Annotated in this window: 56 protein-coding genes and 15 pseudogenes; 21 read left to right on the top strand and 50 right to left on the bottom strand. The window is 40.5% G+C overall.

The window, feature by feature from the left end; translation table 11 throughout:
- Together AC0L6R_RS07830 and AC0L6R_RS07825 are read left to right on the top strand one after the other, a co-directional pair.
- A partial coding sequence (locus tag AC0L6R_RS07830; protein ID WP_473270676.1) for a cation:proton antiporter domain-containing protein occupies nt 1-194 on the top strand: 194 nt, incomplete at its 5' end.
- A gap of 53 nt (nt 195-247) precedes the next feature.
- A complete protein-coding gene (locus tag AC0L6R_RS07825) occupies nt 248-1,129 on the top strand; it encodes a potassium/proton antiporter (RefSeq protein ID WP_473270675.1) in 882 nt (293 codons plus the stop codon).
- Nucleotides 1,130-1,563: 434 nt separating this feature from the next.
- Here the strand turns inward: AC0L6R_RS07825 and AC0L6R_RS07820 are convergent, their stop codons facing one another.
- The 3 genes from AC0L6R_RS07820 to AC0L6R_RS07810 all read right to left on the bottom strand — a co-directional run bounded on the left by AC0L6R_RS07820 (nt 1,564) and on the right by AC0L6R_RS07810 (nt 5,889).
- On the bottom strand, nt 1,564-1,893 hold the full coding sequence (locus AC0L6R_RS07820) for a DUF6686 family protein (protein ID WP_473270674.1): 330 nt from the start codon (nt 1,891-1,893) through the stop codon (nt 1,564-1,566).
- A 454-nt stretch (nt 1,894-2,347) separates the two neighbouring features.
- The gene (locus AC0L6R_RS07815; protein ID WP_473270673.1) at nt 2,348-3,511 is read right to left on the bottom strand and encodes a PepSY-associated TM helix domain-containing protein; all 1,164 of its coding nucleotides are present in this window, start codon (nt 3,509-3,511) and stop codon (nt 2,348-2,350) included.
- Complete coding sequence (locus AC0L6R_RS07810; protein ID WP_473270672.1) at nt 3,511-5,889, bottom strand: TonB-dependent siderophore receptor; 2,379 nt, start codon at nt 5,887-5,889, stop codon at nt 3,511-3,513. Before AC0L6R_RS07810 ends, AC0L6R_RS07815 begins: the two co-directional genes overlap by 1 nt.
- Before the next feature lie 203 nt (nt 5,890-6,092).
- Between AC0L6R_RS07810 and AC0L6R_RS07805 the strand changes: the two genes are divergently transcribed.
- From AC0L6R_RS07805 to AC0L6R_RS07715, 19 genes and pseudogenes are all read left to right on the top strand, one after another.
- Entirely contained in the window at nt 6,093-6,701 is a 609-nt protein-coding gene (locus tag AC0L6R_RS07805) for a hypothetical protein (RefSeq protein ID WP_473270671.1), read from the top strand.
- Nucleotides 6,702-6,770: 69 nt separating this feature from the next.
- Complete coding sequence (locus AC0L6R_RS07800) at nt 6,771-7,610, top strand: purple acid phosphatase family protein (RefSeq protein ID WP_473270669.1); 840 nt, start codon at nt 6,771-6,773, stop codon at nt 7,608-7,610.
- 19 nt (nt 7,611-7,629) lie between these two features.
- A pseudogene (locus AC0L6R_RS07795) lies at nt 7,630-7,701 on the top strand (hypothetical protein); the annotation flags it as partial.
- Between the two features lie 24 nt (nt 7,702-7,725).
- Entirely contained in the window at nt 7,726-8,142 is a 417-nt protein-coding gene (locus AC0L6R_RS07790) for a hypothetical protein (protein WP_473270668.1), read from the top strand.
- Nucleotides 8,143-8,336: 194 nt separating this feature from the next.
- Entirely contained in the window at nt 8,337-8,777 is a 441-nt protein-coding gene (locus tag AC0L6R_RS07785) for a hypothetical protein (protein ID WP_473270667.1), read from the top strand.
- 31 nt (nt 8,778-8,808) lie between these two features.
- Entirely contained in the window at nt 8,809-10,032 is a 1,224-nt protein-coding gene (locus AC0L6R_RS07780) for a hypothetical protein (protein ID WP_473270666.1), read from the top strand.
- Nucleotides 9,983-11,503, top strand: a complete 1,521-nt coding sequence (locus AC0L6R_RS07775) for a hypothetical protein (protein ID WP_473270665.1) — start codon at nt 9,983-9,985, stop codon at nt 11,501-11,503. The genes AC0L6R_RS07780 and AC0L6R_RS07775 overlap by 50 nt, the downstream gene beginning before the upstream one ends.
- Before the next feature lie 43 nt (nt 11,504-11,546).
- The gene (locus tag AC0L6R_RS07770; protein WP_473270664.1) at nt 11,547-13,286 is read left to right on the top strand and encodes a translocation/assembly module TamB domain-containing protein; all 1,740 of its coding nucleotides are present in this window, start codon (nt 11,547-11,549) and stop codon (nt 13,284-13,286) included.
- On the top strand, nt 13,252-15,273 hold the full coding sequence (gene tamL, locus AC0L6R_RS07765) for a translocation and assembly module lipoprotein TamL (protein WP_473270663.1): 2,022 nt from the start codon (nt 13,252-13,254) through the stop codon (nt 15,271-15,273). The genes AC0L6R_RS07770 and tamL overlap by 35 nt, the downstream gene beginning before the upstream one ends.
- A gap of 5 nt (nt 15,274-15,278) precedes the next feature.
- Nucleotides 15,279-15,572 carry a BamA/TamA family outer membrane protein gene (locus AC0L6R_RS07760; protein WP_473270662.1) on the top strand — a complete coding sequence of 98 codons (294 nt, stop codon included), beginning with the start codon at nt 15,279-15,281 and terminating at the stop codon, nt 15,570-15,572.
- A gap of 92 nt (nt 15,573-15,664) precedes the next feature.
- A complete protein-coding gene (locus tag AC0L6R_RS07755) occupies nt 15,665-17,551 on the top strand; it encodes a DUF4153 domain-containing protein (RefSeq protein ID WP_473270661.1) in 1,887 nt (628 codons plus the stop codon).
- Between the two features lie 110 nt (nt 17,552-17,661).
- Nucleotides 17,662-18,462: a DnaJ domain-containing protein gene (locus AC0L6R_RS07750; protein WP_473270660.1), complete on the top strand. Its 801-nt coding sequence runs from the start codon at nt 17,662-17,664 to the stop codon at nt 18,460-18,462.
- A gap of 112 nt (nt 18,463-18,574) precedes the next feature.
- Nucleotides 18,575-18,877: a chaperone modulator CbpM gene (locus AC0L6R_RS07745; protein ID WP_473270659.1), complete on the top strand. Its 303-nt coding sequence runs from the start codon at nt 18,575-18,577 to the stop codon at nt 18,875-18,877.
- 16 nt (nt 18,878-18,893) lie between these two features.
- Entirely contained in the window at nt 18,894-19,352 is a 459-nt protein-coding gene (locus tag AC0L6R_RS07740; protein ID WP_473270658.1) for a DinB family protein, read from the top strand.
- A gap of 138 nt (nt 19,353-19,490) precedes the next feature.
- Nucleotides 19,491-19,694 carry a hypothetical protein gene (locus AC0L6R_RS07735; RefSeq protein ID WP_473270657.1) on the top strand — a complete coding sequence of 68 codons (204 nt, stop codon included), beginning with the start codon at nt 19,491-19,493 and terminating at the stop codon, nt 19,692-19,694.
- A 13-nt stretch (nt 19,695-19,707) separates the two neighbouring features.
- Nucleotides 19,708-19,863, top strand: a complete 156-nt coding sequence (locus AC0L6R_RS07730; protein WP_473270656.1) for a VOC family protein — start codon at nt 19,708-19,710, stop codon at nt 19,861-19,863.
- Nucleotides 19,864-20,004: 141 nt separating this feature from the next.
- Nucleotides 20,005-20,379 carry a class I SAM-dependent methyltransferase gene (locus tag AC0L6R_RS07725; RefSeq protein WP_473270678.1) on the top strand — a complete coding sequence of 125 codons (375 nt, stop codon included), beginning with the start codon at nt 20,005-20,007 and terminating at the stop codon, nt 20,377-20,379.
- 39 nt (nt 20,380-20,418) lie between these two features.
- Nucleotides 20,419-20,589, top strand: a complete 171-nt coding sequence (locus AC0L6R_RS07720; protein WP_473270655.1) for a hypothetical protein — start codon at nt 20,419-20,421, stop codon at nt 20,587-20,589.
- A 587-nt stretch (nt 20,590-21,176) separates the two neighbouring features.
- Nucleotides 21,177-22,067, top strand: coding sequence for an acyltransferase family protein (locus tag AC0L6R_RS07715; protein WP_473270654.1), 891 nt, complete (start codon nt 21,177-21,179; stop codon nt 22,065-22,067).
- 56 nt (nt 22,068-22,123) lie between these two features.
- On the opposite strand, the gene AC0L6R_RS07710 is transcribed toward AC0L6R_RS07715, so the two are convergent.
- From AC0L6R_RS07710 to AC0L6R_RS07480, 47 genes and pseudogenes are all read right to left on the bottom strand, one after another.
- The gene (locus AC0L6R_RS07710; RefSeq protein ID WP_283414154.1) at nt 22,124-22,660 is read right to left on the bottom strand and encodes a pyridoxamine 5'-phosphate oxidase family protein; all 537 of its coding nucleotides are present in this window, start codon (nt 22,658-22,660) and stop codon (nt 22,124-22,126) included.
- A gap of 238 nt (nt 22,661-22,898) precedes the next feature.
- Complete coding sequence (gene cysM, locus AC0L6R_RS07705) at nt 22,899-23,774, bottom strand: cysteine synthase CysM (protein WP_473270653.1); 876 nt, start codon at nt 23,772-23,774, stop codon at nt 22,899-22,901.
- Nucleotides 23,761-24,606, bottom strand: a complete 846-nt coding sequence (locus AC0L6R_RS07700; RefSeq protein WP_473270652.1) for a serine O-acetyltransferase — start codon at nt 24,604-24,606, stop codon at nt 23,761-23,763. Before AC0L6R_RS07700 ends, cysM begins: the two co-directional genes overlap by 14 nt.
- Nucleotides 24,607-24,626: 20 nt before the next feature.
- Nucleotides 24,627-25,179, bottom strand: a pseudogene (locus tag AC0L6R_RS07695) (hypothetical protein).
- On the bottom strand, nt 25,160-25,447 hold the full coding sequence (locus AC0L6R_RS07690) for an FtsB family cell division protein (protein WP_283414150.1): 288 nt from the start codon (nt 25,445-25,447) through the stop codon (nt 25,160-25,162). Before AC0L6R_RS07690 ends, AC0L6R_RS07695 begins: the two are co-directional and overlap by 20 nt.
- A 103-nt stretch (nt 25,448-25,550) precedes the next feature.
- Nucleotides 25,551-26,831, bottom strand: a complete 1,281-nt coding sequence (gene eno / locus AC0L6R_RS07685; protein WP_283414149.1) for a phosphopyruvate hydratase — start codon at nt 26,829-26,831, stop codon at nt 25,551-25,553.
- A gap of 22 nt (nt 26,832-26,853) precedes the next feature.
- Entirely contained in the window at nt 26,854-27,951 is a 1,098-nt protein-coding gene (gene carA, locus AC0L6R_RS07680; RefSeq protein ID WP_473270650.1) for a glutamine-hydrolyzing carbamoyl-phosphate synthase small subunit, read from the bottom strand.
- Nucleotides 27,952-28,070: 119 nt separating this feature from the next.
- Nucleotides 28,071-28,628, bottom strand: a complete 558-nt coding sequence (rplQ, locus tag AC0L6R_RS07675; protein ID WP_283414147.1) for a 50S ribosomal protein L17 — start codon at nt 28,626-28,628, stop codon at nt 28,071-28,073.
- Between the two features lie 6 nt (nt 28,629-28,634).
- Nucleotides 28,635-29,638: pseudogene (locus AC0L6R_RS07670) on the bottom strand (DNA-directed RNA polymerase subunit alpha).
- Between the two features lie 39 nt (nt 29,639-29,677).
- Nucleotides 29,678-30,283: a 30S ribosomal protein S4 gene (gene rpsD, locus AC0L6R_RS07665; RefSeq protein WP_473270649.1), complete on the bottom strand. Its 606-nt coding sequence runs from the start codon at nt 30,281-30,283 to the stop codon at nt 29,678-29,680.
- 18 nt (nt 30,284-30,301) lie between these two features.
- Nucleotides 30,302-30,700, bottom strand: a complete 399-nt coding sequence (gene rpsK, locus AC0L6R_RS07660) for a 30S ribosomal protein S11 (RefSeq protein WP_473270648.1) — start codon at nt 30,698-30,700, stop codon at nt 30,302-30,304.
- Between the two features lie 14 nt (nt 30,701-30,714).
- Nucleotides 30,715-31,093, bottom strand: a pseudogene (gene rpsM, locus AC0L6R_RS07655) (30S ribosomal protein S13).
- A gap of 3 nt (nt 31,094-31,096) precedes the next feature.
- Nucleotides 31,097-31,213, bottom strand: a complete 117-nt coding sequence (gene rpmJ / locus AC0L6R_RS07650) for a 50S ribosomal protein L36 (protein ID WP_082632371.1) — start codon at nt 31,211-31,213, stop codon at nt 31,097-31,099.
- Nucleotides 31,214-31,220: 7 nt separating this feature from the next.
- Nucleotides 31,221-31,440 (bottom strand): annotated as a pseudogene (infA, locus tag AC0L6R_RS07645) (translation initiation factor IF-1).
- Between the two features lies 1 nt (nt 31,441).
- Nucleotides 31,442-32,218: pseudogene (gene map, locus AC0L6R_RS07640) on the bottom strand (type I methionyl aminopeptidase).
- A gap of 1 nt (nt 32,219) precedes the next feature.
- Nucleotides 32,220-33,540: pseudogene (gene secY / locus AC0L6R_RS07635) on the bottom strand (preprotein translocase subunit SecY).
- A 4-nt stretch (nt 33,541-33,544) separates the two neighbouring features.
- Nucleotides 33,545-33,992, bottom strand: a pseudogene (rplO, locus tag AC0L6R_RS07630) (50S ribosomal protein L15).
- A 2-nt stretch (nt 33,993-33,994) separates the two neighbouring features.
- Complete coding sequence (gene rpmD / locus AC0L6R_RS07625; RefSeq protein ID WP_283414142.1) at nt 33,995-34,174, bottom strand: 50S ribosomal protein L30; 180 nt, start codon at nt 34,172-34,174, stop codon at nt 33,995-33,997.
- Between the two features lie 5 nt (nt 34,175-34,179).
- Complete coding sequence (gene rpsE / locus AC0L6R_RS07620; protein ID WP_111611459.1) at nt 34,180-34,698, bottom strand: 30S ribosomal protein S5; 519 nt, start codon at nt 34,696-34,698, stop codon at nt 34,180-34,182.
- A 6-nt stretch (nt 34,699-34,704) separates the two neighbouring features.
- Nucleotides 34,705-35,055, bottom strand: coding sequence for a 50S ribosomal protein L18 (rplR, locus tag AC0L6R_RS07615; RefSeq protein ID WP_283414141.1), 351 nt, complete (start codon nt 35,053-35,055; stop codon nt 34,705-34,707).
- 6 nt (nt 35,056-35,061) lie between these two features.
- On the bottom strand, nt 35,062-35,619 hold the full coding sequence (gene rplF, locus AC0L6R_RS07610; protein ID WP_283414140.1) for a 50S ribosomal protein L6: 558 nt from the start codon (nt 35,617-35,619) through the stop codon (nt 35,062-35,064).
- A gap of 9 nt (nt 35,620-35,628) precedes the next feature.
- Nucleotides 35,629-36,024 carry a 30S ribosomal protein S8 gene (gene rpsH, locus AC0L6R_RS07605; protein WP_283414139.1) on the bottom strand — a complete coding sequence of 132 codons (396 nt, stop codon included), beginning with the start codon at nt 36,022-36,024 and terminating at the stop codon, nt 35,629-35,631.
- A gap of 82 nt (nt 36,025-36,106) precedes the next feature.
- Nucleotides 36,107-36,377 (bottom strand): annotated as a pseudogene (gene rpsN / locus AC0L6R_RS07600) (30S ribosomal protein S14).
- Between the two features lie 2 nt (nt 36,378-36,379).
- Nucleotides 36,380-36,941 (bottom strand): annotated as a pseudogene (gene rplE / locus AC0L6R_RS07595) (50S ribosomal protein L5).
- Nucleotides 36,934-37,278 (bottom strand): 50S ribosomal protein L24, encoded by a 345-nt coding sequence (gene rplX, locus AC0L6R_RS07590; RefSeq protein ID WP_473270647.1) that lies wholly within the window; start codon nt 37,276-37,278, stop codon nt 36,934-36,936. Before rplX ends, rplE begins: the two are co-directional and overlap by 8 nt.
- 2 nt (nt 37,279-37,280) lie before the next feature.
- Nucleotides 37,281-37,649, bottom strand: coding sequence for a 50S ribosomal protein L14 (gene rplN, locus AC0L6R_RS07585; protein WP_086500285.1), 369 nt, complete (start codon nt 37,647-37,649; stop codon nt 37,281-37,283).
- Between the two features lie 2 nt (nt 37,650-37,651).
- Entirely contained in the window at nt 37,652-37,915 is a 264-nt protein-coding gene (gene rpsQ / locus AC0L6R_RS07580) for a 30S ribosomal protein S17 (RefSeq protein ID WP_283414136.1), read from the bottom strand.
- 17 nt (nt 37,916-37,932) lie between these two features.
- Nucleotides 37,933-38,115: a 50S ribosomal protein L29 gene (gene rpmC / locus AC0L6R_RS07575; RefSeq protein ID WP_283414135.1), complete on the bottom strand. Its 183-nt coding sequence runs from the start codon at nt 38,113-38,115 to the stop codon at nt 37,933-37,935.
- Between the two features lie 8 nt (nt 38,116-38,123).
- Nucleotides 38,124-38,543: a 50S ribosomal protein L16 gene (rplP, locus tag AC0L6R_RS07570; RefSeq protein WP_473270646.1), complete on the bottom strand. Its 420-nt coding sequence runs from the start codon at nt 38,541-38,543 to the stop codon at nt 38,124-38,126.
- Between the two features lie 23 nt (nt 38,544-38,566).
- Nucleotides 38,567-39,299 (bottom strand): annotated as a pseudogene (gene rpsC / locus AC0L6R_RS07565) (30S ribosomal protein S3).
- Nucleotides 39,300-39,308: 9 nt separating this feature from the next.
- Nucleotides 39,309-39,701: a 50S ribosomal protein L22 gene (gene rplV, locus AC0L6R_RS07560; RefSeq protein ID WP_283414133.1), complete on the bottom strand. Its 393-nt coding sequence runs from the start codon at nt 39,699-39,701 to the stop codon at nt 39,309-39,311.
- A 15-nt stretch (nt 39,702-39,716) separates the two neighbouring features.
- A pseudogene (gene rpsS / locus AC0L6R_RS07555) lies at nt 39,717-39,986 on the bottom strand (30S ribosomal protein S19); the annotation flags it as partial.
- Between the two features lie 2 nt (nt 39,987-39,988).
- Nucleotides 39,989-40,213: a hypothetical protein gene (locus tag AC0L6R_RS07550; protein ID WP_473270645.1), complete on the bottom strand. Its 225-nt coding sequence runs from the start codon at nt 40,211-40,213 to the stop codon at nt 39,989-39,991.
- Nucleotides 40,194-40,460, bottom strand: coding sequence for a hypothetical protein (locus AC0L6R_RS07545; RefSeq protein WP_473270644.1), 267 nt, complete (start codon nt 40,458-40,460; stop codon nt 40,194-40,196). The genes AC0L6R_RS07550 and AC0L6R_RS07545 overlap by 20 nt, the downstream gene beginning before the upstream one ends.
- A gap of 8 nt (nt 40,461-40,468) precedes the next feature.
- The gene (locus AC0L6R_RS07540) at nt 40,469-40,822 is read right to left on the bottom strand and encodes a hypothetical protein (RefSeq protein WP_473270643.1); all 354 of its coding nucleotides are present in this window, start codon (nt 40,820-40,822) and stop codon (nt 40,469-40,471) included.
- Nucleotides 40,823-40,835: 13 nt separating this feature from the next.
- The gene (gene rplW, locus AC0L6R_RS07535; RefSeq protein ID WP_111611451.1) at nt 40,836-41,123 is read right to left on the bottom strand and encodes a 50S ribosomal protein L23; all 288 of its coding nucleotides are present in this window, start codon (nt 41,121-41,123) and stop codon (nt 40,836-40,838) included.
- A 4-nt stretch (nt 41,124-41,127) separates the two neighbouring features.
- Nucleotides 41,128-41,758 (bottom strand): annotated as a pseudogene (rplD, locus tag AC0L6R_RS07530) (50S ribosomal protein L4).
- A 3-nt stretch (nt 41,759-41,761) separates the two neighbouring features.
- Nucleotides 41,762-42,394 (bottom strand): annotated as a pseudogene (rplC, locus tag AC0L6R_RS07525) (50S ribosomal protein L3).
- Between the two features lie 241 nt (nt 42,395-42,635).
- On the bottom strand, nt 42,636-42,944 hold the full coding sequence (gene rpsJ, locus AC0L6R_RS07520; protein ID WP_473270642.1) for a 30S ribosomal protein S10: 309 nt from the start codon (nt 42,942-42,944) through the stop codon (nt 42,636-42,638).
- 12 nt (nt 42,945-42,956) lie between these two features.
- Nucleotides 42,957-43,178, bottom strand: a complete 222-nt coding sequence (locus AC0L6R_RS07515) for a hypothetical protein (protein WP_473270641.1) — start codon at nt 43,176-43,178, stop codon at nt 42,957-42,959.
- Nucleotides 43,175-43,567, bottom strand: coding sequence for a hypothetical protein (locus AC0L6R_RS07510; RefSeq protein WP_473270640.1), 393 nt, complete (start codon nt 43,565-43,567; stop codon nt 43,175-43,177). The genes AC0L6R_RS07515 and AC0L6R_RS07510 overlap by 4 nt, the downstream gene beginning before the upstream one ends.
- Nucleotides 43,479-44,519: an EF-Tu/IF-2/RF-3 family GTPase gene (locus tag AC0L6R_RS07505; RefSeq protein ID WP_473270639.1), complete on the bottom strand. Its 1,041-nt coding sequence runs from the start codon at nt 44,517-44,519 to the stop codon at nt 43,479-43,481. The genes AC0L6R_RS07510 and AC0L6R_RS07505 overlap by 89 nt, the downstream gene beginning before the upstream one ends.
- Before the next feature lie 158 nt (nt 44,520-44,677).
- On the bottom strand, nt 44,678-44,779 hold the full coding sequence (locus tag AC0L6R_RS07500) for a hypothetical protein (protein ID WP_473270638.1): 102 nt from the start codon (nt 44,777-44,779) through the stop codon (nt 44,678-44,680).
- Between the two features lie 31 nt (nt 44,780-44,810).
- On the bottom strand, nt 44,811-45,029 hold the full coding sequence (locus AC0L6R_RS07495; protein WP_473270677.1) for a GTP-binding protein: 219 nt from the start codon (nt 45,027-45,029) through the stop codon (nt 44,811-44,813).
- A gap of 70 nt (nt 45,030-45,099) precedes the next feature.
- Nucleotides 45,100-45,566, bottom strand: a pseudogene (gene rpsG / locus AC0L6R_RS07490) (30S ribosomal protein S7).
- A 22-nt stretch (nt 45,567-45,588) separates the two neighbouring features.
- Entirely contained in the window at nt 45,589-45,912 is a 324-nt protein-coding gene (gene rpsL / locus AC0L6R_RS07485) for a 30S ribosomal protein S12 (RefSeq protein ID WP_473270637.1), read from the bottom strand.
- Between the two features lie 164 nt (nt 45,913-46,076).
- A partial coding sequence (locus AC0L6R_RS07480) for a DUF3467 domain-containing protein (protein WP_473270636.1) occupies nt 46,077-46,373 on the bottom strand: 297 nt, incomplete at its 5' end.

Genomic DNA, 46,373 nt, shown 5'->3' with positions numbered 1-46,373 from the left:
TGATTTCGGATCTAAGCTTTCTTGAAAGCCTATTACTCGGATCTATCGTTTCCTCTACAGATGCCGCTGCTGTTTTCTCTGTTTTACGGGCAAAAAGCATAGGATTAAAAGGGCATTTGAGACCGCGACTCGAATTGGAAAGCGGAAGTAATGATCCCATGGCATATTTCCTGACGGTCTCTATTCTCAACTGATTACCTTAGAAACGGGTTCGATCTGGGAAATTATTCCTCTGTTTTTTATTCAGATGATTGTTGGCGGTTTATTAGGCTGGCTGTTTGGGAGAGCTACCGTATTATTAATCAATAAAATCAAACTGGATTTTGAAGGGCTTTACCCTGTGATGCTTCTTGCTTTAGTATTGATTACCTACACGACGACGGATCTATTGAAGGGCAACGGATTTCTCGCCGTTTATATCAGTGCTATCACTGTTGGGAATGCCAATATGGCCCACAAGAAAAGCCTCATGAAATTCTTTGATGGGATCGCATGGTTGATGCAAGTGATCATGTTCATCACTTTAGGTCTCTTGGTTTTTCCTAAGCAACTCTTCCCTGTCTCAGGAATTGCAATTTTAGCTGCACTCTTTTTGATTTTCGTTGCACGACCGCTAGGAGTGTTCATCTCACTTTCCTTTTTCAAATACAAGCTTCGCGAAAAGACTTTTATCTCCTGGGTGGGACTCAGAGGAGCAGTTCCTATCGTATTTGCGACACTACCCCTGATCGAAAATATAGAAATGGCTTCTACGATTTTCCATATCGTCTTCTTCATCGTATTGGCTTCAGTTGCTATTCAGGCGACTACTCTTCCTATAGCTGCAAAACTCCTGCACCTCTCTCTACCGGCTTCCTTGAAGCGAAGATCTATGTTAGACATCGAGCTTTCTGATGATTTCAAGAATGCGATTCTGGAAGTTCAGCTACCAAGGAACAGCATGATTGCTGGGAAGAAAATTTTGCAATTGGGATTCCCAAATACTTCTTTAATCGTACTTGTAAAAAGAAACGGAAAATTTATCACGCCAAATGGCCAAACCGAGCTGGAAGAATTGGACGAGCTTATGATCATGTTGGAAAATGACCAGGAAGAGGAGCAGATAAAGAATCTCCTTCAGATTAAATGAGGTAAGTCATAAGTTTTGACACCTAAGAAGTCGAACAATTTGCCAAACGCTTCTTCAAGTTCGGCAGATATTTATAAAAATCGACGGGATAATCAGAGGATTATTTACTTTCCATTTGCAGTATGACTTATAGTATTTCACCAAAAAAAATTAGCCCACCCCACTATTAAACCCGATAAGGAAGCGTCAGGAGAATCTAGCAAGAAAAATTCCCCTGACGCAGGAAAAATAAGAGTTGAAAAAGGAAAGCTCATAGCTTGAAAAGAATTTTAAAAAATAACCCAATCAAATCCTTGAGGAATTAGCAGAGATCATATTAATTAGCTTGGTGATGGCCGGCCTATTCAGCTGGTTTCCAGCCCCCCGTCTTTCCTCTTCGACCTTATGTCTCTCGGCTATAGTCTTTCACCAAGTGGCTCCCAAGACCAGACTCCTCACAACCTGCGAATCATCTCAATCAACTCCAGCTGGGCGTTTGCTTCAATTACATTTGCCTTGAGCCGGTAAAACTCCTCTTCAAGCAGCGTAAACTGTACATCAGGATGATAGGTCTCAATCACAACCCGGTCAAATCCATCAAAGAAGGGATACTTTTCAAATTCAAATTCCATCCGGTCCAGATAGCTGCAGAAAGCATTAAAATTGAGCGCATCAAAGCTGATCATCGCTTGCTTATACATAAGCCCCATCCTGTCACAATCGGCACATTTAGTGAAAACAAAATCTTCCGTTTGATAGACTATTTCTGCTTTACATGAGGACATAAGCTTCTTGGTTGAATGAAAGGAAAATAGTGCCTGGGATAGAAGCTAAGGTCGGTTTAGTTTCCAAATGCAGCCAATTTCCCAGTGGCTTAGTTATACAGATAAGGTTATCTCTTAAGGCCTATGATGTACTCAAAACCCAATTACTAGTACTGGGTGAGATTAAATCATTTGACTCGTTTTATTTTTATTTAGATTAATTTTAAATTAAAACAAATCTAAGCCATGAGAGCCAGTCTGGCAAGGATCTCTGGAATTATTTAAAGGTTTTTTTGAAGAAAAAGTAAGTGTAAAAGTTTAGAGTCCATAAACTACAGTCCACAGCCTGACAAAAGGAACTTCCATTCTTTACTTACAAACAGATACTAGCGATAGCGAATGATAAATCCTTCCTAAAATGCAGAAAGGCTGCAAAACCTTACAACCTTTCCACCTTACAACTCTAAACTTAAATTCAAGCTTCCGGCAACACCATCTTCTCCTTAGCTTCACCCTCAGATTCTTTCTTCGCCTTATTTCTCCTTCCCCACCAGATCAAAAATCCAGTCACTGGAAGTGAAGCGATAATCGCACTTAGGAAAAAAGCTAAGATTTTACCCGGCAAACCAGCAATGGCGCCCACGTGCACATCATAGTTCATCCGCATAATTTTCTGGGCTACAGTTGCCTCTTCGAATCGGTTGTAAAAATGTTCCACAGCAACTTCTTTCAATGTATTCTGATCAAAATATCGGTAGTCCGACTTCCAGTAAGTGGACGCGTCCGGATTTGCGTTGGCTGCAATAGCCGCTCCTTCGAAACCCGGAGGATGAACTTCTATCCAATCCGCATTTGGATATTCTGCATTCATCTTCATCCAAACCGCATCCAAAGCCGGGATTTCTCCCTGATAAGTCTGGGTGGAATCCGAAATTGGATCGTAATATTCTACAAATTTCTCCCCACCCGAAGCGACAAAATACAAAGTATCTCTGAACCATAAGAAGCCCCAGACCAAACCTGTAATAGCAAAAACCAAGGCAAAAGTCATTACATAGAATCCTAAGACTTGATGCAGATCATAATTTTTTCTTCTCCATCGAGCAGACCACTTGACCTTCAGGCTTTGCTTCAAGTTCTTTTTCTTTGGCCACCAAAGGATCAAACCTGAGATCACCATAAATAGAAATATTAAAGTGAAGGAGGCTACTACGGGCTGACCTATTTCTGGTGGGAGCCATAGGTAAAAATGCCCGTCTAGCACGATTCGGAAAAAGTCCGCATATTCATCTTTTAGCTTGAGCACTTCACCGGAATAAGGATTGATGTATGCGATTTGGTAGTGGTCATTCCCTTCCCCATAGCTGAAGAATATAGCCTGAACAGATTTTTCTTTGGTAGGATAAAGAATCGCGTGTAAATGCCCTTCAGGAAAAGCCTTCTCTGCAATCGTAGTGATCTCACTCGGTGTCAAAACGGTAGTTTCCTGAGGTTCCACAAATAGAAATGGATAAGTCAATTCTTTGATTTCGGCCTGAAATGCGTAGATACAACCAGTAACTGCCACAATAAACACCACTAGCCCGGATGAAAGTCCGAGCCAGAGATGAAGTTTATTTATTGCCTTCTTTAGTTTCATTAAAATCTATAATTGAGACTAAGTGATACATTTCTTAGATTCTGCGGGGTCACTGTGGACCAGCCTGAATAGTACTTTTGATCTGTCAGATTATTGACCTTCAAGGCTAAGAAATATTGTGAGCCTGTATAAGATAGTGACGCGTTAAAAACCTGATAGGATGGAAGCTCAAATGAGCCGATCACATCTCTGTTTATAGTAAGGTATTCACTGGCAGTGTTACCACCTAAGCCAAGTCCAAAGCCTTTCAATGCGCCCGCTGAGAAATTATAGCTTGCCCAAAAATTGAACAAATCTGCTGGTCCTGCTTCTTCAGGACGTAGTCCCAAGTACCCACTTTCAGCATAATCCTTGGTCACCTCTGCGTCATTGTGGCTAAACCCTGCCACCAAACTCAATCCGTCCACTGGACTTGCTACCACACTTAGCTCAAATCCTTTGCTGACTACCTCACCACCTTGGATAGAATTGTTCACGTTGGTAGGATCAGTCATGACACGATTGCTCACTGTGATATTGTAGTAGCTGGCAGTTGCTGAGATTTTGTCGTTAAGCAAGTTGGTCTTCACACCAAACTCATATTGGTTGGCTTTCTCAGCATCAAAAGTTTTAAAACGTGAATTGGTGCCGTCGGCATCTGTCACGGTGGTTGGTGCTATGTTTTTGAAGCCGTTCATGTAGTTACCAAAGATGGAAACCTTGTCTTTCACTGGCTGGTAAACCACTCCGAATTTAGGAGAAACAGCTGTTTGCGTGTTTTCGTTGTTATCAGTACCCCAGGCTTCATTTTTGAAGTTATCCACCCTTAAACTGGCCATCACAGAAAGCTGCGAAGTCAGTTCCAATACATCCGATACATAAGCACTCAAAACTCTCGTATTGCCTGTAGTATTTCCTTCGAACGTATCTTTAAGCAATTCATCCACTCCTGCTTGGGTCAAAACACCTGTGTCATTTCCATCAGAAAGTGTCACTACGCCATTTCCAACCCAACCTGTGCTGCTATTAATCAAATCCTGATCGTAATAATCAACACCTACAATCATTTTATTTTTCATAGCTCCCAGCAGGAAATTACCGATGAAATTTTGCTGAATGTCAGTGGAAATCGTTTGCGCATTTCTATCCGAAATATATCGGTAGAAAGAGTCTCCATCACTTCCATCAAATAGGTAGTGATAGTATCCGTCAGATTTGGTAGAGCTTCTGGAAACTACCGTCTGAGAAGTCCAGTTATTGGAAAGTTTGTAGAAAGCCTGAGCTTGAAGTGCATACGAAGCATTGTTGATACTCAGCTCATTTCCAGTAAATGAACGCTCATAATTACGTTCAAAAGGATCAATCGAATCAAAAGTGATTGGATTTGATCTGTTCAAAAAGATCATCGGCGCATTCACTGAAGTTGCGTTCAAAAACTCGGTGTTGATCAGGAAGGAAAGCCTTTCGCTAGCCTGAAACTTAAATGAAGGGGCAATGAAAAATGAATTTCTGTTTCCGGCATCCTGAAAGGTATTGTTGGACTGATATGCTGTATTTACACGCATAGAAGCATTTTCATTCAAAGGAACATTCACATCTCCTGTGATTCTATTTAACCCATAACTTCCTGTGATAAAACCAACTTCTCCTTTAAAGAAATCAGTGGGACGCTTGGTGGTGATATTGATCAAGCCTCCATAGGAAATCACTGAGCTACCGAAAAGCGTGCCTGACGGACCTTTGATCACATCCACAGTTTCGATATTTGCAGGATCAAGTCCACCATTATTTAAGCTTGGCATACCATTGACCATAGTTGGCTGGACTGAAAACCCTCTCATTGAATAGTATTCTGCGCCGTCACCTCCACGCCCTGTGGATTCCCAAAGTCGGGTAATTCCAGTCGCATTTTTCAGTGCATCATTCATATTCGTTACCACTTGCTCTTTCAGAAGTTTGGAAGAAACTGAGTTGTAGACTTGCGGGTTTTCCAAATCTGTCAGAGGAAGTTTAGCTACAGTAAAGTTGCTGTCAGAATAAAAGCGATTGGTACTCATATCTGTAACGATCACTTCATTGAGATCAGTAGAACTTTCTGACAAAGTGAAATTCACAGAAAGTATTTCTCCAGCACTTAACTGGATATTTTTCTCCTGCTTTTCTATACCTACAAACGAAGCATAAACAGTATAGCTACCCGGAGCGATGTTCTTGATTTCAAAAAAACCATTTCTGTCAGTTGCATTGCCCTTCGCAAGGCCTTTGATCCCGACATTAACAAATTCCATCGGCTGGTCATCCGATGTCTTTACAAATCCTTTGATGCTGGCAGACTGGGCAAAAACGCCATAAACGCAAAGGTAAAATAGGGTGGATAAGAGTAGAATTTTACGATTCATGTTGGTTTGGTTTTCAAATATTTCACAAACATATTACTTAGATTAATTCTAAACAATAGTTATTTAGAATTAATCTAAAAAAAGTTAAGAGTCCGCTTTTTGCTTCCCTTTAGCTTTAATTGCATTGCCGGGTCAACTCCATATCTTTTACCTTATTATTTGTAAATACTTAAATTGAAGCAGAATCGCTCAGCATAATTTTTATGAAAAAACTTCCTCAACTGACTATAGCCAGCATTTCTATCTTCCTAGGCTTCACTTTTTGGGGAGCTGGTATGGCAAAACTTTTTCACGATCACCAGTTTTTTGGATGGATTGGGCCGGTTTGGTTAATCGAAGAATTGGAACCCTATGGTTTGGGCTTCTACGGACGGTTTATAGCTTTTAGCCAACTAATAATTGGATACCTCTTAGTCACCACCCGCTACAAATTGCTTGGTAGCATTATGATGATTCCTTTGATCGGCAATATTTTAATGGTAACGATCTCCTTGCAATGGAGTGGAACTCCGATCGTTTTAGCATTTCTTTTATTCTTAGACCTGATATTACTCTGGCAATACAGAGATTTTTTCAGACCCTTGATCGATGAAAGCAAAAGCAAATATGATATCAAGACTCGAAAAACACGCACTGTAAACGGTCACCTCGCTTGGCTAGCAGGACTTGCCCTCCAGATTTCTGCAATTCAAGTTTCCTATTGGAATTGGATAGTGGCTTGCGGGATAGTTTTGATGGGGCTTGTCCTATCTGGGTTAAGCTTTTATGTAGACAGAATTTTGACCAAGAAGCATGATTTAAGAATTACTTAATACGGCTTTTGAAAAGATCATGTCTTTTATGGGCTACTTTACATATATTTTTACTAAAACTCTGACTTAATGAATACCTCAATTAAGATCGCATTTGTCATTCTGTTTCTTGTAGCATCCTGCTCTACTCTTATAGCTCAAAATTTTAAACCTTCAGAATTCCCTGACCGGATAATTCTGACTTGGTCAGACGACCCTATGTCCACCCAATCTGTTACGTGGAGAACTTCTTCTGATGTATCGGTTTCAAAAGCTCAGTTCATCTTAGCGCCGAATACCCCGATTTATCTAGACAGTGTAGAGACTGTTATTGCAAGCACTGAATCTCTCGAGGTGGATAATGTAACAGCAAACTACCATTCCGTAACGTTTCGCGACCTCAATGCAGCAACAACTTATGCTTATCGTGTAGGAAATGAAGATACTTGGTCAGAGTGGTTTCAATTCACCACCGCACCAAAAAAAGGAACACCCTTTACTTTTGCCTACTTTGGCGATGCGCAAAACAATCTCAAATCTCAGTGGTCAAGGATTATTCGGCAGGCTTATTCCAACCTACCGAAAGCGGCATTTATGGTTCACGCTGGTGATCTAATCAATAGTACACAATCCGACTCCGAATGGGGTGAGTGGAACTATGCTGGGGGATTTATCAACGCGATGATTCCATCTGTCAGCACACCTGGTAACCATGAATACGACAGCGAAGAAGATGGGACTTTGGTCTTGGATTACCATTGGCAAAAGCAATTTACATTTCCTAGAAATGGCCCAAATGAGTTTTCGGAAACTGTTTATTACATAGATTATTCAGATTTGCGTTTGATTTCCCTGAACTCCCAGGAGATAGTACAGAACGAAAAATCTATGGAGACCCAAAAAGTCTGGTTAAGAAAAAGTACTCGCTGAAAACACCCAAAAATGGACAATCATCACTTTTCATCATCCGATTTATTCCTCGGGAACTGGCCGTGACAACAAAGAATTTAGAGAGGCTTTCAAGCCTATTTTTGACAAATACAAAGTGGATTTGGTGCTTCAGGGGCATGATCATTCTTACGGAAGAGGAAGAAATCTACCTTCTGGCGTGGCTAATCAAGATCCAGCTGCTCAAGGCCCTGTCTATGTAGTGTCAGTTAGTGGGCCTAAGATGTACAACCTCACTTTCGATAAGTGGATGGATCGGGCAGCTTCCAATACGCAACTTTACCAACTGATCAGCATAGAAGGAGATCGATTAAGCTATGGAGCGTACACAGCTACCGGAGATTTGTACGATGCATTTGACCTTATCAAGGATGGAGTTCAACCGAAACAATTCATTGATAGAGCTGATAAAGCAATCCAAGAAGCAATAGAGCTAACCCCTGGCTCGGATAAGAAAATGACTCCTGAAGAAATGGCTGAGTACATGCGTACCTATAAAAAGGGAAATGAATAAAGTTGTGCAGGATACCATATCCTAACAAAACATTGAGCGGATAGGTTAAACGTTAGGTAAACTGGCTTATTTATTGCCCAAATATAGCCTTAGGAACATCTACATTTACATCCATTATTTAAACGCTCAATTCCATTAAACGCTTTTTAGCTAAATTTTTAAAGATTCTGGGTATAACTATTGCCACTCTTCTGGTGGTCGTAGGAGCCTTGATTCTTTTCATTCGCAGCCCATGGGGTCAGGGGATCATTGTGGACAAAGCAACTTCCTATGTTTCTGATAAAACAGGCACTGAAATATCAATAAAGCGGCTTTTCATCACATTCGCAGGAAATATCTATTTGGAAGATTTATATCTGGAAGACACCCAAGGTGACACGTTGCTCTATTCCAAAAATCTGGAAGCAGGAGTAGCTTTTGGCCCCCTACTGACCACAGGAAATATTAGTGTAACGAAGTTGGAATGGGAAGGTCTAATAGCTAGAGTAAATCGAAGCGCAACCACTGAGAAATTCAATTTCGACTTTTTGATTGAGGCATTCGTTTCCCAAGATGCGGACTCCACTCAAACTGTGGCTGCCGACACTACTGTCTCCGACCCGCTATCTATTAAATTATTCTCCAATAGCGCTTAGGGATTTCGATATTACTTATCTGGACGAAGTCATGGGGATTGATGCAGCTATAATTTTGGGTGAACTGGATGTAGAAATACCCGGATTGGATTTGGAAAAGTATGAGTTTGACATCAAAGAAGTATCCATCCAAGACACCAGAATCAAATACCATCAGACAAAGCCATTTCCCCCATCTAAAGAATCTACAGAGGAATCACCTCTTCCAATTCTGAATTTGGATAAAATGAGGTTAACTAATGTGAGTGCAGATTATGTCAATGTACCCGATAGTCAGGAGGCCCAAGTCAAGATCGGTAACTTCTTGATAGAACTTCCGGAAGCGAACCTTCAAACTCAAACTATAAGGCTGAAAACTTTAGCATTAGAGAAGTCCAGTATTCTTTTCCATGATTTCTCGGTTGCTACGCAAAATGGGGGCAGCCCAGCAAGCCCTTCTGCTCCATTTGAATGGCCAGATTGGGTAGTGGAAGCTGATAAAATAGCTATTGACTCAACTGACATTGAATATAAATCTGCAGACACCTCCATTAAACAAGGTGAATTCAATCCTGAAGCCGTTGTGCTCAGCAACTTACTATTTGATGCTAAGGATATTTTCCTGAAAGATGAAAAAGCAGGAATGAATCTTCAGGCGTTTCATTTCCAGGAAGGAAGTGGTTTTGACCTCAACGAATTTCAGTTTGACCTGAAAGCAGGAAATGAATCCGTACTGGTTAAAAACTTGATATTGGCTACCAATCGTAGTAAGCTCGATGCTGAATTCTCCTTGAAATATCCATCCATTCAAGCGTTCATCGATAATTATGAAAGTCTAAAGTTTGATATGGAGATCAACGAATCCAGACTGGATGTGCGAGACAGTTATTTCTTTGACCCTACTCTGGCACAGGACACGCTTATAAGAGAGCTCGCTAACAATCCGATTAGGTTGGATTTGATCGCGAGTGGAAGTTTCAATGCCATGGCTATCCCTAGCCTGAATGTTCAATGGGGAGAAAGCGATTTCTCTGCAAATGGAACAGTGGAAAGCCCATTGGATGTAGAAAAACTTTCCTTTGACTTTCCAGAAATCAACCTGCTCACCACTCGGGAAACTCTCCTGAAATTTATAAAAGAGGAAGATTATGGAATGAAATTCCCAGAGCAACTAGATTTAAAGGCCACTACCAGTGGAACGCTGGATGACCTGTTAGCAAAGCTGAATGTGGAGACTGACATGGGGAATATCCTTCTCGACGGCACCTACCAGTGACAAGGATCAGCTGGCTTTCTCCGCAGATCTCATTGTTAATCAGCTCCAACTTGGAAATCTTCTCAAGCAACCAGAGCTGGACACACTAACATTCGCAATCAATGCCCATGGCTCTGGTTCTAGCCTAAATGAACTTAATGCAGAATTATCCTCCACATTTGAGCGCTTACGGCTGTATGGTTCGGATTACTCAGGACTGAATTTGACAGGCAAAGTAACTGATGGAAAAGGAAATTTACGGGCAAGCTTGGATTCAGAGTATTTGGATTTTGAGTTAGATTCTGAATTGACCCTAGATTCATCAAACTCAAAAATCGACTTGAAGCTGGATTTAGTTGGAGCCGACTTCTACGCACTTGGCTTAACGGCAAAAAACTCCAGAGCTAGACTTAAACTAGATGCAAATTTCGAAGGAAATCTGGATGAATTTGACCTCAATGCCTTGGTACAAGAAGGCATATTATTATACGACGATAGAAACTACCCTATCGGTGCATTAACGCTAGCAGCAAATGTTCGCGAAGATTCCACCAGTTTAGATATCGCCAGTAAAATATTGAATGGCTTTGTCCGAACAAACACAAACCCAAGTGAACTGGCTACTGCTCTTTCCGAACATTTCACCCAGTACATAGACAAAACCGACTCAGTGTATCAGACCGGTGATCGCAGTATTGTGATGAATATGGATATGAAGATTTCAGACGATCCATTGCTTACCGAAGTGCTGCTTCAAGGTATGGAGCAGTTTGATTCCGCTAGAATCCAAGCTAATTACATTCAGGACATTGATTCTCTCACAGCAGATATAGATTTCCCTTATATCAATTATTCAGGGACAGAAGTTGATAGTTTGGGGCTCAGAATCCGATCAAACAAAGAAATTCTAAGAATGTATGTAGGCTTTCAGGACTTAACATCCGGCCCACTCGCCATCGGTAAAACATACATGACCGGGCAACTAGCCGACTCCAGAATGTATTTTGATTTTCATTCTTATGAAGAAGAGACACGTACCTATCATATTTCTTCGGACATAGGCTTAAATGGAGACACGCTGAGCTACCATGTATCATCCATAGACTTAATTCTGAAGGGAGATAAATGGATGGTCCCTGAAAAAAATCAGGTGAAATATTCAGGTGAAAGTCTAGAATTCAAAGATTTCGTTTTCTCCAAAGGCAATCAGGAACTCTCTTTTGTAAATAATGTAGAAGGCTTTACAGACGAGAACATCGCGATGGTATTTAGAGATTTTAGACTTTCTACCATTACCAGTCTGCTGAATCCACAGGAAATCATCGCTGGAGGAAAAATGGATGGACGACTGGTGGTGGAGAATCCATTTGGAGCGACAGGCCTGATGGGTGAGTTAAAAGTAGATAGTCTGAAAATCGTGAATGTACCGCTTGGCAATTTAAACCTTGAAGCTACTGCCAAAAGCTTAGGAGAATTATATTCTAGAGCTTAATCTTAAAGATGGTGGCTTTGATTTAGACCTTAATGGAGATTTTGTGGCCAATGAAGCTGGGGGTGATTTTGACGTGAAACTCGAGCTGAATAAAATCGAAATGGATAAAATAGCCGCACTCTCACAAGACCAAATCCTAAATGCAGATGGCTTCCTCACTGGTACAATTACAGCTAATGGCACCACTGCAGATCCAAAATACAAGGGTGAAATACAGTTCAATGAGACCTCTTTTGTCCCTGCTCAATTAAACACAACCTATATCCTTTCGAATGAAACGATCAAGGTGGATAATGCTGGAGTTTATTTCGATCAATTCACTATTCGAGACGTAGAAAGCAACACCTTTGAGATTGATGGGACAGTTGGTACTGAAAGCTATCTCAACCCCACCTTTGACCTATCTCTTACAGCCAAAAATTTTATGGCGGTAAATTCCACCGACGAGGAAAATGATTTGATCTATGGTAAAGGAAGCATTGATGCAGATGTGAGAATACAAGGAGATCTGGTGCTGCCGATTGTGAAAGCTACCTTAAGCATTAAGGAAAGTACAGACTTGACCGTGATAATCCCAGAGTCTGAGCTAGATTTAGTAGAAAGACAAGGAGTAGTCTTGTTCGTAAACAAAGACAATCCTGATGATATATTGACCCGCCAGTCGGAGGAAACGACGAGTGCATTTGCAGGCTTTGACATTCAAGCAATCCTAAGAGCTGATCCAGAAGCATTGTTCACGATTGTAATCGATCCTGCTACGGGGGACAATCTTCAGATCGCAGGGGATGCCGATCTACAAATGGACATCAATCCTAATGGAAGAATTACACTAAGTGGTAACTACGAAATCTCAGACGGGCATTATGAAATGTCTCTTTATAATCTCGTAAGCAGGAAATTTGACATAAATCCTGGAAGTAGAATATCATGGAATGGTGATCCGATGGACGCTAATCTGGACATCCGCGCTATCTATGAAGTAGAGACTGCAGCTTCAGAACTGATGTCTGCTCAGCTTACTGGAAGCACTAATGAAACACAAACTCAGTACAAGCAACAGTTGCCCTTCCTGGTTTATCTGAATGTAAGTGGGGAATTGCTGCGGCCGGAAATATCCTTTACCCTTGATATGCCTGAAAATCAAAGAGGCGCTTTTGGAGGATATGTCTACTCCCGCGTGCTACAAATCAATGAGCAGGAAGATGAACTGAACAAACAAGTTTTCTCTTTACTTGTACTCAATAGATTTTTCCCTTCATCTGGTAGCGATGGATCCAATGGAGGAGCAGAAGCTATTGCGAGAAATTCAGTAAGCCAGGTGCTTTCGGACCAGATGAATGCACTTTCAAGCAAACTATTTGGTGATAGTGGATTTCAAGTAGGATTCGATGTAGACAGCTACCAAGACTATCAGTCCGGCAGTGCGCAAAACAGAACTGACCTGAACATCAATGCCCAGCAGACTCTTTTTGATGACCGGTTAGTGGTGCAGGTCGGGAGTCAGGTTGACTTGGAAGGAAGCTCTCAAAATTCCCAGCAAGCGAATTCAATTCTGGCAAACATAAGTTTTGAATACCTCCTCACCGAAGATGGGCGCTGGAGAATCCGTGCTTTTCGTAAGAATCAATTTGAAAGTATTATAGACGGTCAACTTGTAGTGACTGGTGGAGGATTAATTTTCAATCGGGAGTTCAATCAATTTTCAGAATTATGGAAAGATCCAGATCAAGACAAGGAAAACCGAGTTGATGAATTGGAGAAAAAAGAAGAAAATGAGGATTAAGAAATTCATACCGGCTATCTATTTAATTACCCTTGCAACTGTAATTGGCTGCAGCGTGAAGAAGTATATACCAGAGGATGAATTCCTATACAAAGGCGCTGATCTTAAACTCCAAACAGAAGTTGAGGGCATCAAAGGATTGGATGACATAGAGGATGAACTGAATGGACTTCTCCGGCCTGAACCAAATACAAAATTCTTAGGAATGTACGTCGGTCTTTGGGCTTATTTTAAGGGAACTAAAGATAAGCCTGGATTCATCAATCGATTTTTGAATAAAAAAATCGGTGAAGAGCCTGTCTATTTCAGCCAAGTTGCTCCAAGTCGAACGGAGGAACTCATCATTAATAGATTAGAAAACCGGGGCTTCTTTTACAGTACAACTAGCTCTGAAGTGACTCGAAAAGATATCTATGCCAAGGTTGACTACACGGCTACAATTTCGGAACCCTATAAACTCTCCGAGGTAGTCGTAGATAGAGATAGCCTGGAAGTGGAGAAAGAGATCATCGAACTGATGAAGGATACTAAGCTAGATTCTGGAAGCAGGTTTGATCTTAACATCTTGACCTTCGAAAGAAACAGAATTGATTCAGCGCTCAAAGAAAAGGGGTATTACAACTTTAACAGTGACTACCTCATTTTCGAAGCAGACACCAATATCTCTGATAGCGCTAGGATCTTCAAGCTCTATCTAAGACTAAAAAACAATGTACCATCCAAAGGCATTATTCCATACACCGTTGACACCATCAACGTTTTTCCAAATTATTCAATAGATGAAAATGAAACGAAAACTGATACTGTTTCTCTAGCTGGCAAAAATTTTATCCAGAATGAAAAAGTCTTCAAACCAAAGCTTTTGAACGACTATATCCTGATCGAAAAGAATGAACGATATAACCCAACCCTTTCCCGACTTTCAAGTAACAGGTTAAGCTCAATCGGTAATTATAAGTTTGTAAACCTACGCTATAAGGAGTTAGAAACTTCGGATTCACTTGGTCACCTAACTGCTAACTTCTATTTATCTCCGATGACCAAACGATCTGTGCGAGCAGAACTTTTGGCGGTATCCAAATCCAACAATTTTGCTGGGCCAGCATTGAATTTGGTTTATAGAAATAGGAATCTATTCAAGGGAGGAGAAACACTCAATTTGACTGGAAAAGTAGGATATGAATTTCAAATAGCGGGCGGTGAAAACCGGAAGGGACTTCAATCCTTAGAACTAGGTTTAGGGGCAGATTTGATCTTCCCGCGTGTCATCTTCTTTGTGCCTATCAAGGAGAAGTTCAGTTATTCAGTCCCGAAAACCAAAATGGGATTAAGTGCAGAATACCTAAGCCGTGGTGGACTTTATCGTCTTAATTCAATTTCGGCAAAATATGGCTATTTCTGGAATGCAAACCAGTTTGCCTACCACGAGATCAATCCAATCAGTTTAAGTGTGGTAAACCTCAGCAAAACCTCTCCTGAATTTGAGCAGATTTTGGACGATAACCCATTCTTGAGACGGAGTTTTGAGCAGAATTTTATTGCAGGAATCAATTACACTTTTAATTACAACAAGTTAAATGACAGATTTCGAACTCATGGTTATTTCTTAGGAGTGGGGCTAGATTTTGCAGGAAACACGATCAATCTTATCAATAAAATTACAGGGAAAAATGACGGCAAATTCTTAGGACTCGAGTATGCTCAATATGGCAAAATGGATCTGGATCTGCGTTATCATTTGAATATAGACAAGAAGCAAACCATTGCAACCCGGCTTTTTGCTGGTTTCGGATTCCCTTTTGGCAATTCTCAATCCCTACCTTATATCAAGCAGTATTTCTCAGGCGGACCAAACAGCGTCAGAGCATTCAGAATCCGATCGATCAGGCAGGAACGTATAGACCTGAAAACTTCGACGTCAATTCATTCTTCGATCAATCTGGAGATGTCCGCATTGAAGGTAATATCGAGTATAGATTCCCTATAGTCTCTTTGCTAAAAGGAGCGCTATTTATGGATGCAGGAAATATCTGGCTAATGAATGAAAACGAAGCCTTACCTGGTGGCAAATTCACATCTGATTGGTGGAACCAGTTAGCCGTAGGAACTGGATTTGGGCTACGTGTTGATATTGAGTTTTTTGTGATTCGCTTCGATTTGGCTACGCCTCTTCGCATTCCTTATTTGGAGGAAGGGGAGCGTTGGGGAAACAGCTTTGATGTAGGTAGCAAGACTTGGAGAAAGCAAAACCTGATCTTCAATTTTGCGATTGGCTATCCATTCTAAATCTCCTCTTCCATAACTAAAGGCAACTTGAACTTTAAGTTTTCCAATTATCTACTATCTTAGGTAAACTCATAGTTACCTGACAAACCTTAATGAAATTCCCTTCAATTTCTCAGCTGCAAAAAGATGGAACCCATGCTGCATTGCGCTTTCCTTTTAGTTTACTTTTTGGGATTCTGGCTGCTGGATTAAGCTGTTGGATGATTGAGGCAGATCCCATTGAAGATCTCAGAATGCTCAATCTTCTACTCACTTTTGCATTAGGGATTCCACTTTACTTCTGTATTGCTGTATTTGCAGAGCGAAAAAATTTCACCTCTTTCCAAAAGCAGATTTCGTGGATAGTCGGCTTAGTCATTTTAGGCTTAATCTATTTCAGCTTCCCTTCGGAGGACACTTTCACTAATACCCGAGTACCATACATCCGATATGCCATTTACAATCTGGCAATTCACTTAATGGTCGCCTTTCTACCCTATTTCGGATCTGATAATCAGGAGGGTTTTTGGAATTACAACAAGAACTTGTTCATCCGGCTCGTCCTAGGAGTGTATTATTCACTGGTGATTTTTATTGGCATAAGCCTCGCACTTCTAGCTATAAATGCGCTTTTCGACGCCAACATCCAAGGAAAAATATATGTCCAAATCTTTGCAATCACCTTTAGTATATTCAATACTTGGTTTTTCTTAGCTGGCATTCCTAAGACTTTTGAAAGCGAACTTTCTTTGGAAGATTATCCCAAAGGGCTGAAGATTTTCACCCAGTTTATCCTGATACCGCTCCTGCTGGTTTATCTCTGCATCCTGTATTTCTACGGGGCTAAAATCATCATAACAGGAGAATGGCCAAAAGGCATAGTGAGTTATATGATTATAGCCATTTCGGTCTTGGGGATTTTCACTAACCTCCTACTTTACCCTTACCAGCAGTGGAAAGAAAGTGGCTGGATCAAGAAGTTTCATCGGGGATATTATGTCTTCCTCATTCCATTAGTCATTCTACTTTTCTTAGCTATTGGCATTCGTATCCAAGATTATGGCCTTACAGTAAATCGATACATCATCACCTTAATGGGGATTTGGCTGGCCTTTATTTCCATTTATTATTCTTTAGGCAAAAGAAATATCAAGACCATTCCGATATCCCTCGCCCTATTTATGATTCTGTCTTCGTTTGGTCCCTGGGGAATGTTCAGTCTGAGCGAGCTAATACAGAGAAAGCGTCTAATTTCCATTTTGACAGAAAACAACATCTTGGTAAATGAACAAATCAAAGGTGAAGTGAACTGGGAAATAGATCAAAAAGGAAAGCTAAAACCTATCGGTGAACTTCGCACGAAATCACTTCCAAAAGATGAATTGAATGAGGTAAATTCTATCCTTCAGTATCTTGAAGATTATCACGGAATGGAATCGATCTACCCGTGGTTTAGCCAAGATTTGAAAAGTCTGATGAGTGAAGCCAAATATGAGCAAACTAAATCAAGTTCATTTATCCCAAGTAAAGTCATAGTGGAAACGATGGGATTGACCTATGTACCTTACTACGAAATGCTTAATGAAGCTAATGTTCTGAAGGACATGACCTTGGTAACAGACGGCAATTTTCAACTCGAAATCTCAGATTTTGATTACATCCGAAGTTTCAATAGTACCATTTGGAATCAAGAAGAAGAACTCCTTTTGGAAAAGAAGTACCTTTTAGAAATTGACGAGGAAAACAAATCAAATTTAACCCTGAAATGGACTGAAGGACAAAAAGTTATTGACCTTTCCATGGAGTTGAGGGATTACTTTAATTTATATGGAGGAGGCTATCACAATATGCCTTCAGAGGAATTGATTATTTCAAAAAAATATGACGACATGGAAATAATCCTACAGATCACATCATTGACACTAACAATTTCAGAAGAAACATTCCTACTTCAAAATCTAGACGGATTGCTTTTCATCAAGGAATTTCAAGAGGAATAGCTATCTCATCTTCCATTCTAGCGCCATTCTAAGTATATTGATGAAATGGAAAACCAGCTAGGTTTTTCAACTCTTATTTTTCCAATACAACATAAATTCCAGTTAGAAATATGGCATTTATAGATTACTACAGCGTACTAGGCATAGATAAAAATGCTACTCAAGCTGACATCAAAAAAGCTTATCGTAAACAGGCGCGAAAATACCACCCAGATGTCAATCCTGATGACAAAGAAGCTGAGCTAAAATTCAAGGAAGTCAATGAGGCGAACGAGGTTCTCAGCGACCCGGAGAAGCGTAAGAAATACGACAAATACGGCAAGGACTGGAAGCATGCAGATCAATTTGAACAGGCAGGTGCTGGCAGGCAGCAAAGGAGCCAAAATCCTGGAGCTGGCTTTGGTGGGCAAAACTTCGGAGGAGCTGACTATTCGGACTTCTTTGAATCCATGTTTGGTGGATCTAGAGGAGGTTTTCGGCAAGGTGGCAGAAGTACTAAGTTCAAAGGTCAGGACTTCAATGCACAGCTGGAACTAGACATTCACGATGCTTACAAAACGCACAAACAAGTGCTCAATGTCAATGGTGAAAATATCCGCCTTACTTTAGCTGCGGGAATAGAAGATGGGCAAACCATCAAGATCAAAGGCAAAGGATCACCAGGGATAAATGGTGGCCCCAACGGGGATTTATACATCAAATTTGTGATCAAAAATAACACGAAGTTCACTCGAGAAGGAGACAATTTGTATTCCACTGTTGAAGTGGATCTATACACCCCGCCATGTTCAGGAGGTGATATTATAGCTGACACCTTTGATGGAAAAGTAAAACTCAAAGTAGCTCCGGAAACACAAAATGGCACAAAGGTGAGACTCGAAAAAGAAAGGAAAAGGTTTTCCTGTCTATAAAAAAGAAGGCGAATTCGGAGATTTGATCCTTACCTTCTCGATTAAAAACCCCACAAAATCTCACCAGCAGAAGAGAAAAAGTTATTCGAAGAACTCCAAAAACTACGATAAGATGGCACAGCAAGAAATGATATTGATTGAAACCCTCTGTACGCACTATGAGATCGAAGTTTCCTTTGTCGACACGCTTTCCAGTCTAGGTTTAATCGAAGTACACACATTGGAAGAAACACAGTTTATACCTGAGGACAAAGTAGGAGATTTAGAAAGAATGATACGAATCCACCAAGATCTACAGGTAAACCCAGAAGGTATAGACGTGATTTTTAATTTACTTCGTAAAGTAGATGAATTGAAAAGCGAATTAGCAGCCACAAAAAAAAGACTCAAGCGATACGAACTTGAAGACGAATAATCCAATTGCACAACTTATGAAGTATAGTTTTGACATCTGGAAAACGAATAGAAGCATCTACTTGAAATACCTGACTGAGTATTCACTTGAACAATTAAATCAAGTACCTGAAGGCTTCAGCAATAATCTGATCTGGAATATCGGCCATGTCATAGTCGTGCAACAAAGGCTTGTCTATGGCTTGTCTGACCTATCAATGCATGTTTCAGACACACTATTTCAGAAATATAAGCCAGGAACCAAGCCAGAAGCAAATGAACCGCAGGAAACTGTCGCGCTTTTCAAGGAGCTTCTTATGTCTTCAATAGATCAAACCATTTCTGATTTTAAGTTGGGAAAATTTGAGCGTTATAATGAACTTACTACTTCCAAAGGTTTTCATTTGGCAAATGCTTCAGAGGCCATCAATTACAACAATTACCATGAAGGCATGCATTTGGGTACAATGATTGGCCTGGTTAAATTCCTTAAATAACTTAAACCACCTCTACGATGAATAGGCTTACACTTTTCGCAGCAGCAATCTCTACCTCCTTTAGCCTGGGTTTTTTGTTAAATTCTTTTCTCGAATCCCAAATCTCAAAATACAGCTACGAACATAAACTATACAGCTATGAAACTAGGAGCATTTTCTATTAGCCTAAGCGTTAAGGACCTTGAAGCCTCAAAAGCATTTTATGAAAACCTAGGCTTTACCCAGTTTGGTGGAGCAATGGATAGTAATTACCTGATCATGAAAAACGAAAGTACCTTGATAGGCTTATTTCAAGGTATGTTTGAAGAGAATATCTTGACTTTCAATTCCAGGCTGGGATGAAAACGCAAAGGAAGTGGCAGATTTTCAGGATGTGAGAAAAATCCAGCAGCAGCTTAAATCTACCGGCATTGAAATCATCAACCCAGCTGATGAGGACACAACAGGCCCAGCCAGCTTTGTGGTCAAAGATCCAGATGGAAATATGATCCTTTTTGATCAGCATCTATAAATAGATTTTGTAAATCCTTATTTCAATTTTATATCACACAGCCTTACCAAATGAATAAGTCAAGTGTCGCAGAAATCCGCGAAAGATTCGATAATGATGTAGAACGATTTTCAAACCTCCGATACCGGTCAAGTAGCTACCATTGATGCTACGATTTCTCTGGAACTAATTACCGAAGCAGCCAAGCGGATCGTTCCTAAAGCAGAAAATGTTCTGGATGTGGGGTGCGGAGCGGGCAATTACACCTTGAAAATGCTTACCAAAGTCCCTAATCTTTCCTGCTCATTAGTGGATTTAAGTGGTAAAATGCTTGAGAAGGCAGCGGAAAGGGTCTCGGCTGAAACGCAAAGTAAAGTATCTATATACCAAGGAGACATAAGAGATATAGTACTCCCTGAAGGCAGCTTCGATATCATTTTAGCTGGTGCTGTTTTGCATCACTTGAGAGATGATGAAGACTTTGGGAAAAGACATTTGCTAAGCTCTTCTCACTTCTCAACCCTGGAGGATGCCTGATGATTTCCGATTTAATTACGCAGGACACTGACTTGCTCAATGAGTTCACATCCGAACGCTATGGGGATTTACTTAGAAGAACAGGGTGGAAAAGAATATCGTCAAAAGGTATTGGATTATGTAGCGAAGGAAGATTCTCCCAGATCAATGAATTATCAGCTAGACCTAATGAAATCTGTAGGATTCAGCAAAGTAGAAGATCCTTCATAAAAAAATATGTGCTTCGGAGCATTTGGAGGGATTAAATGAAAAGCAGCTCAAAATATTCCAGAAGAGGATGCGAGGAACACTAACATCATTCTTGATTTCCTAGGGGAAATCGGTATTCCTACAAGACACCAACAGCTTGAGAGCACCTTCCTACCTAGAATAAAAATTGACAAAAGTGTCCTATTATATGATCTGATGTGATCCAACTGAATTTCCAAAAATGAAAAAATGGGTTAGGGATTAATACTAATAAATAAACGAATACATCGAAAGTGCTTTTTATTCTTTCGTTCTCCATTAGTCAAGTTTAGGGCACTTTAAATTCCTGATTTTTCTATATTAGAAAACCGCTCACTTTAAACCCATGCCAATGAGTGAACTAAAAATTCCTAGCCAAAACAGATTGGCTTCCCTTGATTTATTTCGTGGTTTGACGATGTTTTTACTTTATCGCGGAAGCAGCTTCAGTTTATCATACATTATTGGAGGCCAATCCAGAAGGCACTTTTCTACATCCCTTCTTTCTCCAGTTTACCCATCACCCTTGGAATGGACTTCGATTTTGGGATCTGATCCAACCTTTTTTCATGTTTATTGTAGGCGTTGCGATGCCATTTTCTTTGAATAAGAGAATGGCAGTCGGAAGCGACAGAGGAAAAGTAACGCGGCACATCCTGAAGCGATGCTTACTATTATTCCTTTTCGGTACAGGATTACATTGTGTTTACTCAGGCAAACTAGTCTTTGAGCTGTGGAATGTTCTGACTCAATTATCTTTCACCATTTTGGTTACTTATTTCCTGCTCGATCGATCGTGGAAAATTCAATTAGGCGTTTCAATCGGGCTTCTTGCCTTGACAGAAATCATGTATAGACTATACAATCCTGAGATGCCTTATGAGCATGGAACTAACTTTGGGAATTATATGGATCAGATCCTGATGGGGCAGATTAATAATGGCGGCTGGGTAGCTATCAACTGCATTCCAACTGCAGCACACACGATCTGGGGTGCTATCTGCGGAAATCTGCTACTTTCTAAAAAATCAGAAAGTGATAAAATAAAGTTATTTGTATTAGCAGGAGTTATTGGTTTGGTCATAGGATATGGCTTGGATTTCGTAGAGATCACCCCAATCATAAAACGAATCAGCACCTCATCTTTTGCATTTGCGGCAGGTGGGTGGGCAATTCTGGCGTTAGCAATTTCCTATTGGATAGTAGATGTTAAAAAGATAAACTCATGGGTTTTCCCTTTTGTAATCGTGGGGATGAATTCCATTTTCATTTACCTTTTCGCCGAGATTTTAGGGCATCGTTGGCTGTATGGATTTGTTAAAATCTTTAGCGGGGGAGTATTACATGAAATTGGAATGGGTGAATCTGCTATCGCGATTATTACAGCTTTCCTGACATTAGGAGCCATGTGGTACTTGTGCTATTTCCTGTATAAGAAAAAAATATTTTTTAAGATTTGAGTTCTAAAAAAAGGTGACCCGATAAAAGGATCACCTTAGAACTTTAAAGTGTCCAACTACACTTTCAAAGTTCCCTCAATGGAATCATCCATTGTTTTTCCTGAAATGGCGCTGATCAATACCTTGATTCCTGCGACGGTATTTCCATGCTTGTTGTCCCAATAGTACCCGCTATCTGGGATAAATTGAATCACCGAGATTCTTGGATCATCTTTTCCTTCTGTAAACCAAGCCTTGACAGTTGGATCCCAGAGCTCTTCAATTTTTGCTTTGTCATCGGTAATATAGGCATGACCATTTAGCTCCAGAAAGTCTGAATAGGATGAACCCTGAAAGTAGAGAGTAACATCAGTATCTGCTGCGATCTCCATATTTTTCATGCTATCCTTAGCACTTAGAAACCAAATATTGCCAGCTTCGTCAGTCTTTTGGACAGACATGGGACGTGACTTGTGTGAGTTATTGAGGCTAGTAGAAGTCACAAAAAAGCAGGACCCTGATTTATCAATCAATTCTCGGATTTTCTCCACGGCTTCCTTTCCTGCGAGATTTTCTCTAGTGTGTTCTTCTTGGTTTTTATCAATCGAGTTCATGGTATAGTTGGTTTAGTCTATCAATTTCTACCCCTGAAGGGTTTGGTAAGAATAACGCAAACCCTTTGCCCAAGAAGGTTTCACTAAACTAAATACACCAAAAGCCTACAAAAAAACGGCCTTAAGGCTCGCAAGAGCTCGATTTAAGAATACTGAAATATTCTCTCGATAAAAACACAGCGCAGATTTATCCTTCAATAATACCTCAATGAGGGAAATTCATTCCTAGGCTTGCCTATCAGCCGAAAAGATCAGAGCTGAGATAACGATCCCCACGGTCACAAGTGATGCAAACGATTATTCCTTCTTTCAAAGTTTTAGAAAGCTCAATAGCGGCATGTAATGCTCCTCCACTACTCATTCCTGCAAGGATACCTTCTTCTTTCGCCATTCTGCGGGTCATTTCAGTGGCCTGATCCTGACTCACATCTATTACTTGATCTACTCGGCTTGGGTCAAAAATTTTAGGTAAAAATTCGGGAGACCATCTTCTAATACCAGGAATGCTAGAACCATCCGTAGGCTGAGTTCCTACGATCTGAATATCCGGATTTCTTTCCTTCAAATACTTGGAAACTCCCATGATCGTACCCGTTGTTCCCATCGCAGACACAAAGTGTGTGACTTCACCATCAGTATCTTCCCAGATTTCAGGACCTGTGGTCTTATAATGCGCCAGGTAATTCTCAGGATTCCCAAATTGATCAAGCATGAAATACCCTTCCTTGCTCATCTGCTCCGCAAGAGTCCTAGAATACTCAATGGTTTTTGCAGCCGGAGTAAGGATCACCGTCGCACCATAGGCTTCCATAGAGAGCACACGCTCTCTGGTAGATTTATCCGGCATGATCAAGGTCATATCCAATCCCAAGACTTTCGCTACCATCGCTAAAGCAATCCCAGTGTTACCACTAGTTGCCTCTACTAACTTATCCCCTCTCTTAATTTCACCCCGATCCATGGCACTTCGGAGCATATTATACGCAGCCCTATCCTTTACACTACCACCGGGATTCTGCCCTTCCAGTTTACAAAAAATCTTAACCTTAGGATTTACTGGAATATGGTCCAGTTGTATCAGTGGCGTATTCCCTATTAGTTCAAATAACCTCATCTTGATCGTTTTTGAAAACATACATATCTGTCACCGCAGTATCGGCATGATACATTTGTGTCTGATAATACACTTTGCTTTTTGGGGCTACACTTTTGGTCAACCAAACATTCCCTCCAATTACGCTACCTTTTCCAATGACCGTATTACCACCCAAAATAGTTGCCCCTGAGTATCCTACGACATCATCCTCTATCGTAGGATGTCGCTTATTATCCGCATCAGCTTTATCTACACTTAATGCGCCCAGAGTTACGCCTTGGTAAATCTTTACGTGATCACCTATGATGGTCGTCTCACCAATCACCACTCCGGTGCCGTGATCTATGCAGAAATACTTGCCGATCGTAACTTCAGGATGAATATCTATTCCTGTTCGGCTATGCGCAAATTCCGTAATCATTCTTGGAATTAGATTAACACCTAACCCTAATAGTGAATGGGCAATTCTATAAGCTGCAATGGCATAAAAACCAGGATAACTCCTTAAAATTTCTGTTCTGGATTTGGCTGCTGGATCGCCAGCAAACATGGCATCCACATCCTGATTAATCCAATCAAAAATCTGTTCTAGATTACCAAAAAAGTCTTCAGCGATCTTTAATCCTTTCCCTTTATGTAACTGTGGATTTCTTTCCAAGATAAAGGTAAGATCGTTCTGAAGGATAATTAAAGCAGCTTCTATTTGTGATTTATCTTGAATCTTTTCTACTGTATATTCTGGAAAAAGAAGCCCAAGCATGTCTTCGAAAAACTTCTGAATCACCTTTGGTGAGGGACATTCAGAACAATCCTGATGAGCTTTGTATAGTTTTGAAATGAAAGATTCCATTAAAAATGTGTTAGGTATATCTACAGCACAAAACCAACACGGATCACGTATGGTTCACCATAGGGCGAACGAAGATTGTCGTGCAACACATTGTAGAGGAATGTGAAATTGGCGCCACCCCTGCTTCCAAAAGGAGCAAAATAGCCTCCACCCAAAAAGAGTGCATTTGACCAAATCCGTTCAAACCTGTCTGTCAATAGATTATAGTTATCAAAATTTATGGATTCATATTCGGCATGAGCAAAAACATTTGGGAAAATATTATATCTACTTAAAAAGCCTCCCTCCATAAGAAGACGTCTCACCACCTATATAGCGTCTGTCATTGAAATACTGGTAAGTAATTCCAACACCCGATGAGAACTTCGGGGTGATCATCACACCAACCAAAGGGGAAAAATCAATTAAAGTAACCGTGCCAAATTGCATCCCGAAATTCCCTCCATAATATAATCGCTCTTTAAATGGTACGGAATCACCTTCATAAATCTCACGCTGTCCAAAAGAGTAAGTTTGAAATAGTCCAAAGGCAATAAAAAAAAGGAGTAGAGATTTACTTTTTAACGATGACATAGAGGTCTTCAGAATTTTTCTTCATTAAGTACTTTTCACGGGCAAACTTCTCTAAGAGTTCAGGATTACTCATCAATTCCTCTCGTTCTGCTTTAATTTTCTCTCTTCTTTCAAGATAAAACTCCTTTTGGTCTTCGAGTTGACCTAGCTTACTGCTCAATTTCACTTGATTCACTACATTGTTTGAGTCAATAAAAATCATCCATGCAGCAAAAAAAACAAGGCCTAGAAAATAAAAGCTTTTGGTGTACTTAAGATATTTGCTCATAGGAAAGGAGTGGTATTAGAATTCAAGGTACAAAAATGATGCAAAAAAAAGATAGCCCACCGAAGTGAGCTATCTCAAAAATCACTTGTATGTTATGATCCTCTTAAAATTTTCCGTTGAAAACAGCTGAATCTCCTAATTGTTCTTCGATTCTAAGTAACTGATTGTACTTAGCCATACGGTCAGATCTAGAAGCAGAACCAGTTTTGATCTGTCCACAATTCAATGCCACTGCAAGGTCAGCGATAGTAGAATCTTCAGTTTCACCTGATCTGTGAGACATAACAGCTGTAAAACCTGCTTTGTGAGCAAGGTTAACTGCATTGATGGTCTCAGTCAATGTACCAATTTGGTTTACTTTGATCAAGATTGAATTGGCAGATTTCTCTTCAATTCCTCTCTTAAGGAATTTCACGTTAGTAACGAAAAGATCATCTCCAACTAGTTGTACCTTATTGCCAATTTTGGCAGTCAACATAGCCCAACCTTCCCAATCTTCTTCAGCACAACCATCTTCGATAGAATCGATAGGGTATTTTTCAGTAAGCTCAGCTAGGTAAGCAACTTGCTCTTCTCTACTTCTTGCTACGCCAGTAGAACCTTCAAATTTCGTATAGTCATATTTGCCATCTACAAAGAACTCAGATGCTGCACAATCCAATGCGATTGTAACATCATCACCAGCTTTGTATCCAGCCTTAGCGATAGCATCCAAAATACTACCAAGAGCTTCTTCAGTTCCTCCAGAGAAATTAGGTGCAAATCCACCTTCATCACCCACAGCAGTGCTTAGACCTTTGTCATGAAGAATTTTCTTCAAATTGTGGAAGATCTCAGTTCCCATTCTCATTGCTTCTGAGAAAGTAGGAGCACCAACTGGACGGATCATGAACTCCTGAAAAGCGATAGGCGCATCAGAATGAGATCCACCGTTGATGATATTCATCATCGGAACAGGAAGTGTATTAGCATTTACTCCACCAATATATCTGTAAAGTGGCTGATTAGATTCCATAGCCGCTGCTTTAGCCACTGCCAAAGAAACACCAAGAATAGCGTTAGCTCCTAAATTCCCCTTATTAGGTGTACCATCCAGATCAATCATAATCTGGTCAATCATATTTTGCTCAAATACGTCAAAACCTACTAGTTCAGACGCAATAATGTCATTTACATTAGCGACAGCTTTCATTACGCCTTTGCCCATATATGCACCTTTGTCTCCATCGCGAAGCTCTACTGCTTCGTTAATACCTGTAGATGCACCACTTGGTACAGCTGCACGGCCAAAAGCTCCATTTTCTGTATACACATCTACTTCAATAGTAGGGTTACCTCTAGAATCGAGGATTTGTCTTGCATGAATTGATTGAATCAACGTCATAGTTTTAAAAGGTTTAATGGTATTAATTTTTATTAATTAAAGAAATAAAATCGTCAAAAAGGTAGCGAGAATCATGTGGACCTGGAGATGATTCTGGGTGGTATTGCACAGAAAATGCAGGCTTATTTTTTAGACGAATTCCAGCAACAGTGTTATCATTCAAATGAACATGAGTGATCTCAACATCTGGGTTTTTCTCCGTATCCTCACGAGTGATATTAAAACCATGATTCTGGGAGGTGATTTCACTCTTACCGGTCAAAACGTTTTTAATAGGGTGGTTCAATCCTCTATGCCCGTGATGCATTTTATAGGTTGAAATTCCGCAGGCTTCAGCCAAAAGCTGGTGACCTAAACATATTCCGAAAACAGGCTTTCCCGTCTCTAAAATATCTTTAGTAGTATCTACCGCATATTCCATTACTGCTGGGTCTCCAGGACCATTTGACAAGAAATATGCATTAGGTGCCCATTCTTCCATTTCTGAAAGAGTTGTTTTGGCAGGAAAAACCTTGCAATATGCACCACGATCAGCCAAGCTTCTCAGGATATTCTTTTTTATCCCAAAATCCATACAAGCTACTTTTATTGAAGAGTTTTCATCTCCAAAGAAATAAGGTTCTTGAGTGGATACGGTGGAAGAAAGCTCAAGGCCATCCATATCTGGAACCTTTTCAAGCTCAGTTTGCAAGCCATCCAGGTTATCTTCAAATTCAGAGCTAATAATAGCATTCATTGAACCTTTAGAGCGAAGATGCCTTACCAGCTGCCTAGTATCGATATCAGCAATCCCTGTGATGCCATTCTTTACCAAGTAATCCTGCAAAGAACCAGAAGCGTCTAGACGAGAGTAGACATCCGAAAATGTGTTTACCACTATTCCACCTATTGTAGGATGGTCAGATTCTACCTCTTCATCTATCACACCATAGTTTCCAATGTGGGAAGTAGTTGTTACAATGATTTGTCCGGTGTAGGATGGATCGGTATAGATTTCCTGATAACCTGTCATTCCAGTGTTGAAGCAAATCTCACCACCATTAGTTCCTGGGTTACCTATTAATGAACCGTGAAAGACCGTACCATCGGCCAAGAGTAAAGTTGCTTTTTGTTTGATCATTTTGCTAAATAATTGCCCAAAGTTAAATATTTATTGGGAAGGAAGAGAAATGAAAAGGGTATAAAAAAAGGATTGAACAAATGTTCAATCCTTTCAATATCGTGAATCCACTGATCAACTTATTTGTTATCAGTTTCTTCTTCAGCAGAATCAGCAGAAGCTTCAGGTGCCTTAGGCTCCTCAACATCCTTTGCAGGAGTTTCTTCTACAGCTGGTGCAGCAGATGCTTTTGTTTCCTCAGCGGCAGTAGACTTCCCAGAACCTCTACGAGATCTTCTAGTAGTTTTCTTAGCAGGCTGAGCATCTTTCAACATTAATTCGTTGAAATCCACTAATTCGATGATACACATTTCTGCATTATCACCCAATCTGAAACCAGTTTTAATAATTCTGGTGTATCCACCTGGACGAGTAGCTACTTTAGAGATTACTTCACCAAATAATTCGATGATAGCTTCCTTATTTTTTAAATAAGCGAAAGCCATACGTCTATTGTGTGTAGTATCTTCTTTAGCTCTTGTTACCAGTGGCTCCAAGTACTTCTTCAATTCTTTTGCCTTGGCAAGCGTGGTTGAGATACGCTTGTGAAGAATCAGCGAAGTTGCCATATTAGAAAGCATTGCTTTTCTATGAGCGGCCTTCCTTCCAAGGTGGTTAAATTTCTTACCGTGTCTCATTATTATTTATTCTTCATCAAGTTTATACTTAGAAATATCCATTCCGAAGGTTAGGCTCTTTTCTTGGATAAGTTGCTCTAGTTCCGCTAAGGATTTCTTACCAAAGTTTCTAAATTTCATCATATCAGAAATTTCTAGTTTGGCAAGATCACCCAAAGTCTTCACGTCAGCAGCTTTTTCAACGACAGCCGAATGCTTCAACAGAAAGGTCAAGGTCACCCAAAGAAGTCTTAAGAAGCTTTCTCATGTGCAAGAATTCTTCGTCAATTGGCTCCGGCTCCGCGATACCTGTTGAATCAAGAACCATAGTCTCGTTGTCTGAGAACAACATGAAATGTTGGATAAGGATTTTTGCAGATTCCTGAAGTGCTTTTTCCGGGTGGATAGAGCCATCAGTAGAAACTTCCATGATCAATTTTTCGAAGTCAGTCTTCATCTTCTACTCGTGTATTCTCAACACTATATTTCACATTCTTAATAGGTGTGAAAACGGGCATCGATAGCGATAGTACCGAAGATTTGCTCTCTTGGTTTGGATTCTTCAGCTGGTAGATAGCCTCTTCCTTTTTCCATCGTCAATTCGATCTCAAAGTTTTTGGTCTCGTCGATGTGACAAATCACCAACTCTGGATTTAGGATTTCGAAAGAAGAAGTAAACTTAGCAATGTCACCTGCAGTGAAGACAGACTGATTTTTAATCTCTACAGTGATTTTTCCGTCAAATGCTTCGTGCACTTTCTTGAATCTCACTTGCTTAAGGTTCAAAATAATATCTGTAACGTCTTCAACTACACCTTCGATCAGTGAAAACTCATGCACTACGCCAGGGATCTTAATCGCAGTGATAGCAGCATAACCTTTCCAAGGAAGAAAGCAAAATTCTTCTCAGGGCGTTACCAATTGTAACTCCATAGCCTTTTTCGAGTGGTTTGAAAGATGAATAAGCCATGAAAATCATCGGCTTTTTCCATCACCACTTTCTCGGGCATTTGAAATGCTAGTATGGACATATATCTCGTTCTTTTTTAAAAGCTGAAAATATTAAAATATTACTTAGAGTAAAGTTCGACAATGAGTTGCTCCTTGATATTCTCTGGAATATCATCTCTGCCTGGAACACTGACGAATTTGCCGGTCAATGATGTGCCATCCCACTCTAACCAGGAATATTTATTAGCACCTCTACCTGCTAAGCTATTAGTGATTGCTTCTAGAGACTTAGATCTTTCTCTTACAGAAACTACATCACCTGGCTTAAGTGTAAACGAAGGAATGTTAACTACCTCACCGTTTACAAGCACATGCTTGTGAGAAACTAGTTGTCTAGCACCTCTTCTGGTAGGGGAGATTCCCATTCTGTATACCGTGTTGTCCAATCTAGCTTCTAGAAGCTGAAAAAGGTTCTCTCCGGTGATTCCAGATTTTCTGGAAGCAATATCAAACATCTTAGCGAATTGTCTCTCCAATACTCCGTAGATGTATTTTGCTTTTTGCTTCTCAGCAAGCTGGATTGCGTATTCAGACTGCTTTTTTCTTCTACCTCTTCCGTGCATGCCAGGAGGGTAGTTTTTCTTTGCAAGTGCTTTGCTATGTCCTTCTATAGCTTCGCCGAATTTTCTGGCAATCTTTGCTTTAGGACCTGTATATCTAGCCATTGTATTACAATTTTATGATTAAACTCTTCTACGCTTAGGTGGACGACAACCGTTGTGCGGCATTGGAGTCACATCGATGATCGTAGTCACATCCAATCCTACATTTTGCAATGTTCTAATCGCTGATTCACGACCAGATCCCGGACCTTTTACAAATACTTCGATTTTTCTCAAACCTAAGTCATATGCTACTTGTCCACAGTTTTGCGCGGCCATCTGTGCTGCGTAAGGAGTGTTTTTCTTTGAACCTCTGAAACCCATTTTACCGGCAGAAGCCCAAGATACTACTTGACCTGCATTGTTGGTAAGAGAGATAATGATGTTGTTGAAGGATGCTCTAATGTGAGCTTGTCCTACAGCCTCAACCTTTACTACTCTTTTTTTACCTTTTGCTTTATCGTTTCTTTTCTCAGCCATAATCTAATCAGGTTTTATTTAGTCGCTTTTTTCTTGTTAGCAACTGTCTTTCTCTTACCCTTCCTTGTTCTGGCGTTGTTCTTGGTATGTTGACCACGAACTGGAAGTCCTTTTCTGTGTCTCAAACCTTTATCACAACCAATATCTTGTAGTCGCTTGATGTTCAATTGGATCTCTGACTTTAATACACCTTTCGGTTCTGAACTCTTCAGCGATAATGTTACGGATAGCTGTTGACTCATCGTCATCCCACTCACCTGCTTTTTTATCGAAAGAGATACCGGCCTTGGTCAGGATAGCTTTGGCTGCAGATCTACCTATTCCGAAGATATAGGTAAGTCCGAGTACACCACGCTTATTGTCTGGTATGTCTACACCTGCAATTCTAGCCATAATTTAACCTTGTCTTTGTTTAAACTTAGGATTCTTCTTATTGATGACATACAAAACCCCTTTTCTACGGATTAGCTTGCAGTCAGCACTTCTTTTTTTGATGGATGTTTTTACTTTCATCTCAGTCTTATTTATATCGATATACAATTCTGCCTTTACTCAAATCATAGGGAGACAGTTCCAACTTTACTCGATACACCAGGAAGAATCTTGATATAATTCATCCTCATCTTACCAGATATGTGAGCGATCAGTTGATGCCCATTCTCTAGTTCCACTTTGAACATCGCATTAGACAATGCCTCTTTAATCGTACCGTCTTGCTCTATTGATGTTTGCTTGGCCATATTAGAATTTAAAATTCTCTTCTATGTATTTATGAGAGGTTAACACCTCTGTTCTATCTTCAAATATCGCTACTGTGTGCTCATAATGTGCTGAAGGTTTTCTATCCGCTGTGCGAATAGTCCAACCATCTCGCTCTTGTACAATATTTCGTGTTCCAAGATTTATCATGGGCTCAATTGCGATCACCATTCCATCTTTAAGTAAAGGACCGCTCCCTTTTTTTCCATAATTAGGAACTTCAGGTGCTTCATGTAGACTTCTGCCTAATCCATGTCCAACAAGCTCTCTGACTACGGTGTAGCCCTTGGCTTCTACAAACTTCTGAATTGCATTGCCCACATCGCCAATTCTTTTCCCAAAGACAGCTTGCTCAATTCCAATGTAAAGTGAATCTTTAGTGGTTTTTAATAATGCTTTTACAGCAGGAGAGACCTCACCAATAGGGTATGTATAAGCGGAATCGCTATGAAAACCTTTGGTGAAAGACTCCGCCAATCTACTGAGATTATATCGCCATCTTTCAATTCATATTCACTGGGAAAACCATGTACAACTACTGCATTCACAGAAAATACATAGTGAAGCAGGAAAACCGTTGTAGCCCTTGAATGAAGGTACTCCATCATGATCCCTGATAAACTCCTCAGCAATTTTGTCTAGATAAGAGGTCTTTACCCCTTCCTTGACATACTTCGCTACTTCCCCATGGGCTTTTGCTAATATGTCGGCACTTTCTTTTATTAACTTAACTTCTTCCGAAGTCTTGTAATTGATCATCTTAGGCAACTTGGTAATTAGAAGGATTATTCTTCACATTACCGCTTTTCATCATGCCTTCGTAGTGTCTCATCAACAAGTAACTTTCGATCTGTCTCAACGTATCCATGATCACACCTACCATAATTAATAGAGAGGTACCACCATAGAACTGAGCAAACTCTCCACCCACTCCGGAAATAATTGCGAGAGCAGGAAGAATAGCTACTGCAGCTAAGAAGAATAGATCCCGGAAGTGTAATTTTGGAAATAATTCCATCAATAAATTCCGATGTAGGAGCTCCTGGCTTAATACCTGGAACAAAACCTCCATTTCTCTTCATATCTTCAGCGATCTGCTCAGGATTAACTGTAATAGCAGTGTAGAAGAAAGTGAAAAGAATGATCATTGCTGCGAAAAGCAGATTGTATTGCCAAGAAGTGAAATCACTGAACGTAGCTCCAATGTAGTTGGCGATGTCATTTTCAGAAGCCCAGATCTGAGCGATCAAAGCTGGAACAAACATCAACGACTGTGCAAAGATGATTGGCATAACACCAGACGCATTTACCTTGATAGGTATATACTGTCGTTGTCCACCATACACTTTACCACCTACTACTTGTTTTGCATATTGTACAGGGATTCTTCTAGTCGCTTCAGTCAAGGCAATCACCCCAACTACCACGAAGAACAATACAGCGGCTTCAATAAGAAGAAGCAACATACCTGAAGTACCTTTCTCCAGACCTTCGGCGATAATCGCACCAGGGAATCTAGATATGATACCAATCATAATAAGCATTGAGATACCGTTACCTATACCTTTTTCAGTGATTTTCTCTCCAAGCCACATGCAGAACATAGTACCGGCAGATAGTAAAACCAAAGAACTAAACATAAATAAAGTAGAGCTAACCATCACAGCTCCTGTAGGCATTATAGTAGCGGAAACATATCCGATACCTTGCGCTATAGTGATTAGGATAGTCAAAACTCGAGTGATCTGGTTGATTCTTTTTCTACCAGATTCACCCTCTTTTTGCATTTTTTGAAAATATGGTACTCCGACAGTCAATAACTGCAACACAATAGATGCAGATATATATGGCATGATGCCTAGACCGAAGATAGATGCGTTACTGAACGCTCCACCAAGGAAGGTATCGATCAATCCAAAGATCCCTTCTGGAGCTTCTCCTAAACGAGAAGGATCAACACCAGGAAGAACTATGAACGACCCTAATCTGAATATGATCAAAAATCCGATCGTATTCATGATTCTAACTCTAAGGTCTTCGATAGAGAAAATGTTCTTAACTGTCGAAATAAACTTTTTCATTAAATTAAATTGTGTTTACCGTTCCACCCAACTTCTCAATAGCTGCTGCCTGCAGTTGCTGAGAATTTATGAGCAGTTACGTCTAATTTGGATTTCAATTCACCTCCACCGAGGATTTTGATTTTGTCATTCTTGGAAGCAATACCATGAGAAACTAATGCTTCCATGTTTACTACTTCAAGATTGTATTGCTCAGCAATGCTTTGCAATGTATCCAAATTTACTGGTTTGAACTCTACTCTATTCAAGCTTTTGAATCCAAATTTAGGAACTCTTCTCTGAAGTGGCATTTGACCACCTTCAAAACCTAACTTAGACTTGTAGCCTGATCTAGATTTCGCTCCTTTATGACCTCTTGTAGAAGTTCCACCTCTACCTGAACCTGTACCTCTACCAATTCTCTTACGATTTTTGGTAGATCCTTCAGCTGGTGTTAATGTATGCAGTTTCATAATTAAGCTTCCTCCACTTTTACAAGGTGATTAACTTTATTTACCATACCGGCAATCTGAGGCGTATTCTCTACGGTCACTGATTTGCTGATACGACCTAAACCTAAAGCTGTAATAGTAGCTTTTTGATCACTTGGTCTATCAATGGTACTTTTGGTTTGCGTGATTTTGATCTTAGCCATTTCGATTATCCGTTAAAAACTTTAGACATTTTAATGCTTCTCTGTTGTGAAACAGCGATTGCATCTCTTAGCTGAGTCAAAGCTTCGATAGTAGCTTTTACCACGTTATGAGGATTAGATGATCCTTTAGATTTTGCCAATACGTCAGTAACGCCAGCACTCTCCAAAACTGCACGCATTGCACCACCTGCGATAACGCCTGTACCTGCTGCTGCTGGTTTGATCAAAACAAAACCTCCACCATATTTACCAATCTGCTCATGAGGGATAGTACCTTTCAAAATTGGCACTTTCACCAAATTCTTCTTAGCATCTTCGATACCCTTAGTGATTGCATCTGTTACCTCATTGGCCTTACCCAATCCGTAACCAACAACACCTTGGCCATCTCCCACTACAACAATTGCTGAAAAAGAGAATCTTCTACCGCCTTTCACCACTTTGGCGACACGGTTGATAGCTACTACTTTTTCCTTTAAATCTGTATCTGTAGCCCTGATAGGCTTTCTTCTTAGTTGAGACATAGCTTATTAAAATTTAAGGCCTCCTTCTCTGGCACCATCTGCCAAAGCTTTCACATTCCCATGATACAAGTAGCCATTTCTGTCAAATACTACGGATTCTACTCCGTTTGCAACAGCTCTTTCAGCAAGTTTTTTACCTACTTCTTTAGAAACTGACACATTAGCGTTAGCCTTTGCTCCCAATTCCTTGGAAGAAGCTTGAGCCAAAGTCTGACCTTTAAGGTCATCGATAAGCTGAGCGTAGATGCCAGTATTGCTTTTGAAAACTGACAAACGAGGTCTGGAATCAGTACCAGAAATCTTTCTTCTGATACCCTGCTTGATTCTAAGTCTTCTGGAATTCTTATTAAATGCCATAACCTATTATTTTTTAGCGGCAGTTTTACCAGCCTTACGTCTAACTTGTTCACCAACGAAGCGCACACCTTTTCCTTTGTAAGGTTCAACCTTACGAAGAGATCTGATTTTTGCAGCCACTTGTCCAATCAATTCTTTATCTATCGATTCTAAGGTAATGATTGGATTCTTACCTTTTGCAGTCTCAGCTTTAAGAGCTACCTCATCAGGAAGCATCATAAAGATATTGTGAGAGTAACCAAGATTCAATTCAAGAATCTGTCCTTGGTTAGACGCTTTAAAACCTACACCAACAAGTTCTAAGTCTTTCTTGTATCCTTCAGAAACTCCAATCACCATATTGTTGATTAAAGATCTATAAAGACCGTGAATAGACTTATGTCTCTTGGAATCGGTAGGTCTTGCAACAACGATTTCGTTGTTCTCTACTTTCACCTGAATATCGGGATTCACATCCTGAGTCAGGGTACCCTTTGGACCTTTAACAGTCACAGTACCTTTGTCTGTGACGTCTACAGTAACACCGCTGGGTATATTTATTGGTTTTTTACCTATTCTAGACATGATAGTAAATTAGTATACGTAGCAAATAACTTCTCCACCTACACCCTCAGTGCGGGCTTCCTTGTCAGTCATTACCCCCTTAGAGGTAGAAACAATTGCTATTCCGAGCCCGTTGATTACTCTTGGCAGCTCCGTATGTTTCACATATTTTCTCAAACCTGGCGTACTAACTCTCTTCAAGCTTACAATTGCGTTTTGCTTTGTAACAGGATTGAATTTCAGAGCAATTTTGATGGACCCTTGTGGACCGTTTTCTTCAAATTTGTAATTCTGAATGTATCCTTTTTCGTGCAATACTTTTGTAATCTCTTTCTTGATATTAGAAGCAGGTATTTCAACGATTCGGTGAGATGCCTTGATGGCATTTCTCAACCTAGTCAAATAATCAGCTATTGGATCAGTCATTGTATTTTATAGTCTAGCTACACCCGATTTGGGCGTGCAAAGTTACGAATTGATTTTTATAATAAAAACTACTGTCGTTATTTTACCAGCTGGACTTTGTCGCTCCAGGGGATCTTGCCTGCTGAGGCCATTTCTCTGAAGGTTACCCTGTTGATACCAAACTTTCTCATGTAGCCCTTAGGACGACCAGTTAGTTTACATCTGTTGTGAAGTCTAACTGGAGACGCGTTCTTTGGCAATTTATCAAGTGCTTCATGATCGCCAGCAGCTTTAAGCGCGGCTCTTTTATCCGCAGACTGGGCTACCAGACGCTCTCTTTTTCTCTCACGAGCTTTGATTGACTCTTTTGCCATGATTATTCTTCTTTAGTTTTTTTAACGAAAGGCATTCCAAAAGCTTTGAATAATTCTAAGCTTTCCTCATCTGTATTAGCAGAAGTAACGAATGTAATATCCATTCCTGAGATTCTATTGACTTTCTCAATGCTGATCTCAGGGAAGATTATTTGCTCTTGCACACCTAGTGTGTAATTGCCTCTTCCGTCAAATCCTTTATCAGAAATACCTTTGAAATCTCTTACACGTGGTAGTGCAGTAGTGATCAAACGATCAAGGAACTCATACATCGTCTGACCTCTCAAAGACAACTTTAGCTCCGATAGGCATTCCTTCTCTCAACTTAAAGTTGGAAACAGAAGTCTTTGCGATAGTCGAAACAGCTCTCTGACCAGTGATCAAAGAAAGCTCTTCTACACCTTGGTCTACCAATTTTTTATCTGCTACAGCTGCACCGATACCTTTGTTGAGAACAATTTTCTCCAACTTAGGTACTTGCATTACTGAAGAGTATTGGAATTTCTCTTTCAAAGCAGGAACGATCTCGTCCACGTACTTTTGTTTGATTCTTGGATTAGCCATTGATCGCCTCCCCAGTTTTCTTAGAGTATCTTACTAATTTACCATTTTCACCTTCTTTGCGACCTGTTCTAGTGGCTTCACCAGTCTTAGGATCTACAAGTTTCAGGTTACTAATATGGATAGAAGCTTCTTTCTTATCGATACCGCCCTGAGGCTTAGCTGCTGTAGGCTTCACGTGTTTAGTGATCATATTAAGACCTTCCACGATTGCTCTATTCTTTTGCTTATCTACAGAAAGTACTTTTCCTGTTTTGCCATTGTCATCACCTGCAATCACCTTTACAGTGTCACCAGTTTTGATATGAAGCTTTGTTTGCTTGTTCATTTTTCTTTCCATGATTACAATACTTCAGGAGCCAATGAAACGATTTTCATAAACTGCTTCTCTCTCAACTCTCTAGCCACTGGGCCGAAGATACGCGTGCCTCTTGGCTCGTCGTTGTTGTTCAATAACACAGCTGCGTTGTCCTCGAAACGGATATAAGAACCGTCTTTTCTTCTTATTTCTTTACGAGTACGCACGATAACCGCTCTTGAAACGGTACCTTTTTTCATGCTGCTGGAAGAAAGCGCAGATTTTACTGTCACAACGACTTTATCGCCGATGGAAGCATATCGCTTTTTTGTTCCTCCCAATACGCGGATTACCAATACCTCTTTGGCACCAGAGTTGTCCGCTACGCTTAGTCTTGATTCTTGCTGGATCATAATTACTTAGCCCTTTCAATAATTTCAACTACTCTCCAACGCTTGTTCTTACTCAGCGGACGAGTTTCGCTGATTTTCACCAAGTCACCTGGGTTACAATCATTTGTCTCGTCATGAGCCATAAATTTGGTTGTTTTGGTAACAAACTTACCATAGATGGCGTGCTTTACGCGACGCTCGATCAATACGGTAATGGACTTATCCATCTTGTTACTTACCACCTTACCAATTCTTTCTTTTCGAAGATTTCTCTCTGTCGTAGCCATATTCTTTTTGTTAGCTATTATTTGGCAGCCAATGCAGTCTTTAATCTTGCGATAAAGCGCTTGGTCTCGCGGATTCTGTTAGGATTCTCTATAGGAGATATCGAGTGCGCAAACCTAAGTTTGGTTAGATTCTCCTGCTCAGCGACTAGTCGCTCGGCGATTTCACTGTTAGACAGTGATTTGATTTCAGTATTTTTCATAGTGCTTATTATTCAGCGTAATCTCTACGAACAACAAATCTAGTGCTTACAGGTAGCTTTTGCTGTGCAAGTCTCAACGCCTCTTTAGCTGTCTCTGGCTCACGCCAGTAGCTTCGAAAAAGGATCGTTCCTGCTTTGATAACGGCCACCCAATATTCTGGAGCACCTTTACCTTTACCCATACGAACCTCTGCGGGCTTTTTAGTGATAGGTTTGTCAGGGAATATTCTGATCCAAACCTGTCCTTCTCTTTTCATTGCTCTCGTCATCGCGATACGAGCTGCCTCGATCTGACGGGAGGTGATCCATCCTGCTTCAAGGGACTTGATGCCAAAGTTGCCAAAAGAAAGCGTATGCCCTCTTTGTGCAATGCCTTTGACACGGCCCTTTTGCATTTTCCTATATTTAGTTCTTTTTGGCTGTAACATGAGTTCTCACTTATGGGCGAAAATTAGTTATTTCTTTTTCTTCGTCTTGGACCATCATTTCTCTTAGGACCTGCATTACGAGCACCTTTAGGCTCATTAGCTGCTCCCTGATTAGGAGAAAGATCTCTCTTACCGTACACTTCACCTTTGAAGATCCAAACTTTGATTCCGATCAAGCCATATACCGTAAGGGCTTCTGACAAGGCGTAATCAATATCTGCTCTCAATGTGTGAAGAGGAATTCTTCCTTCTTTGTACATTTCAGAACGGGCCATTTCGGCTCCGCCTAGACGTCCAGAAAGTTTAACTTTAATTCCTTCCGCTCCCACTCTCATGGATGCTGCAATAGCTTGCTTCATTGCTCTTCTGAAAGAAATTCTTGCTTGAAGCTGCTGAGCGATTGATTCACCTACCAATTTCGCATCCAATTCAGGACGCTTGATCTCGAAGATATTAATCTGAATATCCTTGTTGGTGATATTCTTAAGTTCTTCTTTCAGTTTATCTACTTCGGCTCCACCTTTACCAATTACAACACCTGGAACGGGCAGTATGAATCGTAAGAGTGATTCTTTTAAGCGTACGCTCAATAATCACTTTAGAAATACCTCCCTTAGGAATTCTGGCAAGGACGTACTTACGGATTTTCTGATCTTCATATAGCTTCTCAGCGAAGTCTTTCCCACCATACCAGTTGGAATCCCAGCCTTTGACTACACCAAGTCTAAATCCTATTGGGTTGATCTTTTGTCCCATAGTCTGTTCTTAATTTGCCTTTTCGTTTGTTTCTACTACATCAGCGGTAACTTCTTGCGTGTCGAATGAATCAACAATAAGCGTTACATGATTTGATCTCTTGCGGATTCTATGACCTCTACCTTGAGGAGCTGGTCTTAATCTCTTAAGCATTCTACCTTCATCTACCATTACAGTTTTGATGAAAAGGTCAGCTTCTTCCAATTTGGCATCAGGGTTTTTCGCTTGCCAGTTGGCTACAGCGGAAAGCAACAACTTCTCAAGTCGAGCAGCTCCATGATTAGGAGTAAACTTCAATATGCTAAGTGCCAATCCTACTCTCTTGCCTCTGACAAGGTCAGCCACAAGGCGCATCTTACGCGGAGATGTAGGGACATTATTTAATTTTGCTAATGCTTCCATGATTATCTCTTTCCTTTTATCTTTTTTGGCAATGTGGCCTCTGAAATTTCTGGTAGGAGCAAATTCACCTAGCTTATGACCTACCATGTTGTCTGTTACAAATACTGGAATGAATTTTATTCCCATTATGCACAGCGAAGGTATGTCCTACGAAATCCGGAGAAATCATTGATTTTCTTGACCAAGTCTTGATTACCGATTTCTTGCCTGATTCTTGTTCTGAGCATCCACTTTTTTCACAAGATGGTGCTCGATATAAGGACCTTTTTTTAATGAACGTGCCATAATTATTTAGATCTTTTGCTTACGATGAACTTGTTTGAATACTTCTTAGGAGATCTTGTTTTCTTACCTTTAGACAATAGACCTTTTCTAGATCTAGGGTGTCCTCCAGAAGAACGACCTTCACCACCACCCATTGGGTGATCTACTGGGTTCATTGCTACACCTCTTACACGAGGACGAGCTCCGAGCCATCTCTTACGACCGGCTTTACCCAATACTACGTTCATAATGATCACCATTGGAAACAGTTCCAATAGTTGCCATACACGTATTAAGAACAAGTCTCATCTCACCAGATGGAAGTTTCACTGTCACGTATTTCCCGTCACGGGCTACGATCTGTGCATAACCTCCGGCACTTCTTACCATTGCGGCACCTTTTCCTGCTTCAATTCCAAGCAGTGTACAATCGTACCCATTGGAATGTTCAACCACTGGCATCGCGTTGCCCACTTCTGGAGCAGACTCGCTCATCCGGCAAATCACTGTTTGTCCCACTGACAAACCTTCCGGGGCGATAATGTAGGCCTTCTCGCACCATCTGCATAATATAGTAGGGCAAGACGTGCTGTTCTGTTTGGATCATACTCGAGAAAGATCAGACGACCGCAGGTACGCCGAACTTGTTTCTTTTGAAGTCTTACAATACGTAGTCTTCTCTTATGACCACCGCCAATATTACGGACAGTCATTTTGCCTTCATTATTTCGTCCACCTGACTTCTTGATAGGAGCAAGAAGAGATTTTTCCGGCTTTGACGTTGTAATCTCGTCAAATGCTGGAGCTACTCTGAATCTTGTCCCTGAAGTTACAGGCTTCAACTTTTTAATTGCCATGATATAGATTCAATTAAATTTCTCCGTAAAAATCAATCACTTCACCGTCGGCTACTTGCACGATTGCTTTCTTGAAAGCATTGGTAAAGCCTGAAACCACTTTAGCTTTGGTGTATCTAGATTTATGCTTTGCTGCATATCTGATGGTTCTGATAGAAACCACTTTCACACCAAACGTTTTTTCTACAGCAAGTTTGATTTCCGGTTTCTTCGCAGTTTTTTCCACGATGAATCCATAAACGCCTCTTTCGTTCATGGCAGAAATCTTTTCTGTAATTAAAGGCTGCTTTAGAATATCCATTGTCTTATTTCGATAAAATGGTTTCCAACTTACTTAAAGAACCTTCACAGATCACTAGGTGATCAGCGTTAAGAACCTGGTAAGTATTTACATCATTTACAGTCACAACTTTCGCCTTTGGCAAGTTTCTGCTGGAAAGGAACACGTTAGCATTTTCCTCAGGAAGTACTAGTAGCGTCTTCTTATCTCCAAGAGACAAACCGTTCAGCAATGCCAAGTAACTCTTAGTTTTTGGAGAGTCAAATGAAATGCTTTCCAATACTGACAAGCTGTTATCTTTCACTTTATAAGTAAGTGCAGATTTTCTGGCTAGTTGTTTTACCTTTTTATTCAATTTGAAAGAATAGTCTCTTGGCTGTGGGCCAAATACTCTTCCTCCTCCTCGGAATAGCGGCGACTTGATAGATCCAGCACGTGCACTACCAGTGCCCTTTTGCTTTTTGATCTTACGAGTAGAGCCAGCTATCTCATTTCTCTCTTTAGACTTGTGTGTACCTTGTCTTTGGTTAGCCAAGTACTGCTTTACATCAAGGTAGATCGCATGATCGTTTGGTTCGATTGCTAAATCTCTTATCAGACAAGCTGATTTTTCTACCTGTGTCTTCTCCTTTTTGATTAATTACTGCTAATTCCATGGCTTACTTCTCTAGAATAACGAAAGAATTTTTAGGACCAGGTACAGAACCAGAAACCAATAGTAGGTTTTTGTCAGCATAGATTTTCAACACTCTAAGGTTGACAACCTTCACTCTGTCTCCGCCCGTTCTACCAGCCATTTCTATTCCTTTGAATACTCTGGATGGCCAAGAACATGCACCAATTGAACCTGGCGCTGACCTCTGTTGTGCTGACCGTGAGTTTGTCCACCCACACCAGCAAAACCATGACGTTTTACTACACCCTGGAATCCTTTACCTTTTGAAGTTCCGATAGCATCTACGAAGTCACCTTCGATAAATACTTCACCAGCCTTCACAGTAGCTCCTAGATTTACCTGGCCTTTCAAACTCGACCCGGAACTCTCTGAACTCAACAACTTTGTGCTTTGGTGTTGTACCAGCCTTTTTAAAATGACCGATCAATGGTTTTGGCGTATTTTTCTCTTTACGCTCACCATAAGCCAACTGCACTGCGTTGTACCCGTCTGTTTCAACGTTTTTTACTTGCGTCACTACACAAGGACCAGCTTCTATTAGCGTGCATGCGACGTTACGTCCATCGGCACTGAAAATGCTAGTCATTCCTACTTTTCTACCTATTATACCAGACATCTTTTATAAGATAATATAATAACCCACAGGCATTTGTCTGCCGGGGTTCCTTTTAAAGGACTGCAAAGTTACTGAAATAAAATTCTGTAACAAATCCGAAATCCTAAATTTTAACTGTATTGCAAAATATTTCCGTTGTGCCTCTCTAGGCATTTATAGCCCTACAATCACAACAGCAAGCCTCTAAAGCAAAAAAGACCTGCTCCGAAAAGCAGGTCTTTAGTATATTAATCCAGTCCGATCAAACTTTGATCTCTACATCAACTCCACTTGGAAGCTCGATTTTCATCAAAGCATCTACCGTTTTGGAAGAGTTAGAGTAGATATCCACCAATCTCTTGTAAGTACAAAGTTGGTATTGATCTCTAGCTTTCTTAGACACGTGTGGAGATTTCAATACGGTGAATTTCTCCTTCTTTGTAGGCAATGGAATTGGCCCTACTACTACTGCGCCAGTGGCTTTCACTGCCTTTACAATCTTCTCTGATGACTGCATCTTCACCAGGCTGTGATCGTATGATTTTAGTTTTATTCTGATTTTCTGATTCATCGCAAATATTATTTAGTCCTTCTGACCTTTTACTGTAGCAATTACACCTTCGGCAATGTTGTTAGGCACTGACTCATAGTGAGAGAATGTCAATGAAGCTGTAGCTCTACCAGATGTGATAGTTCTTAGATCAGTAATGTAACCGAACAACTCAGACAATGGTACAGATGCTTTGATTACGGAAGAAGTACCTTTAGTGTCCATTCCCTTCATCAAACCTCTTCTTCTATTCAAGTGCGACCAGTGATTGGACCAGTGTACTCATCAGGAGAAACCACATCTACTGCCATGATTGGCTCAAGCAATTGAGGCTTACATCTCTTAGCGGCATCTTTGAAGCCAAGTCTAGCTGCTAATTCAAAAGAAAGAGCATCTGAATCGACATCGTGGAATGATCCGTGGAACAATCTCACTTTCATAGATTCGATAGGATAACCTGCCAAAGGACCATTTTTCATGGACTCAGCAAATCCTTTCTGTATGGAAGGAATAAATTCTTTAGGGATTACACCACCTACGATAGCGTTTACAAATTCAAGACCTGTGCTTGATTTCTCCAGTTTCAGGATCTGGATCTCTCGGGCTAAGTTCGAATGAAATATCAGCGAATTTACCTTTACCACCTGTCTGCTTCTTGTAAACTTCTTTATGTTCAACCGAACCAAATAAAGCTTCTTTGTAAGCCACTTGAGGAGCTCCTTGGTTGATTTCAACCTTGAATTCTCTCTTCAAACGATCGATGATAATATCCAAGTGAAGTTCACCCATTCCTCTCAAGATAGTCTGACCAGTTTCGTGATCAGTGTTCACTTGAAGTGTAGGATCTTCTTCTACTAGTTTAGCGATCGCCATACCTAGCTTATCTACATCTGCCTGAGTCTTAGGCTCGATAGCATATCCAATTACAGGCTCAGGGAATACCATTGATTCCAATACAACCTTACGCTTTTCGTCGCAAAGAGTATCTCCAGTTTTGATATCTTTAAAGCCTACCACTGCACCAATATCTCCAGCTCTTAAAGCATCGATTTGGTTTTGCTTGTTAGCATGCATTTGGAACACTCTAGAGATACGCTCCTTATTTCCAGAACGGCTATTGAAAACATAAGAACCTGAATTCAGAATTCCTGAATATGCTCTTACGAAACAAAGACGACCTACAAATGGATCGGTAGCAATTTTGAAAGCAAGTCCTGCAAATGGCTCAGTTTCATCAGGAGAGATTCTTACATCTTTATCCTCATCCTCCAAATCATGAGCAATGATATCGTCCTTGTCCATAGGAGAAGGAAGCAATTCCATTACTAGATCTAGCATAGTCTGAACACCTTTATTCTTGAAAGAAGATCCACATACCATTGGCACAATCTTCATATCAATTACTGCTTTTCTTAAAGCTGTTAGGATTTCTTCCTCAGTGATTGAATCAGAATCTTCGAAGAATTTCTCCATTAAAGACTCATCGTAATCAGCAACTGCTTCAAGCAAGTACTCCCTGTATTCCGCTACTTCGTCTAGCATATCTTCAGGAATCGGAACTTCTTCGAAAGTCATTCCGAAAAAATCCTCCCCCATTCCAAACGATAGCTCTGTTATTGATCAAATCTACTACACCGGCGGAATCTGATCTTCAGCACCGATAGGAAGTTGCAAAGGAACAGCGGAGCCGCCTAGCATTTCCTTCACCTGCTTACAAACCTCAAGGAAGTTTGCGCCGGCACGGTCCAGTTCGTTTACTCGAACCCAATACGGGCAACTCCATAGCGATCCGCAAGTCTCCAGTTAGTCTCGGACTGTGGCTCTACGCCATCTACAGCACTGAAAAGGAATACCAATCCATCGAGAACACGAAGTCATCCGTTGACTTCAAGCAGTGAAACCAGACGTGCCTACCGGGAGTATCGATGATGTTGATCTGGTATTTTTTCTCTCTGTAATTCCAAAAACGGTAGTCGCAGCAGAAGTAGTAGTAATACCTCTTTCCTGCTCCTGAGCCATCCAGTCCATGGTAGCAGCACCGTCGTGAACCTCACCTATTTTTGTGAGATACGCCCGAATAAAAAAGAATTCGTTCTGTCGTTGCAGTTTTACCCCATCAATGTGCGCGGCAATACCAATATTTCTGGTAAGTGTTAATCTCTTTTAGCCATATTGATTAGAATCTAAAGTGGGAGAATGCTTTGTTGGCTTCAGCCATTCTGTGCGTATCATCTTTCTTCTTCACTCCGGCACCTTCGCCTTTGGAAGCAGCGATAATTTCGCCAGCTAGTCTGTCCATCATTGTCTTCTCACCTCTTCTTCTGGCGTAGCTGATCATCCATTTCATTCCCAATGCAACCTTTCTGTCAGGACGGACTTCCATTGGAACCTGAACGTAGCACCACCAACTCTACGACTCTTCACCTCAACGGATGGAGAAATATTGTTTAGCGCTTTTTTCCAAACTTCAAGACCATTCTCACCTACTTTTTCTTCAACTTTTTCTACTGCATCGTAGAAAATTCTGTAAGCAATACTCTTCTTCCCGTCTACCATTAGGTTGTTAACGAATCTAGTTACTAGCGTATCGTTGAACTTCGGATCAGGAAGAATATATCTCTTCTTTGGTTTCGCTTTTCTCATTTTTTCTAAATGTTATAAAGTATTATTTCTTTGCCGGAGCGCCTTTTCCAGCCTTCGGTCTTTTAGCACCATACTTAGAGCGACCTTGCTTACGGTCTTTAACTCCTGCGGTATCTAGTGCACCTCGGATGATGTGATATCTCACACCTGGAAGATTCTTTCCACGACCACCTCTGATCAAGACGATCGGTGTTCTTGTAGATTGTGACCTTCTCCAGGAAATGTAAGCATTCACTTCTTTTCCGTTTGTCAATCTCACCCTCGCCACTTTTCTCATTGCAGAGTTTGGCTTCTTAGGGGTTGTAGTGTATACTCTGGTACAAACTCCTCTCTTCGCTGTGGACATGCATCCAAAGCTCTTGATTTTGATTTGGTCTCCAGTGTAGTTCTACCTTTTCGTACTAACTGTTGAATAGTAGGCATTAACTGATAAAATTTAGTTTTCCCGTAAACTGTTAAATTTTGGACTGCAAAGGTAAACAAAGTAATAAGAGTAACAAAGCTAAGCAGTTATATTTTTACTGAGGCTTCTCCCGGTGTTCCGAAACTTATCGGAAACTGGGGTGCTCCTCCTGACTGGCTTATCTTTCCAAAGGCTGCTTCATACTTCTCGATATTATCTTTTAAAGCTGAAAGCAACCTCTTCGCATGATCCGGAGTCACGATGATTCGTGACTTCACTTTTGCCTTGGGCACGCCAGGCATCAGGCGAATAAAATCAATAACAAATTCTGAATTAGAATGCGCAATCATCGCCAAATTGGAATAAACACCTTCAGCAACTTCTTCAGAAAGTTCTACATTGAT

It is taken from the genome of Algoriphagus sp. 10J20-15, from assembly GCF_055809615.1.
Note: the sequence above shows the minus strand (reverse complement) of the source record. Positions and strands in the feature narration are given on the sequence as shown.

Bases quoted from the DNA above. Each gene is read 5' to 3' on its own strand.
- AC0L6R_RS07545 (WP_473270644.1), bottom strand. From the start codon at position 40,460: ATGAGCGAGTCTGCTCCAGAAGTGGGCAACGCGATGCCAGTGGTTGAA.
- AC0L6R_RS07550 (WP_473270645.1), bottom strand. From the start codon at position 40,213: ATGAACGTAGTATTGGGTAAAGCCGGTCGTAAGAGATGGCTCGGAGCT.
- AC0L6R_RS07720 (WP_473270655.1), top strand. From the start codon at position 20,419: ATGAGTTCACATCCGAACGCTATGGGGATTTACTTAGAAGAACAGGGT.
- rpsJ (WP_473270642.1), bottom strand. From the start codon at position 42,944: ATGAATCAGAAAATCAGAATAAAACTAAAATCATACGATCACAGCCTG.
- rpsE (WP_111611459.1), bottom strand. From the start codon at position 34,698: ATGTCTCAACTAAGAAGAAAGCCTATCAGGGCTACAGATACAGATTTA.
- AC0L6R_RS07710 (WP_283414154.1), bottom strand. From the start codon at position 22,660: ATGAACTCGATTGATAAAAACCAAGAAGAACACACTAGAGAAAATCTC.
- AC0L6R_RS07780 (WP_473270666.1), top strand. From the start codon at position 8,809: ATGGGGATTGATGCAGCTATAATTTTGGGTGAACTGGATGTAGAAATA.
- AC0L6R_RS07820 (WP_473270674.1), bottom strand. From the start codon at position 1,893: ATGTCCTCATGTAAAGCAGAAATAGTCTATCAAACGGAAGATTTTGTT.
- rpsD (WP_473270649.1), bottom strand. From the start codon at position 30,283: ATGGCTAGATATACAGGTCCTAAAGCAAAGATTGCCAGAAAATTCGGC.
- AC0L6R_RS07755 (WP_473270661.1), top strand. From the start codon at position 15,665: ATGAAATTCCCTTCAATTTCTCAGCTGCAAAAAGATGGAACCCATGCT.
- AC0L6R_RS07775 (WP_473270665.1), top strand. From the start codon at position 9,983: ATGTGGAGACTGACATGGGGAATATCCTTCTCGACGGCACCTACCAGT.
- AC0L6R_RS07800 (WP_473270669.1), top strand. From the start codon at position 6,771: ATGAATACCTCAATTAAGATCGCATTTGTCATTCTGTTTCTTGTAGCA.
- cysM (WP_473270653.1), bottom strand. From the start codon at position 23,774: ATGAGGTTATTTGAACTAATAGGGAATACGCCACTGATACAACTGGAC.
- AC0L6R_RS07825 (WP_473270675.1), top strand. From the start codon at position 248: ATGATTGTTGGCGGTTTATTAGGCTGGCTGTTTGGGAGAGCTACCGTA.
- rpmC (WP_283414135.1), bottom strand. From the start codon at position 38,115: ATGAAAAATACTGAAATCAAATCACTGTCTAACAGTGAAATCGCCGAG.
- rplF (WP_283414140.1), bottom strand. From the start codon at position 35,619: ATGTCTAGAATAGGTAAAAAACCAATAAATATACCCAGCGGTGTTACT.
- AC0L6R_RS07690 (WP_283414150.1), bottom strand. From the start codon at position 25,447: ATGAGCAAATATCTTAAGTACACCAAAAGCTTTTATTTTCTAGGCCTT.
- rpsH (WP_283414139.1), bottom strand. From the start codon at position 36,024: ATGACTGATCCAATAGCTGATTATTTGACTAGGTTGAGAAATGCCATC.
- AC0L6R_RS07810 (WP_473270672.1), bottom strand. From the start codon at position 5,889: ATGAATCGTAAAATTCTACTCTTATCCACCCTATTTTACCTTTGCGTT.
- AC0L6R_RS07740 (WP_473270658.1), top strand. From the start codon at position 18,894: ATGAAGTATAGTTTTGACATCTGGAAAACGAATAGAAGCATCTACTTG.
- AC0L6R_RS07540 (WP_473270643.1), bottom strand. From the start codon at position 40,822: ATGGCAATTAAAAAGTTGAAGCCTGTAACTTCAGGGACAAGATTCAGA.
- carA (WP_473270650.1), bottom strand. From the start codon at position 27,951: ATGATCAAACAAAAAGCAACTTTACTCTTGGCCGATGGTACGGTCTTT.
- rpsK (WP_473270648.1), bottom strand. From the start codon at position 30,700: ATGGCTGAGAAAAGAAACGATAAAGCAAAAGGTAAAAAAAGAGTAGTA.
- rplP (WP_473270646.1), bottom strand. From the start codon at position 38,543: ATGTTACAGCCAAAAAGAACTAAATATAGGAAAATGCAAAAGGGCCGT.
- rplQ (WP_283414147.1), bottom strand. From the start codon at position 28,628: ATGAGACACGGTAAGAAATTTAACCACCTTGGAAGGAAGGCCGCTCAT.
- tamL (WP_473270663.1), top strand. From the start codon at position 13,252: ATGAATTGGAGAAAAAAGAAGAAAATGAGGATTAAGAAATTCATACCG.
- AC0L6R_RS07700 (WP_473270652.1), bottom strand. From the start codon at position 24,606: ATGGAATCTTTCATTTCAAAACTATACAAAGCTCATCAGGATTGTTCT.
- rpmJ (WP_082632371.1), bottom strand. From the start codon at position 31,213: ATGAAAGTAAAAACATCCATCAAAAAAAGAAGTGCTGACTGCAAGCTA.
- AC0L6R_RS07815 (WP_473270673.1), bottom strand. From the start codon at position 3,511: ATGAAACTAAAGAAGGCAATAAATAAACTTCATCTCTGGCTCGGACTT.
- AC0L6R_RS07745 (WP_473270659.1), top strand. From the start codon at position 18,575: ATGGCACAGCAAGAAATGATATTGATTGAAACCCTCTGTACGCACTAT.
- AC0L6R_RS07735 (WP_473270657.1), top strand. From the start codon at position 19,491: ATGAAACTAGGAGCATTTTCTATTAGCCTAAGCGTTAAGGACCTTGAA.
- rplN (WP_086500285.1), bottom strand. From the start codon at position 37,649: ATGATCCAGCAAGAATCAAGACTAAGCGTAGCGGACAACTCTGGTGCC.
- rpsL (WP_473270637.1), bottom strand. From the start codon at position 45,912: ATGTCCACAGCGAAGAGAGGAGTTTGTACCAGAGTATACACTACAACC.
- rplX (WP_473270647.1), bottom strand. From the start codon at position 37,278: ATGGAAAGAAAAATGAACAAGCAAACAAAGCTTCATATCAAAACTGGT.
- AC0L6R_RS07805 (WP_473270671.1), top strand. From the start codon at position 6,093: ATGAAAAAACTTCCTCAACTGACTATAGCCAGCATTTCTATCTTCCTA.
- AC0L6R_RS07505 (WP_473270639.1), bottom strand. From the start codon at position 44,519: ATGGGGGAGGATTTTTTCGGAATGACTTTCGAAGAAGTTCCGATTCCT.
- rplV (WP_283414133.1), bottom strand. From the start codon at position 39,701: ATGGAAGCATTAGCAAAATTAAATAATGTCCCTACATCTCCGCGTAAG.
- rpmD (WP_283414142.1), bottom strand. From the start codon at position 34,174: ATGGCTAAGATCAAAATCACGCAAACCAAAAGTACCATTGATAGACCA.
- eno (WP_283414149.1), bottom strand. From the start codon at position 26,831: ATGACGTTGATTCAATCAATTCATGCAAGACAAATCCTCGATTCTAGA.
- AC0L6R_RS07715 (WP_473270654.1), top strand. From the start codon at position 21,177: ATGTTTATTGTAGGCGTTGCGATGCCATTTTCTTTGAATAAGAGAATG.
- rplW (WP_111611451.1), bottom strand. From the start codon at position 41,123: ATGGATATTCTAAAGCAGCCTTTAATTACAGAAAAGATTTCTGCCATG.
- rplR (WP_283414141.1), bottom strand. From the start codon at position 35,055: ATGGCATTTAATAAGAATTCCAGAAGACTTAGAATCAAGCAGGGTATC.
- rpsQ (WP_283414136.1), bottom strand. From the start codon at position 37,915: ATGGCTACGACAGAGAGAAATCTTCGAAAAGAAAGAATTGGTAAGGTG.
- AC0L6R_RS07750 (WP_473270660.1), top strand. From the start codon at position 17,662: ATGGCATTTATAGATTACTACAGCGTACTAGGCATAGATAAAAATGCT.